We start from the raw sequence: 57,671 nt of genomic DNA on the forward strand, positions 1-57,671 counted from the left end.
ATAAAGCGGATACCGGCCATGTGCCTAAGGCCTGCAGGCGTATGAGCGAAAAGCAGGACGAACATTAAAATGAAAAGCCGCGTTTGCTTTCCTAAAAAATCAGCAGTTTTTTTGCCCACAAAAAAGTCCCGATTTTCACCGGGACGCTCCTATTTGGTTAATGATATTTTATGCTAAAGCATTCTGCTTTACTACCATTTTAACTTTTTCGATTACATAATCCAAATCCTCTTTAGTAGTGTATTTACTAAATGAAAAACGCACCGATGGACGGTTTGGATCGGCATTGATACCATTTAGCACATGCGAGCCAATGTTTGAACCTGAAGAACATGCGCTACCGCCCGAAGCGCAGATACCATTGATATCCAAATTGAACAATAACATATCGGCCATGTCCATTTCAGGGAAAGAAACATTTAGTACCGTATATAAACTTTTATCGGCATCGGTTTCGCCATTGAAGCCAATACCTGGAATTTCGGCAATTAATTGTGTTTTTAGATAATCTTTTAGGCCTTGAATGTACGACTGATGCTGATCCATTTCTGCATAAGCAATTTCTAAGGCCTTAGCTAAACCCACAATACCATATACATTTTCGGTACCGCCACGCATGTTGCGCTCCTGTGAACCGCCGTAAATCATCGGCGGGATTTTGATATTGCTGTTTACGTATAAAAAGCCAACGCCTTTAGGTCCGTGAAGCTTATGCGCAGCACACACAATAAAATGTGCTTTAAGCTCACGTACGTTATGTGGATAATGACCCATGGTCTGAACGGTATCAGCATGGTAAATGGCATTATATTTCTCGCAGATATCGCCAACTTTCACCATATCGGTCAGTGTGCCCAACTCATTGTTGGCATGCATCAAAGAAACGAAAGTACGTTCGTTATTTTGAAGCAATTCTTCTAAATGGTTGTAATCGATATTGCCTTTTTCATCAATATTTACGAAACTTAATTTATCAATTTCACCATTTTTAAGCATGGTATTTAAAGTATGCTCAACAGCATGGTGCTCTATTTTTGAGGTGATGGCATGTTTGATGCCATAAGCTGAAATGCCGCAGCGGATAGCGGTATTATCGGCTTCAGTGCCTCCGGAAGTAAAAAATATCTCAGATGGAGATGCATTTAGCAGACCAGAAACGGTTTTACGGGCCTTTTCTACCAGCGTTCTCACCTCACGGCCAAGTGCATGAATAGCAGATGGATTACCGAAATAGTTTTCCATCACGTTTGTCATTTCTGCGATTACTGCTGCATCTAAAGGCGTTGTGGCCGCGTTATCTAAATAGACCCTTTTCATTTCTATGAATATTTAAAAGTTAGTGTTGCAAAGAAGCCTTGTACGGCAGCTCTGTTTAAATGTTCAGGATTAATAAATAATTAAATCCTGAACAGGTATGCTTGATCCCAAAATCCGTTTTAGAGATTAAAGGTGTAATATTTCTTTAATATCGGAAATCATTTTGTTCGCCAAATTTTCGGCAATGGTTTCATTTTCTGCTTCACTGTAAATCCTGATGATTGGCTCCGTGTTAGAGCGGCGCAAATGTACCCAAGTTTTATCAAATTCTATCTTCAAACCATCAATGGTGCTGTAGGGTTGGTTTTTATATTTCTCTTCTACCTGTTTCAATAAATGATCGATATCCATTTCCGGAGTAAGGGTAATCTTATTTTTAGAAATGTGGTATTGGGGATAGCTTGCCCTAAGTACCGAAATAGATTTACCAAATTTAGCTAAATGCGTTAAAAATAAGGCAATTCCAACTAAGGCATCTCTACCGTAGTGCGATTCAGGATAAATGATACCACCGTTTCCTTCGCCGCCAATAATGGCATTGGTCGCTTTCATTTTGTTTACCACATTTACCTCGCCCACAGCTGAAGCATTGTATGCTGAACCTGATTTTTCGGTTACATCGCGTAATGCACGGGTTGATGAAAGATTTGAAACCGTGTTTCCAGGTGTATTTTTTAATACATAATCGGCAACAGCAACTAAGGTATATTCTTCACCGAACATGCTGCCATCTTCATTTACAAAACATAAACGGTCAACATCAGGATCTACAACGATCCCTAAATCAGCATTTTGTTTCTGAACTTCTTTAGCTATTTCGGTTAAATTTTCTGGTAGCGGTTCTGGATTGTGCGGGAAGTGCCCGTTTGGCGTGCAATATAATTCTACAATTTTACTTACACCTAAGGCCTTTAATAAAGCTGGCACAAAAATACCACCTGTAGAATTTACACAATCAATTACAACTTTAAAATCAGCCTTTTTAATCGCCTCCACATCAACCAATGGTAAGGCCAAAACTTTATCGATGTGTTTTTGCAGGTAAGTATCATTTTTGATTACTTTACCTAGTTTATCTACCTCTGCAAAATCAAAATCAGCACTTTCTGCTAAATCTAAAACTTCTTTGCCGTCAGCATCACTAATAAATTCTCCGCTGGCATTTAATAACTTTAAAGCATTCCATTGCTTAGGGTTATGGCTAGCAGTTAAAATAATTCCACCTCCGGCATTTTCATCAGGAACGGCAATTTCAACGGTTGGCGTGGTTGATAAGCCTAAATCAATCACTTCAATACCAAGGCCTTGCAGGGTTCCAACAACCAGATTGTTGACCATCTCGCCCGAAATCCGGGCATCGCGGCCTAAAACTATTCTTTTGTTGCCTGTTTTATTTACCACCCAGCTACCGAAGGCCGCTGTAAATTTCACAATATCAAACGGTGTTAAGCCGTTTCCAGCACTTCCGCCGATGGTTCCCCGTATTCCTGAAATCGATTTTATTAGAGTCACTTCTTATAATTATTAGAGGCCAAAAATAAGAAAAAAAACAAGATAGCTGTTATTTAAACCGAGTTGCAGGCATTAAATTACATAGTTTTTATATCTACCTATACGATCAATTTTATAGAGCAGTGTTAAGCACCAAAACTAAATGCTCGTTTATTTAAATGTGTGATTGATTTTTATAAATAATCTTTTCAAGCTTTCATGTAAGAAGTTGATTTGCTTGCAATAAAAAATCAATTCATAATATTCTTGCAACTTTATTGCATAAAAGCACATTCTACCTTTACTAGCGATTGTAAAACCTTATATTTGCATCTTTTTAAAGATACAAACGGCTTTTATATGCAGCGCAAGTGGTTTCAATATTGGTTCAATTCGCCATATTATCATATTCTTTACCAACAAAGAAATGATGCTGAAGCCGAATTTTTTATTGATAAGCTTACGGATTATCTCCATCCAAAAGCCGAAGCGAAAATGCTCGATATTGCCTGTGGGAAAGGCCGGCATTCTATTTACCTGAATAAAAAAGGTTTCGATGTTACGGGCATAGATTTATCAGAACAAAGCATAAAGTACGCAAAGCAATTCGAAAACAGCAAATTACACTTTCTTGTTCACGATATGCGCAAGCTGTTTTACATCAATTATTTTGATGTAGCTTTAAACCTATTTACTAGTTTTGGTTATTTTGACACAGAAAAAGATCATGTTAATGCGCTTAAAACTTTTCGCAAGTGTTTAACCGCAGAGGGTATTTTGGTGCTGGATTATTTCAATACCGAGAAGATCATCCGCAATTTAAATTCCTGTGAAACAAAATCACTGGATGACATTACTTTTCACATCACTAAAAATGTTATTGATGGGAAAATTATTAAAAAGATCAATTTCGAAGATAAGCACAAAGTATATCACTTTGAAGAGCGTGTACAGGCATTTAGTTTTGAAGATTTTGAACGCATGCTGGGCAAAGCAGGGATGGTTATCGAAAAAACCTTCGGCAATTACGACTTAGCTGATTTTGACAAAAACAGTTCAGACCGGTTAATTTTAATCTGTAAAAAAGCATGATAGAAAGCATACAGCAGTTTGATGTAGAATTGTTTTTGAAAATCCACCGTGGACTTTCAAACGGCTTTTTTGATTGGCTAATGCCGCTCATGCGCAACCGTTTCTTTTGGTCGCCACTTTATCTTTTTATTGTTATTTTCTGCATTAAGCAATATAAAAAACAAGGTTATTATATCATTGGGATGGTACTGTTCACCTTTGCTATAGGCGATTTAATTGCCTCCAGGGTTGTAAAACCCTGGGTATCGCGTGTGAGGCCTTGCAATGATTTAAGTTTAACGAACGATATCATCCACCGTGTGCCTTGTGGAAGCGGTTTAAGTTTTCCATCCGCGCACGCTACCAATCATTTTGCTATAGCCGTTTTTTTAATCTGCATTTTTTACAGCAGATGGAAACCTATTTTACCAATTGGCCTTTTCTGGGCTTTTATTATCAGTTTTGCGCAGGTATATGTTGGCGTTCATTACCCCGTTGATGTAACCACAGGTGCCTTACTAGGCATAATAATAGGCATTATCTGTTCAAGAATATTTAAAAAATTACAACCTGATTTTTAACCTATGGAAATCTGGAAACTCTGCGTACTCTTTTTCTGTGCCTTTTTAGGCGGAACCGCTATCTTTTTGGTTAAAAGCGATAAATCTAAATTACTTAAACTGATTTTATCTTTCAGCGGAGCCTATTTATTTGCCATAACCGTTTTACATTTAATTCCAGATGCTTATAGCGGACCGGATAAAGGGCAGATTGGCATTTTTATCCTTATTGGATTTTTATTACAAATATTCTTAGAACAGTTTTCAGAAGGTGTAGAACATGGGCATATCCACAAACATCATGATGGGCATGTTTTCCCATTTGGTATTATGATCAGTTTATGTTTGCATGCTTTTTTAGAAGGAATGCCCCTGGCTAAAGAACAGCATAACGAATTGATTTTTGGCATTTCGTTACACCACATTCCTGCCGCTTTTGCGTTGGCGAGTATATTGATGCAGAACCATTTTAAAAAAGGCAGTATTATATTTTACCTGATTGTGTTTGCCATTATGGCTCCGCTTGGCTTTTATGTAAGCGTTGGTTTAAGCAACGGCACTATTGGCGGCCTTGATGCTTATTTCAATAAAATTATGGGTATTGTTATCGGTATTTTCTTACATATTTCTACCACCATATTATTCGAATCGAGTGCTGATCATAAAATCAATACCCGTAAGATGATCGCCGTTTTATTGGGAATTGGAGTAGCATTGATCGGTTTTTTTACGGGGCACTAGTTCAATTAACAATTTTCAGTTGGCAGTTTTCAGTTGACAGTTTTTCAGTTGATGGTTGATGGTTTAGAGGGTTAGCAGTTAACCATTACAAGCAAATCCATTATCCGTATTAAACGTTTAAATCGCTTATTTATTTAACATTTATGGAAAAACATCCATAAATTTAAATATGGATGAAATTGTAAATGAACCTGCCGTAGCTTATCAAAAAAGGCATTTTACTATTGAGGAATACCTGGAGATGGAAAAATCATCACCAGTAAAACATGAGTATTATCAAGGAGAGATCTTTGCCATATCTGGTGCCGGACTTAATCACAATGAAATTTTCAGTAATGTTTTTGTGGAAATAGGCAACAAACTTAAAGGCAAGCCATGCAGACCTTACGGAAGTGATATGCGCATGAACATCCCGGAGAATACCTTGTTCACGTATCCTGATATTTCCATTTACTGCAATGGTTTAAAACAAAGCGATGTTGATGAAAACAGTTTTACGTTACCTACTGTAATTATTGAAATCCTTTCACCTTCAACCAAAAATTATGATAGAGGCAAAAAGTTTACGCTTTATAAAGATATCCCGTCATTAAAAGAATATGTTATGATTGACTCAGAATCGGTTTCAGTAGAAGCCTATTATCTTGATGATAGGCAAAATTGGGTCGTCAATAAACATGAATTGATTTCTGATCGGGTAAATCTTGTGTCAATGGGATTCGGCATAGCCTTAACCGACATTTATAATCATGCGTTGTTTAATGATGCAATTTGATTGTGTTTGCATCTTTAATTGGGAATTTAAATCCTTAACCTTTCTTACCGATTTTATAAATAATGATATGGATGAAATTGTAAATGAACCTGCTGTAGCTTATCAAAAAAGACATTATACTATCGAAGAATACCTGGAGATGGAAAAAGCATCAATGATAAAGCATGAGTATTATCAAGGTGAGATCTTCGCCATGTCTGGTGCAGGAGAGAATCACAACGAAATTTTCAGTAATGTTTTTGGAGAAATAGCCAGCAAGCTTAAAGGCAAGCCATGCAGACCTTACGGAAGTGATAAACGAATGAATATTCCAGAGAATACTTTATTTACCTATCCGGATATTTCCATTTATTGCAATGGTTTAACACCTAGCGATGTTGATGAAGATACCTCTATTTTACCCACTGCGATTATTGAAATCCTTTCTCCTTCAACCAAAAATTACGACAGGAATAAAAAATTTACCTTATATAAAGATATTCCATCTTTAAAAGAATACATTATGATAGATTCGGAATCTATTTCTGTGCAGGCATATTACATTAATGAAGAAAAAAAGTGGACACTAAGTGAGCATAAAGATATTTCTGATACTTTGACCTTTGTTTCGATGGGATTTGATATGGCACTAAGCGATATTTACTATTATGTTCGCTTTTGAGATAAAGTCTTGATCTATAAAGAGCTAACTGCAAACTATTTACAGTTTCATTGGCAACTGGAAACTGTTAACTGAATTACTTTTTCTCTTTCTTCTTTCCATAGCCCCAAGGGCAGTGTTTGCACTTATTTTTACAGCAATAACCACGTTTTAAATGGTAAGTTTCAGTAAAAACCATTAATCCATCTTCGTTAAAATAAAAATCTTCGCCTTCTTTCATAATGCAATAATGAATGATTGAATGTTTATTGGATATCTGAAGATTCTGAAACAAGTTCAGAATGACGACCCTTGATTAATTAAGTATTTTAACCTCAAGTTTATCTTTAAAATATTCTTTAAGCTGTTTACCGTCACCATGTAAAGTCCATACCTGTTTTGGCTTAACCTGCTCAATGGTTTCTAGAATTGCGTCCCAATCGGCATGATCAGAAATATAAAGTGAAATCCCATTTTGTTGTTGCAGGTTCTTCCATCCGGATGCAAAGGCCCGTACTACATTAATGGCTTTATGGTAACTGTGAAATACCATTGGCGGCACAATATAAACCTGGTGCTCCTGGTTATTTTTCATCACCTTTCTATCGTACATTTTGTAATGCCCTACTTTTACTCCATAATCTTCATAGATTTTAACAAAGGGCATAATACTATGGTGAACCATAATGTTTTTTGTAGGGCAATATTCATTGAGTAATTGGATGATCCGCTGGCTTTTGCCTAGTGCATAAGCACCCAGCATAATATTTGAACTGGTGTTGTTAAGCTTTTTAATTTCTGCTATGGCTGAGGGATGTTTGGTTTCCGGATTGGCAAAAGTGCTTTCTGTAATTAATACATCCGCTTCTACAAATTCAAATGGCTCACAAGTACTATCGGGTTCAATCTTATAGTCACCTGTATAGAGATATTTAACCCCCATATATTCCATTAATACCTGTGCTGAGCCCAAAATATGTCCGGCAGAATAAAAAGTAATGGTAACTTCTTTTATTTTGAAAGATTCATGATAACTTTTGGTAAAAAAATCAACCGCTGCAAATTTACGGTACCTGTGTTTCATGAAAGTTGCGGTAGCAGCAGTGGAGTATACATTCTGGCTTCCACCGATGGCATGGTCGCCATGTGCGTGCGAAACCACTGCCTCTTTAACTGGCTGTTGCGGATCGAGGTAAAAATCGCCGTAAATACAATATAAACCAATTGGGGTAACAGTGATAAAATCTGCTAAAATCATATAAAATAAAAGGATTTAAGGATGATCTGATTGAAGGAGATATTATACATTGACACGCTTAATGGCTTCAGCGGCCTTTAGAAATTGCTGATGCAAGGTTAATACCTGCTCAATGATGGACTGTTGCTCATCATTTACGATAAAATGACTGGCTAGTTTAGATTTCTCTTCGTCACTAAGCTGTTTGTTCATGCGGGCCTTAACCTGTTCTGCCGAAACGCCGTCGCGCTGCATTACCCTTTTCAGCTTAATTTCATATGGTGCAGTAACCAGAATATTGGTATCACACATCTTATAAGAACCACTTTCGAAGAGCAGGGCGGCCTCTTTAAGTGTATAAGGAACATTCTGGGGTATAGTTTCTTCCCAGGCATCAAACGCCCTAAAAACGGCCGGATGAACCAATGCATTTAACTTGGTTAGCGCTTCTTCATTATTAAAAACAATACCTGCAATATGCTTATTGTTCAGTTTTCCATCTTCAAAATAACTTTCTTGTCCGAAAGCAGACTTGATTCCTGCTACCAATACAACATCTTTGCTCATGATTTCTTTAGCAACAGTATCAGCGTAAAACACCGGAATACCCAATACTTCAAAAACCTTACAAGCCGTTGTTTTGCCACTACCTATACCACCTGTTATGCCTACTTTATACATTATTTTTCTACAATGAAATCTATTTTAGATGGGCTTATGTTAACCAGCTTACAATAATCCGGAAATTCGGTTATCTTGACCGTAAACTGATGATGCCCCAAATTTTGCCATTCATCAACATCAATGGTTGCGGTTATAAAGCTTTCATCAACCTGATCGTAATTACTTAAAGCAACTAAAAATGTAACCTTAACCTTTTTTGGATAAAGTTTAATGCTGTTATAGCTCCGGTTATTCGTGATTTTTAAAGGCACCTCGATGGTTTTTTCCGTAAATTCGTCTACAGGGAGCTTAACTTCAACGGATGATGGGTAAATGCTTACATTTTTATGGATGCTGTGCTGTAAAGCTATCCTTGTGGTAATACTGCCCTGTATTTTATCCTGTTTGAGCGTATCGGTCGGCCAAAATGTTATTTTAGAAAGCTCTTCTAAAGGTCCGGCAACCTTTACATATTTAGGATTGAGGATAACATCGCTCGACATACCATATTGTTTTGCAAAACCCAACTTATCAATCAATTTTACCGGAACTTTTTTTACTACGCGTTTGGTAAAATCGAAATAAAGGGTGTCGGGTTTAACAGAAATTACCTTTTGTGTACTTTCTAACTGCCTGTTAATATTAAAAAGCTGATCAGAGAAAACGATAAAATCTTTGGTATTGAGCTGGCTCAGGCTAACAGAAACAGACGGTGGGCTGATTCTTAAACGGGCAAAAAGCAGCTGCCAGCCCGTGCCTTCTACCTGCAAATCTATCGTATCAGACTGTAAAGGATAAAAAGCTCTTTTGGTGGGACTATTTTTAAAAACCAATACCGTTTTGGCTACATAAACATACTTGTTATTTAATGCCATAAAAAGCCATGCAGCTATAGCCAGCAAAAGGCAGGCGAATAAGCTAAATACACGTCTTTTTTCAATCTTCGTTAACGTAATGAAGGGCATAGCAAAATATAAGGTATATATATATGTGCAAAGATTCTCATACGCTGCACTAATAATGCCAAATGTAGCAAAACTAACCTGCTGCTCAAAAACTAATGTATTTAATGATAAATTAATAAGGGGGCTTTGGTAAGATCTTATACAGATAACTATATTCGCAGGAGATAATCAAACAACATGAAAAAGTATATTTTAACATTTATTATCACTTCATTATTTTTTGATGCCTATGCACAAAAGGCTACAATGGTTACTTACTTTAAAAAAGGTATGGTAACCTTAAACAAAGACGATTACGATTATCGGAGGGTAATAGAGGAAACAGATACACCGGCACTTTACAGGTTATCGGAATTTTATCCGGACAATACCGAAAAAACCTCGGCAACGGTTTCGAAATTAGAACCTAAAATTATTTACGAAGGACTTTTTAAGGGCTACAATAAGAAGGGAATACTTACTTCGAAGGTTAATTTCAAAAATGGTATGCTGGTTGGAGAATGCTCTTATTACTACGACGATGGAAAACTTGAGAATGTTTTTCAGTATAATGAAGAGGATAACAATCCTGATAAACAGCGAAAATGGATAACCGGAATAGATTCCTTAGGCAATCAGTTTATTAAAGATGGCAATGGACGATATAAAAAAACGGATAAAGGCGGGTTCACAGAGGAAGGAAGTTACCTTAATGGCTATAAAGACGGAATCTGGAAAGGCACGAGCAAAACAGCCAGTTATGAGGAAATTTACGAGAAAGGCATTTTTAAGTCAGGTTTAACTACACTTGCTGACGGAAAGCAGGTGAAGTATGACAACATAGGGCATCAACCTGAATTTAAGGGAGGAATTGCTGAATTCTATAAATATTTGGGTCGGAATTACAAGTTCCCTTCCGAAGCGCAAAGAAATCGCGTAAATGGCAGATTATATATCTCTTTCGTAGTGGAAAAAGATGGTAGCTTAACCGATTATGAATTTAAAAATAACCTGGGTTATGGCACTCAGGAAGAAGCTGTAAGGGTTTTAAATGAATGTCCAAAATGGATTCCCGGAGTACAGCACGGTATTCCGGTAAGGGTAAAATATAATATCAATATTAATTTGGCGCAGCGCTAAACAAAAAAGCCATCTCTAGGATGGCTTTTTTGTTTAATTTTCTTTTAAAATATTAAGCTTTAGGCGCTACTACAGCTTTGGTTGCATCTAAAGAAACCGCCGATTTATCGAAACGGATTTTCACACCACCTTCAACTTCAATTAAAAAAGTGGTTTCATTCATATCTGCAATACGGCCGTGAATACCAGCAGTTGTTACGATTTTATCTCCTTTTTTTAATTCTTCAACCAATTTTTTGTGGTCTTTAGCTTTTTTAACTTGCGGACGGATCATGAAAAAGTAGAAAACTACCATGATCAGAACCATTGGTACAATTGTAGTTAGCATGTTACTACCACCTGCTGCTGCCTGTAATATTACTGTTGATGTCATTTCTTATTATTTGTTTTTTATGAATTTTGATCATTATGGATGATGCCATAACAATCGAAGCAATTTATTTTTTTTCCAGCACCTCTCCAACCAAATGAACAGTGCTTACCGTTGGATTGGCATTTGATGTTACCGTTATCACTTTATCTTGCATGCCCATTTTGCCTTCGCTGTTGAAAACTACGCTGATTACACCTTCTTTACCTGGCAAAACAGGTTCGCCTGGTACTTGCGGAATAGTGCAGCCACAAGTTGCCGTTGCATTGGAAACGATGAGCGGACTCTTACCTTTATTTTTAAATTTGAAATCGTGCTTAACTTTTTCGCCCTGCGTTAATTTACCGAAATCGAAAATATCGCGTTCGAAAACGATAACAGGTGCGTTTGCAGGAGCAACTTTCGCTGTTTTTGATGTATCATTACCAACCGAAACAGCTGAAGCAGTTTCGCTGGTTTGATTATTTGCATTACGACATGCTACAAATGATAGTGCAGCAAAAGCCAGAATAAAGGTTCTTTTCATTTTTAATCTTCGATTAATCCGCGACCGATCTTTTTAATGGTATTATTTTTCTTAAGATCGCCTAAAATTTTGTCCAAAATACCGTTAATAAATGAATTACTTTTCGGTGTACTGTAATCTTTTGATAACTCCAAATACTCGTTAATGGTTACTTTAACCGGAATAGATGGAAAGTTTAACAGCTCGCAAATGGCCATTTTCATTAAAATGGTATCCATTAATGCAATACGTTCCGATTCCCAGTTTTTAGTCCGATCAGCAATCATTTCCTGATATTTTGCATCGTTCTGCAAAGTATGAACAAATAAATCCTGAACGAATTTGCTGTCTTCAACCCAATCAGCGCTAATTTCAGTCAGTTTATTTTTGAAGGGATCTTCGAATGTAAAGTTTTTTAAGGTTTTGGCAACCATACCTTTCATCACTTCGTGATCTACTTGCCAATTGATGAATTTCTCCTCAAAAACCTGAATAATAGCCTGGTTTTTTAAGATAATTTTACGGAAAATGTATTTAATGATATCTTTTGATGATTCTAAGCTTTCGTTCGGATCGGCCAGATAATCGGCATATTCTTTTGATGCTTTTAAAGAATTGTAAACAGTTTTACGGATTTCCGGATCGAAACCCCAGTCTACCTTATATTTTTTAATTGCAGAAACATATTCGGGATTTTGCTGCAATAAAACGCTAAACTTATTGTGTAGCAATTTCATGTTGGGATTAATATCCTCTGCTGTTTTAATAAACTTATTTGCGCGCTCTGCGGCGTCGTTGGCCGTAAATTCGGTAACTTCTACCATTAAAGATAACATCCAGATGTACATTTCGTACACGCTATCGATGCTCTGCATTAAGGTTTTCAAATCACCTTTAATGTCTTTTTTGTCTGCCATGTGCCAAGCAAAAATATTTTGCAAAGCTTTGATTCTTAAGTGCCTTCTGTTTAACATGAATGTAAGAACGAGTGTGGTTATTTAAAACCTGTTTTAATAATTATGATTTAATATGACGATTTAATTTTTTTAATATCTGCAATCCGTTTCTCGGCAATCCGGTTGGCAGCAATGTTTGTTGATATTTTTTCGGTTTTACTCAATTTAATTACACTGCGTGTAGCATCGTAAATATTCTCGGTAAGCTGTACAGTACGTTTTTTACCAAAACCGGTTAACTCCGAATAGCAGGAAATTAATCCACCTGCATTGATCAGATAATCAGGCGCAAATAAAATCCCTTTCTTTAAGAGTAATTCGCTGTCTAAAACCTCATCTTTTAACTGGTTATTTGCGGAACCTGCAATAATTGCAAATTTCATTTTTTCGATGGTCCTGTTATTAACGGTAGCACCCATTGCGCATGGGGCATAAACATCAGCATCAGTGGTAAATATTTTATCGGCCTCGATTGGTTTTGCTTTATATTTCCGCGCAACATAAGTTAACTGTTCCTGGTTAATATCGCTGATCAATACTTCGGCATTTTCTTTTCTCAACAGTGCAACGAGGTGTTCACCAACATTTCCAATACCTTGTACTACAATGGTTCTACCGGCAAGCATATCTGTACCAAAAACCTCTTTAACACTGGCTTTAATACCTAAATAAACGCCTTGCGCAGTAAAAGGTGCCGGATTGCCCGCACCACCGATTGACTCAGGAACGCCGGTAACATAGTTGGTTTCCATACGGATATATTCCATATCGCGTGTATTGGTACCCATTTCCTCTGCGGTAATAAATTCGCCATTTAGGTTTTTGATAAACCTACCATAGCTCCGCATTAAAGTTTCTGTTTTGTCTTTTCTGGAATCGCCGATAATAACACCTTTTCCACCGCCCAGGTTCAACCCTGTTATGGCAGCTTTATAGGTCATTCCGCGGGATAAACGCAATGCATCTTCTAATGCTTCGCCTTCGGTACTATAACTCCACATACGCGTTCCACCCAAAGCAGGCCCCAATGTGGTATCGTGTATAGCAATAATTGCTTTTAAACCTGTATCTGGATCATTACAGAAAACCAATTTTTTATGCCCATAGACACTTAATTGATCTAAAATTGATGAATCTGACGGAGAATTTGCTGGCATATTAACGTTCGGCTAACCTGCTGCAAAATTAAAATAAAAAACCATTATTACATGTATTTAACCAAACTATAACAAAATTAATTTGGACAGGATTAAATAAACAAAGTTATTAATTTAAAAAAAGCATCATTTATGGAAATATTTTGGTTCGTGGAGAGACGAACCAGGGCTTTGGAGAGAACTTGTATGGTTAAACCATAACAACGAATAGTTAGCTATATTTTTAGAAAAGCAGATTTCGGTTCTTTTAGGTTATGAAAGCCCTGCTATCACTCCAAGTCCTCATTCATTTTTTATTCCAGGCTTTCCGTTCTATCAGGTTTATTTAATAAAACTCAGTTGCTTTTGGCTACTTACCAAGCTCTCGATGACTTATTGCGACAAATACTGCGTTAGGGATTGTAAGGGTTCAGTACCGATCCTTCATCGGTACCGGAGCGAAGCGGAGCCCTGCAAAGCCCGCCCCTTGCGCAGCCTGGGTAACGCCCAAACAGTAAAACTCTTAATCTGCCATACAACGTCATAGTCTCCCAAACCTGTAAGGCTTGAAGAAGTGTCATTAATTTTTAAAGCTTAGCCCCGATTAGATAAATATACATGATGAAATAACAAAATTAGCTAAGTTTGTACAACATGAAACATCTGAGCCGATTAAACAAATACTTTCTCAAGTATAAATGGTGGATTATACCCGGAAGTATTTTCGTGGTGATTTCTAATATTTTTGGCGTAGTGCCTGCCCAGGTGATTGGCTATGCAGTAGACCTGATTAGCGAAAACATTCAGCTTTTTAACCTGTTTGATGGTTTCGATCGGCAACCTATCATTTACGATATATTTAGCAACAACCTTTTGTTTTTTGGTTTGCTGGTTATTGCACTTTATTTATTGCGAGGGTTATTCCTGTTCTTTATGCGTCAAACTATCATATTAATGTCGCGGCATATAGAGTTCGACATGAAGAACGATATTTACCAACATTACCAGGAGCTGAGCTTAGGTTTTTACCGCCGGAATAATACTGGCGACTTATTGAACCGGGCAACCGAAGATGTGACCCGGGTAAGGATGTACGTTGGTCCGGCGATTATGTACACGATTAACACTTTTGTTTTATCACTGCTCGTTATCTGGTCGATGTTTGATGTGAATTCCAGGCTGGCCATCTATTGCCTGTTGCCCCTTCCCTTCCTCGTAATCATTATTTATTATGTAAACACGCTGATCTTTAAAAAAAGCGGAAAGATACAGGAGCGTTTATCAGATCTTTCCAGTTTTGTACAGGAACGTTTTTCAGGGATCAGGATTATTAAATCATATGTCCGTGAAGATTATACCCGGAACATGTTTGAAATCCAGAGCAATGACTATAAAAGGGACTCGATGGGTTTAGTTAAAGTATCGGCTTTGTTTTACCCTACCATGCTGCTATTAATTGGATTAAGTACTATTTTAACCATATATATCGGCGGTATACAGGTGATGAATGGCAGTATTACGGCGGGAAATATTGCCGAATTTATTATTTACATTAACCAGTTAACCTTTCCCGTAACCATGCTAGGCTGGGTTACTTCTTTAATTCAGCGGGCAGCTGCATCACAAAAAAGGATAAATGAGTTTTTAGATATCCCATCCGACATTCAATCGAAAGAGACTGCAGAAATTGAGCTAAAGGGTAATATCAAATTCGATAACGTGAGTTTTATCTATCCTGATACGGGCATTGAGGCTCTGAAAGATGTGAGTTTTGAAATCAATAGCGGTGAATTTGTAGCCATTATCGGCAAAACAGGATCAGGAAAATCGACATTGGCAAATCTGATTATGCGGATGTATGATGTAGAAAATGGCGTTATAGACATTGATGGAAAGAATATCAAGACACTAAGCCTTAAAGATTACCGCAGCCAGATTGGCTTTGTACCGCAAGAGGTTTTCCTCTTTTCTGATACGATAAAAAACAATATAGCCTTTGGTTTAGACGAGGTTACGGATGAAGAAGTGCATGATGCCGCTAAAAACGCTTCGGTTTATACCAACATTATCGATTTCGAAGAAAAGTTTGAGACTATGCTGGGTGAGCGCGGAATAACCCTGTCTGGTGGGCAAAAACAACGGGTTTCTATTGCAAGAGCATTGATTAAATCGCCTAAGATTTTAATCTTCGATGATTGCCTTTCTGCTGTTGATACAAGAACAGAAGAAGAAATACTACAAAACCTTGGTAAAATCATGGCCGGTAAAACAAGTATTTTAATTGCCCACCGGATTTCGACCATTAAAAATGCGGATAAAATTCTGGTACTGGATAATGGCAAAATCATTGAACAAGGCACACACAATGAATTACTTAGGTTAAACGGGAGTTATACGGAGCTTTATAATAACCAACTTTTAGAGGAGGAAACGCGCACTATTTAAATTGTATTAAAATTGTATTTTGAACTTTAAATATTTGCTTTATATTTACCGAAACCAAAAACCAACATCAATACCAACCATGGGAGAATTCGACAACAAGGAAAGAGAAGAAGTTTTTTCAAAGAAAGTAAGAGCAGGGAAGAGAACTTATTTCTTCGACGTGAAGGCTACAAGATCGGGTGATTACTATTTAACAGTTACCGAGAGCAAGAAAAGATTAGAAGACGGTGTGTTTGTAAAACATAAAATCTTTTTATACAAAGAAGATTTCGAAAAATTTGCAGAAGGACTAAATGAAACTGTAGATTACATCAAAACTCACCAGGATGTGGTTGAAAAACGTTATGAATATTCTGAAAATGGAGAACATAGCAGTAAAGCAAGCGACGATTTTACTTTTTAAGTAATTATAATTTCAATAGTAAGCCTCCCGATTGTTAAAATCAGGAGGCTTTTTTATGGGTTATTTTTTATTTTATACCTATAGCGCTCACGGCTACTGCAATAATTAATAGAAAATAACTTACCAATAATATAATGGTTAGTATTCCCCAAAATTTAAACAGTGATTTTACATTCGCAATGGCATCATTTAAATTTTCCTGATCGCCAAACAGCACTCCTTGCTTACCCTTAGCCGAAAAACGCAACAATAATAAACTTGGGTAAAAAAACAATAAGGCCATTAGCAGGTAAAATATGGTAATACCTGTTGCGCCAATACCGGCCAGCGGCCCTAATTGATTAAGCATTGCAGGATTTGCTGATATTGCAGCCCCTATTCCAAATGAACTTAAGGTTAAAAATGCAGAGACAACAAAACCAACAACCGATAGAAATCTTGCCCATTTACTCATATCGTAAAAATAGCTGCGCATTTCTTCGGTAACAACCAACTTTACTTCCTGGGGCACTTCTTTTTCAAAATCTTCCATTTAATCTCTATGTATTTTGGGCTAAACTTAGATAAAATATAGATTTGATACAAGACCAAGGGTTTAAATAAAGGTTTTAAAAGCTTATCTTTGCGCGGTTTTAGCAGAGATGTAATACGGAAAATGTAAGATGGATGGTGTGATGGATAAAGCGATTACCGACTAAAGACTGTTGACTAAAGACTTAAAGACTAATAAATAATGGCATTACAATGTGGTATAGTGGGTTTACCAAATGTGGGAAAATCTACTCTTTTTAACTGTTTATCAAATGCAAAAGCGCAGGCTGCAAACTTTCCCTTTTGTACTATTGAACCTAATGTTGGTGTAATTACGGTTCCTGATGATAGATTAACCAAACTGGCTGAGTTGGTTAAACCAAACAAAGTGCAACCGAATACGATCGAGATTGTAGATATTGCAGGTTTGGTAAAAGGCGCATCAAAAGGTGAAGGCTTAGGAAACCAGTTTTTAGGAAATATCCGTGCGACCAATGCAATTATTCACGTTTTACGTTGTTTTGATGATGGAAATGTAATCCATGTAGATGGTTCTGTTGATCCGATCCGTGATCGTGAAATTATTGATACCGAATTGCAGCTTAAAGATCTGGATACTGTTGACAAACGTATTCAAAAAGTTGAAAAAATGGCTAAAACCGGTGGCGATAAAGATGCGAAACGTACTTATGAAATTTTAACCGTGGTTAAATCTCATTTGGAGAGCGGTAAATCGATCCGTACAGCACCATTGGCGCAAGATGATTTCGATTTTATTGAAGATTTAGGCTTACTTACGCAAAAACCGGTAATGTATGTTTGTAACGTTGATGAAGCATCGGTAATTAACGGCAATAAATATGTTGATCTGGTTAAAGCCAATGTTGCGGATGAAAATGCCGAGGTTTTAGTGATTTCTGCCAAAATTGAATCAGAAATTGCTGAACTGGACAGCTATGAAGAGCGTCAGGAATTTTTGGCTGATTTAGGTTTAACTGAATCTGGCGTTAATAAATTGATCCGTGCAGCTTATAAATTATTAAACCTTTATACTTATTTTACTGCTGGTGTACAAGAAGTAAGGGCATGGACCATCACCAAAGGTTTTACAGCGCCACAAGCTGCAGGTGTAATCCACACTGATTTTGAAAAAGGCTTTATCCGTGCTGAGGTAATTAAATATAATGATTTTGTAACCCTAGGTTCTGAAAACGCCTGTAAAGATGCTGGTAAATTGGGTGTTGAAGGAAAAACCTATGTAGTGGAAGATGGAGACATTATGCACTTCAGGTTTAATGTATAACCCCTAAATCCCCTAAAGGGGATTTTGAAAAATATAATTTAGAGCCACTTGAAAGAGTGGCTTTTTTGTTTAGAGATTTTTGTCATGAGGCACAGAATCTATTAATTAGAGTTGACAACTTTAATAGCTCGGTTGCACAGAAAGTTGTCAACTCTTCAAGTATCATAAGTGATCTTTACCACAGATACTAGAAAACACGGAAGATGCTATGCTGTTAGGGGCGATTAGCAGCATTACAGGAATTAACCACAGATGCACACAGATAATGAAGCGCTGTTCTTTTTCTTTTTAGCAGTTATTTTGCCATCTAAACCCGATTGACAGTGAAAGCGCCTGATCCTTCATCAGGCCTTGAACAGAAAGCGGGAACAAACTTTCAAAAAAGCTTCTGTCTTTGCTTTTCAAATACAAAGGAATATTTTGATATGGCGCTAGGAAAATCATTCAAAGCACCTCTTTTTTTTTGCGAGTTTGGTGTCAGAATCGAACTGACTACACTGGTTTTGCAGACCAGCACACATCCATTGTGCATACCAAACGGTTAGAAATAAAAAAGCCGCTTATTACATTTGTAACAAGCGGCTCTAAATTCTTTTTATATTTTATCAGATAAATAAAGTCAACCCGTTACTTTTTGAGTAACAAAAACACGAGTTCAAACAATATTTTGCTGTTGTATTTTTCACGATGTAAAGATAAATATACTTTCTTAGTTTGCAAACAATAATTAAAATATTTGATTGAAGCCTGTATCTTGCATTAAGATTCCCGCCTGCGCGGGAATGACGCCTCTTCTATTAATATTATAAAATATATTCTGTGTAAATCCGCGGAAAATAATTATCAATTAAATCTCTAACCCATACGCAGCTAACTGTGCCTTAGTATCTTCGTAATTGCTATGATGAATACCTTTTAAGCCCAAACCTTCAGCAACCTGAACAAAAAGCATACGGTCGTCGATGTATAAACTCGTTTCCACGTCGCTTTGCGAAATATCGATCGCTACTTTAAAGATATCGGCATCTGGTTTACGAAAGTGCACAAAACTAGATGAGACAAAAAAATCGACAAACTCATTCAGCTTAAAGGTATTGATGCGGTATTGGTTGAGTTCTCTACCTTCGTTGCTGATTACGGCTACCTTTAAATTGTATTTCTTTTTTAAATCGCAGATCAATTGGATCATTTCCGGATAAGGAAGCGATTTTTTGAACATGAATTCCTTAAAGTCATCATAGGTAAAATTGCGTTCTTTGAAGAAAACAATACGCTCCAGGTATTCATCAAGCGTTAATTTACCCACTTCATAGGTATCGAAAGTAAGGTGGTGGCGTTCTTCGAGATCAACAGAATCGAGATTAAAAATTACGGATGCCTCCCCTCTTGCATGTCTATCCCAGCCATTGGTTAACAAAACGCCCCCGATATCGGTGAAAAGTGTGGTAATTTTCTTTTGCATGATTTAAATTTAAAGTAAGACGCCTTTTAAGATCAATACGGCTACACTAAAATAAATTACAATTCCGGTTACATCTACCATGGTGGCTACAAATGGTGCTGATGAGGTTGCGGGATCAAGTTTGAGTTTTTTCAAAATAATTGGCATCATTGAACCGATTAAACTACCCCATAAAACAATGCCGACGAGGGTAAAGAATATGGTAGTTGCAATAAGAAGCCAGTGTGGACCGTAGTTATAAAGGTGTAATTCTTGCCAGGTTACAATGCGCACGAAACCAATTGTACCTAAAATGATTCCCAGTAAAGCTCCTGAAACCAGTTCGCGGCGCATCACACGCCACCATTCTGCAATGGTTACTTCGCCCAGGGCCATGGCCTGAATAATTAATGTTGAAGCCTGGGAACCGCTGTTCCCACCGCTACTCATAATTAATGGAATAAAAAGAGACAACACCACTGCCTTTTCGAGTTCAATTTCGAAGTGTTGCATGGCTGTTGCAGTTAACATTTCGCCCAAAAAGAGCACAATCAGCCAACCAGCACGTTTTTTCACCAGTTTTAGAATCGGGATATCCAGATAAGGCTCATCTAAAGCTTCGGTACCCCCTATTTTGTGCATATCTTCGGTATACTCTTCGTTGGCAATCCATAAAATATCATCAACGGTAACAATACCTAAAAGAATGTTGTTCTCATCTACCACAGGTAAAGCCACGCGGTTGTTCATCCTAAAGATGTTAATCGCATCTTCCTGGGGATCGTTTGCTTTTAAGGCGATGAAACGTTTATCGGTCAATTCACCTATAATAGCTTCAGGATCAGCAAGTAATACTTCACGAATCCTAATGTCGTCCAGCAAAACACCTTCCTTATCAATTACATACACCACATCGATGGTTTCGGAATTTTTTCCGTAACGCCTGATGTGTGCCAAAACCCTTGTGATAGACCATTCGGGTTTTACGGCGATGTAATCGGGTGTCATTAAACGGCCGATACTGTCTTCTTTATAGCCTAAAAGTGCGAGCGATTCTTTACGTTCTTCTGGCGGTAAGAGGGTGATCATTTTTTTAACCACATCACCTTTTAATTCGCTAAAAAGTGCAGTACGATCATCAGGTGGCAGATCTTTAATGATCTGATTGAGTTTATTACCCGAAAGTTTTTTGATGATACGCTCCTGTGTAGGAAAATCCAGAATCCTGAATACATTTACCGCCCTGTTGAGGGATAAGGTTTCAATAAATTTAGCTGCATGTTGTGGGAGTTCATCTATCAGTTCTTCAACATCCGAAATATTCAGTTGATCCAGATATTGCTTTAACGCTCTATCATTTTCTTTTTCAAGTAGTTCCTGAATTTCTTCCACAACCATTTCTTCCATACACAGCTATTTAATTTGTTACATGCTTAAACCTTAATTGACGGTTCGCAAAGGTGCATTTTTATTTCTTAAAAAGCCAACCTGAGTCGCTAAAATCCGCATAGCAGAAAGCCTAATTTAAAAATACAAGTGCACAAAGTCAACATCAGCTTATGTTTGATGAATGATTTAATCATTTTTTAACATAAAATAAATCGGGTAAAAAGATTTGGGCACATAGATTAGCACTATATCATCTATAAACAGTAGAAAACTGAAAAGAAGATCATAAAACCAATTCATTTAGCATCTATTCTATCAGTTTTCCAAACTACATACAAATTATGGCTAACATCTACAGATCATAAATGACTGGAAAATCTTTTTACTTTTTCAATGCCCGAAAGCGTGGCGATGTCAGTTACCTTAAAAAAGCTTTCATACACCCCCAGATGCTAATCAGGAATATTTTGTATCTTGTCATATCTAATCTATCTCTCATGAACAACACAATCCCATGCATTATTATCGATGATGATCAGTCAGCTATTGACATTCTTCAAGAATTTATCTCAGAATTTCCGAGACTCAGATTAGCATTAACCTACACAAAATCAGTTCCGGCACTAAATGATATTACCATGCTGAAGCAAAGCCATATCATCTTCACGGATATCGACATGCCTCATCTTTCTGGAATTGACTTTGCAGAAAATCTGAAAGGTGAATCGCACCATATTATTTTTATCACCTCCTACCCGCAATATGCGATTGAGGCTTTTAAAGTCAGGGCAAAGCATTATCTTCTTAAGCCATTTGATCTTTCAGAATTTGCAAAAGTGATAAATGATGTGTTAAAAGAATGTTACGGAAGCCATAATTTTGAAGGAGATAGTGAAGATGTATTCTATTTTAGAAAATCCAGCGATAAAAGTACAATATTAACTGTACCAAAAAACGAAATCATCTATATCCAGGGTTCAAATAATCATATTCATCTGTACACCCCTACTGAAAATCACTCGGTTTACATGACCATTAAGGAGATGGAGGAAAAACTTAAACACAATACCAGCTTTTTCAGGGTACACAAATCGTACATCATCAATTCGGCTTTCGTAAAGAAAATTGAAGGTAATAAGATAAATCTCGGAAAGTATGAAGTATTGATGGCAGCTCATTATAAGGCTGCCTTTAGCAAGTATATTGAAGATAGGTTTCTATTATCCGGCAGAACTTAGCCTGAACTGTGACGATCATAGCTGAATTAACTGTATTTTTTTATTAAAAATGCCAAAAAAATAAGTTTTCAAATCCTATATTTGCAGCCTTGCTCCCGTAGTTCAATGGATAGAATTATGGTTTCCGGTACCATCGATATGAGTTCGAATCTCGTCGGGAGCACCTCACGAGACAAATCAGTTTTTACGCTGTTTGTCTCGTTTTTTATTTTAGGCAAAGGCTACTAATCAGATATATTGATTTTATTTTTTAGCACGTCCACATCCATTGTCGTTATGTACCTGTTTCTCAGCAATAACTTTAACCATTATTTCGAAATTATATCTGATAGCATCTTCATAAAGGTCAAGCGTACCATCAATAGGTTTAAGATTTGACAATCCCTGTTCAAAAACCTTATTCGCTTTTATTGCATTAATTCTAAATCGGCATGGCGAAATACAGTGATAATAGAAATAACCTGAGTTCGATTAATGTTTTAAAATTAATGTACTTTATTAGGACGAATTGGCTAGCCGTTTCGTCATGCTGATCCGATAGCTATCGCATTTATTTTACAAGTAGAAGTAATATTTTCAATTGTCTTGTAGCTACTACTTGGTCAGTATCTTTCCTGTTAAATCGCCTTGTTATAAAGACCCTGAAACATGTTCAAGGTGACGACCGTTCATGCAAGGCGCCAAATAACCAGAATTAAAGCACATTATTAATCGAACTCAGGTTATCAGTTTAAAATCTCCTTTAACTTCATTTCAAGTAACAATCCACCTAAGTTTTTGGCTATTATTTTTCCTGTAGGGTCAATTAGCAGGTTTTGTGGAATTGATCTCACTTTATAAATATCATTGACTATATTTTTTTTCCCGGTCATATCTCCAAGTTGTGTCCATATGCCAACCCCATCTTCCCTTATGGCTTTGATCCATTTCTCTCTGTTATCATCACAAGACACACTGATGATGGTGAAGTTCTTATCTTTAAACTGAGTGTAGGCCTTTTTCATGAAAATACTTTGTGCCCTACAAGGACCACACCAGCTTGCCCAAAAATCCAAGAGCACATATTTCCCTTTAAACTCCGACAAGCTAACACGCTTTCCTGATGTATCTGGTTGAGTAAAATCAACTGATTGACTGCCTGGTAAAAAATATTCCATTTCCTCAATGTTTTTGGCCAGCTTCCGACCTATACTTGTTTTCTTTAATTCAGGATCAAGCTTATCGAAATAGGCCTTAAAAGGCTTGGGCGACATAATGGCCCTATTGTAATCCTCAACTGCAAACAGCGCAACAGGAGAGCGAGGGTTAGCCGATACATAATTGTCAACCATAGTTCGCTCCACCCCGTCTAAAGAGTCTAGCTTTTTTTGTACATCAACGAAGTTTTTTACGTCCATTTGCTTCTCAAATGCCTGCGATTGCGCATTATAAGGCCGCATTTCATAATGCAACTTTTGTACCGAGATAAAATAACTGGTGTATTCCTGCTGGATCTGACTTCCTTTTACAACTGCGGTATTTAGACTTTCTCCTGTTGTGCTCAATTTATAGTGAATTGGTTCCAACAGAATCCTGTACACATTTTTCGGATCGTATAAAGCTGGTCCAACGGTAGGTTGGGGAAATTTTATCTTAAGTATTGCGACCACAGGCTCTGATACCTCGCCTGAAAGTTTAAATTTTCCGTTTTCGATCTTTGCAGTATCCCTGTTAGCTTTGCCGTTCGCATCAGCATAGGCCATAGTCATCATTCCTGTTTTGCATACTTTAGAAACATCACCACTAATGGTAAAAGATCCAGTATATTTCGATTGTGCTTTTCCCTGACAACAAATCAGCAGAAGAATTGCGATTATATTTACTTTCATGATTATGGATTATTTGTTAGGTTAGCATTCTGGGCCATTATTTTAAGCGGTAACCTGAGGGTTAAGCGTTCTTTAGGCAAGGTGTAAGTAGATACAATATTGCCTTGAATATCGAAAATTTTATGTGTATAAACATCGTTAGCAAAAAGTGGGTCAACAGATAACCGCCTCATATCAAACCAACGATAACCATTAAGTGCAAACTCCCTCTGGCGCTCATTTATAACAAACCTAATCATCTGATTACGATCTGAAATATTCACAACAGCATCAGCTGCGGGCATTCTTTTTTTCCGAAGTGTTTCAAGATCGTCCTTAGCGCCAGTCAAATCGTTGGTTCTGGCTTTACATTCTGCACGAAGGAGGAAATATTCAGGATAGGTTATCCCATAAGAAGGAACTGTATTATAGCCATACCTTCTTACCATGTTTAATGGAAAGGTTACGTTAGTTGAGATGGGATTAGCCTTTGACGTAAATAATTTTTTCCTTTGGTCGTTCGCACCATACAGTTGGTAGGCTTCCTGGGTCAAAAGCAGTAAATTTGAGGATTCCATAAAACTGGAAGTGAAATTTCTTGCCAGCATGCCTTCGTTACTTTGAAAAGGAAGTGGGCCATTCGTGTATGAATTTACCGTTGGCGAATAGCCCCAACTACCGCCAAGAACAAGCGTTTGGTTATAATCATAGAGCTCTGTAGTTACATTGGTTGGTAGTAGGGTCGCAGCCAAATTTAATTGTTCCAACGCCTCTGTGTATCTACCCATAAAAAGATAGACCTTGCCCAATAAAACAATAGCTGCCGATTTGTTCATCCGCTGTCTCAATCCAAAATTTGAGTTCCGTGGAAGAGCAGGAATATTTTCAGTAAGATCTTTTATAATGAAATCATAAACTTCCTGTACGCTGGCTCTACTAAAGGAAGTTACTGCTGCATCCGCTTCTGTAACAATAGGAAAGCCCGGATCAGCTGCTGCTGTTGCCGGATTGTATGGTTTGCCATAGTAATTGATGAGCATAAAATAACTCCAGGCCCTGGTTGCAAGTGCCTCTGCCTGTAACGCTCTTTTTTCAGATTCAGAACCATCTGTAGAACTCATTACTTCATTCGCAATCTTATTGAGCAAATAGACCTGCGCTGTTAAACGGGTAAATTCAACAGCATCTTCATTATCCAGATAGATGTCGTTTTCCCAGCGAAAGGCCTTCTGAATTCTAACAGCCGCCGGATTCAGGTAAGTAGAAACCCCTGCAACTTCGTCACTCAGGGTAATCTGTATATCTGAAGAGCCCGTGGCCAGCAAACTTGTTGTGTAAAAGAGATTGTTATAATCGTTCGTTGTCTTTGCAATGAGTCTACCAATCGGATCAACCTCCAGGAAATTCTTTTTACAAGAGGTAAGTACCGTACAATATGACAGTACTATAAAAAATAATATGGTGATTAAATTTTTCTTTAGCATTTTTCTTTATTTTAAATGATTAGAAGTCTACGTGGATGCCAACGGAAAAAGTATGCTGATTAGCTACTTGTCCTCGTATACCCAACAGTGCATTCTGAAATTCCGGATCAATATCAAATTTGTTTGCTTTCCATAGCATGATGTTACCTGTCTGCACCCGTATTGTTATTCCTTCGGCGTTAATGCGGCGCGATAACATATCAGGAAGCTTGTAAGCAAGTGTAACATCCCGTAATTTAATATATGACGCACTGATCACATTCGTATTTCCGTATAGATAATAATTAACAAAACGTCTGCTCCCACTCGTGTTTGCATTACTTACCCAGCCAGGTATGTCCGTGAAATTTTCGTCGCCTGGCTTCTGCCAGCGTAAAGCAAAATCTGAATGGACATTCGCACCTGTTAGTGATATGCCGTTCGGAGACAGGCTATTGAGGGTATAGGTTCTGTCCAGGTCACGTCTCATCACATGCCCCAGGTTGTAGATCACATTAGCAGAAAGTGAAAGTGACTTATACCTGAAGGTATTGGAAAAACCACCGCTCCATTTGGGCTGATAAGTACCCATGAAGACCATATCTTCCGGCTTGGCTACGTTCAACGCTTTAGTTACCGTACCATTTGCCAACCGGATTTGCGGATCACCCATATTGTCCAGTCCGGCATAATTGTAGGCAAAAAGTGCATAAGCTGCATACCCTTGGTAGAAGCCCCCGTAAGCATTGTTGTTGATGACCGAATTACCTGTCGTTGCAGTAAGGGCTGTGGAGAGGCGATTGATTTTATTTGAATTGTAAGCAATGTTCCATAAAGTATTCCAGCTGAAGTTACCGCTGACCACATTTATGGTAGTAAGGCTTAACTCAATACCTTTATTGGTGAGATCGCCCAGGTTACCCACGATTGTGGTTACACCTGTGAAACCATTGCTTGGTAGATTGCCAAGTAAGTTCTCCGTCTTTTTATGATATAAATCCAAGGCCCCGCTGATCCTGCCGTTCAATATTGTGAAATCCATTCCAACATTGGTTACTTTCGTCGATTCCCAGGTAAGGCTTCTGTTGGCATAACTTGAAATGACATAAGCGATTGATCCGGGAAATGTTGCTGACCCAGTTCCTGCGATAATAATATCTTTAGAGGCTGCTGTTCCGGGTGTTGGTGCATTTCCTGTAATTCCATAAGTTGCCCTTAGGTTGAATCTTTGAAGCCATTTGATATTTTCCATAAAATGCTCTCTTGAAAGCGCCCAGTTTACGCCAATACTCCATACAGGCTTATTCTGAGCCGATTTTTCAGTGCCAAAAAGATTGGATTTGTCCTGACGCCAGCTACCATTAACGGTATAACGCTGTAGGAAAGTGTAGGCTGCATTTGCATAAATCGACCGAAACCGTGTTTCTACCTCTGCATAACTAAAATCATTGGTATTGTAAGTACTCCTCGAAGAGTTGTAACGCATAATCGTATTAACGACCCCTTTGGCTAAAGTATCATAGTTTAACGGTTGAGATGTACCAAGTTGCGGGTTAAAACCTCTTTGCGTAATCGATGTACTTCTTGTCAACGCCTTTTGCATTTCTGCACCAAAAATGGCAGATAACTGGTGGTCTGATGCTTTCCAGTTTTTATTGTATGCCAATTGATGACGGATGGTCCAGTTTTCCTGTACATTATTCCCCGATATGTATCGTCCTCCTTTTTGGGGCATAAAATAACGGATGTTGTTTGTGGCCACACTCCCTGTGGCAAAACTTACCACTTCATTTCTGGATTCGTAAGCTTCCTGTGCCCGATAATTACGGCTGTTGTCACTGCCTTTTACCAATCCATATATACCTTCCAGTTTTAAACCGTTTAATAGGATGAGTGAAACGCCTGCGGTGAGCCTGGCCAGCAGGTTATCGGTAAGGGTATAACCATATCCTGCTTCATCTAATGGACTATAATCTAAACTTATACCACTTCTGGTCTCATAAGCTTTACGTAAAGAATCTGTCCTTGATAACCAGGGCATGTGAATATTGTTCCCATTCGCATCGCTAAACAACTGATACGGTAAAAAAGTATAATTGGCGTTCGGCAAAGGTGTTGTCTTACTTCTAGAATTGGTAAGATCGGTAATCAGGTACATACTCAGATAGCGTGAGGGACGGTAATCCTGACGGGCATTGACTTTGTACGTATTGGTATAAGATCCGGGTTTGCTATTCTGAGCTCCAGTATAAGCAAAAGAACCGTAAATGCTGTATTTTTCGGTTCCTCCCCTTACCGAAAGTGTATGGTTGGTTAACAACTCATTTTGATAGAAGAGATCCCTGATTTGTGCATGGTTACTAATTCCTGCCAGACTATCCAGTTTAGCATCTTTTACCGAGGTTGGAATTAGCTTGCGCGACCAGTCAAACAAAATTTGTTCGTGAGGAGAAACGCCGGTACTAATTGCAAACGGGGCATTGCTTGCCGTTTGCCAGCTTGTAACGGAAGGATCGAATATATCTTTCGCAGCCTGTATAAATTGCTGGCTGTTTAGTAAGGGCATATTGTCCAGATCAGGTTTGCCTAAAAAATTAACGAAACCATCATATTCAATTTTTAATTTCCCTGAACGCCCCCCTTGTTTCGTTGTAATTACGATTACGCCGTTTGCAGCCCTGGAACCCCAGATGGATGCAGCTGTAGCATCTTTCAGCACAGTTATATCAGCTACATCGTTTGGGTTTACCGAAGCAATATTACTGATCGCGATCCCGTCTACAACAATAAGTGGCCCACGCTCGGTACCACTGTAAACGCCACTTGTACCCCCACTAAGCACACCAATGGAGGTTAGTCCACGGACTTGAAAGTTGTCTGTATTTGCATTGTTGATGGTTAGACCAGGAATTAATCCATCCAAACGTTGGAGGATGTTCATTGTTCCCGTCCGGTTTTTCAATATCTCCATGTCGGGCTTTGCAAAAGATCCTGCACTCCGCTCCTTAGGTAAGGTCTGGTAACCTGTAGAAACAACCTGCACTTCTGTAAGCTTATCACTTGTTACATTAAGTCTAATCAATTGATAGGGCAAATTTTCCTTTGCTGTAAAGCTGATCTTTATAAATCCGACAAATGAAATTTCAATCCGGTCCCCAACATTGGCGGCAATGGTAAAAGTACCGTTCTCTGCAGTGACGACAGATTTGTTCTGCGTGACATTCTTTACACTTGCATTGGATAGAGCCGTACCTGTGGAGTCAGTCACCTTGCCCGAAATAGTCAGATCAACAGCAACATTACCATCATTTCCCGTATTTACCTGTTCTCTGATAACAACCATTTTATCTTCTATAGAAAATTCCAATGAGAGTTTGCTCAGGCATGAGGTAAGTACTGTTTGAAGTGGCTGATTGTCTACAGCAATATTGATAGGTTGCTTTTTCGAGATAATATCCCGGTTGTACAGGAAATCATAGCCAGTTTGCCGATGAATTTCCCGGAAAATTTTTTCAAGAGATACATTTTTATGATTTAGGGTCACATTTTGTGCAAAACCAGCTGCGCTTACCTGCATCAGCGTGATTAATATAATAACGGTGGTTAGGCGCATTACAAGCCAGAGTTTAGGGAATAGACGGTTGGATCTATCCGTTTCAATGAGATAAAATTTATACATTTGTTTGGTTTGGTTTAGCATCAGCCCATGTGGTTCGAAGCTCAGGGCTGTTGCAGTTTTAGTTGATTTTACTAATGCTGAACTATCGTCAGGGGATGTTTCCGCATACCCCTGACCTTTTATGCTCAGTTTTGCTGTCGTACAAGTATTTTCATCCTTTTTGTTTAAAAATTAATAATCTGTTAATTGATATTATAATTATTTGCTTACAAACACCTTTTGTCCTTCTATCCTAAAATGCACTTCGCCAGTTTTTGCAATCATCTTTAATACAGTAGAAATATTTCGTGATCTAGACGAGAACCCTCCTAATTGCAGATTTACAGGAGCTGATGGTTCATAGATTACTTCGATATTGTACCAACGCCCAATCTTGCGCATCACCGTACGAAAATCATCCCCACCAAAAATAAATTCCCCGTTCTTCCAGTCGGTAACTTCTTCAACATCTGCAGGCGCAACCTGGATTAGACCAGCATCAAGGACAGATTGCTCCCCTGGCTTTAGTACTTTTTGGCTGTGGTTTGAATTTGAGATCAATACACTTCCTTCCAGCAATGTGGTTTTTGTAGCTGCCTCATCTTCGTATGCATTTATATTGAAATGTGTTCCTAAAACCCGAACTTCCTGTCGCGCCGTTTTTACAATGAAAGGGTGCAAACGATCTTTAGCAACTTCGAAATATCCTTCACCTGTTAAAAAGACCTGTCGTTTACCTTTTTCAACGAAACTTACCGGATATTTTAATGAAGATGCTGCATTCAGGAACACGAGTGTTCCATCAGGTAAACGCAACTGAGTTTGTTCCCCACGAGAAGTCGATAAAGTATTGTATCCTGAATTCTTTGCACCATTATCCATGATCTCATATACAATCTGCCCATCAGGTGTTTTGGAAATCTTTACACCAGATTGCATTGCAATATTTCCTGATAATGCATTATTAACCAAAATCTTTTGCCCATTTGCCAGGGTTAAAGTTGCAACATTTTTCCCCGGAGCGATATCTTGTTCGTAAGCTACTGCGTCTGTTGATTGTTTATCATTATTATAATAAAAATAACTTCCAAACATTACTACAATGGCAATAGATGCTGCTACAACCCATTTCAAAAATAATTTATAAGTCTTAACTTGTTTATTTGGCTTTACAGCTTCTTCACCAATAAAGTGAAGCATATTTTCGATCATTGCAGATTTGTCCTGCACTGAAAATGGATTATTTATTGCATTAAAATTTACCCAATGCAATTCCATTTCATGCTCAATATTTTCTCTATTTTCTACTGTGCTGACCAACAAAAACAATTCTTCCCGCTCCTGCTGATTTGCTGTTTTATCGAAGTATTTCTTGAAGAGTATATTTAACCGTACGTCCTGCATAAAAAATGGATTTATCGACATTTTGCACTAAAGACACAAGACCAGCAAAAAAGGGGTAGTGGTGTTAATAAAAATTAACTAAACATTAATAAATCATTAAATAATTCATTAAAATCATCAGTATAACGATGTCGATTTTAGAATCAAGGTCTTTCTTAATGAAGTTAACGGCATATTGAATGTGCTTTTTAACTGTTTCAGATGAAATATTTAATTTTTTAGCAATTTCTTCGTGCTTTAGCCTTTCGTGGCGACTGAGCAGATAAACTCTTTTAGCTTGTTCCGGAAGTTTATCAATAGAACTATCGATTAGTACCCGGTAATGGTCAACTTGCACAAGCTCTTCCTGAATATCAAAATCCCTGTTAATGTGTTGTTCGATTGGCAAATTAAAATTACGTTCAAGAGCAATTTTCCTTAACTGGTTATACGTTTGGTTTCTACAAATGATGAACAGGTAATTACTGAAACTTTTAATATCGACAAGAGTCTCCCTTCGTAGCCAAATTTTGATGAAGGCATCCTGGACAATTTCCTGAGTTACAGCTTTCGATTCAGTAATTTTATATACAAACTCACCCAATGCACCATAATAACCTTCAAAAAGTTCCGTAAAGGCACGCTCATCCCCTTTAGCTATTTTAGCCAGCAATTCATGCTCATTAAAAAGGGGTTTTAGTGCCAAAACTTTGTCTGAAGCCAATTTAAGAATAAATTGAGATCAATTATAGACATATTTTTCTATATCTGGCAATGCATTTCAATTCAAATTATTTTCCTGTTAGATTCTTATTGAGGCAACGTTTCAAACTTACAGGCATTAAATATTGACCTTATCCATTGAGTTCAATTTTTTGTAAATGATTTTAAAGTCCGTAGAACAGAATCCGCTTCGGGAAATGCTAGCAGAGCCTATTAGTGTCAAAGCTCGGGGTGTGGCCTATAAGTCTGTTGTTTTTCAATTCCACTCTGTCTTCACTTTTTCACGGTGTAATATTCCCCATTCCCTCAATGCAACAATTACAGTACCCAGCGAATTTGTATATTCAGTAAGTTCGTATTCAATGCCTACAGGTTTCGTGTCATAAACATGTCGGTTTACAAAACCATTTAATTCAAGTTCCTTTAATTCGTGTGCAAGCACTTTCGCAGAAATTTTATTTATTGTCTTTTGAATTTCACCAAAATGCCTGTTGCCTTCAAGCATGGCTACCAAAATAGGAATCCTCCATTTTCCGCCCAATACGTATAAAGCATCTTGTATTGGGCCTATGGAAGATTTACATTCCGTAACATTAGGAAATAGCTCGGCAGATTTCTGTAGTCGTTTTGTTATCTCAATCATAAAGTCGATTACTTAAAGGTAAGTAGTTACATTTTGGTAACTACCTGCAATTTTTTAGCAATTTAGGTATTTTTGTGGCACTAAATAAAAAGTAAACAAATGGCAAAAACTATTGCAATTATTGGTGCCGGTCCAGGTGTTGGATTGGCTGTAGCACAACGTTTTGGAAAAGAAGGTTATCATGTAGCGCTTTTGGCTAGAAATCAGGAAAAATTAAATGATTTGGTTAAACAGCTTGAAGCACAAAAAATTTCTGCTGCTTCTTTTTACGCTGATGTATTGGATAAAAATTCTTTAAAAGATGCTTTGGCTGCTGTAAAAAAACATTTTGGTGCTATTGATATAATAGAGTTTAGCCCAACTCCGTCAATGGAAACCATGCGTAGACCAAGAAAAATAGATGTTGAAAATGCAACATTCCATTTAGATTTCCAATTGTTAAGTGCAATTACAGTAGTACAAGCAGTACTGCCCGATATGCTTTCTAAAAAAGAGGGGAGTTTGTTATTTACGACTGCTTCGTCTGCACAAAAACCAAGTGCTACAACAGCTAGTTTCGGAATTGCTGCTGGTGCTTTATTAAATTATGTCCGTGTGCTGAACAACGATTTGTCAGCCGAAAATATTTTTGTAGGCATTGTGTCAATTGGCGGGTTGGTTTATAATACTGATGAACCCGACCAAGAATTATTAAAACATTTCCCTCCGGGAACGCCTGTTATTTCTTCAAAAGAGGTTGCGGAAACACATTGGAAAATGCACGCTGAAAAGAGCGAAAACGAAATGATAATCGGAAAAATCTCTTAGTTTTAAGTCGAATTTTTAATACGGGAAAAACCACAACTTGACTTAATGTCAGTTGTGGTTTTTAGGATATAATCTGGCAGGAAACAAATTACATGATGCAATAGAATTTGCACTGCGTGGACTCAGTTTTTCTCCTCATTAAATCAAGTTAACTAAGGAAACTGCCAAAGCACCTTCAATTGAGCAAATAAAACTTTAAAGCACAAATTGTTACAACATCCATGGCATTATGTTGGGCTTTACTCGCAAGTTTAATTATGCTTTATGCGGGAACAAGCACCTTAAAATTACTCCCTAAACAGATCTACCATACAGGGGCTCAACATTTTTATACCAGGTTTACCTTTAAAAACAGAGAAATTTTCATCATATTCCCAGATCATCCATGGAATGGATAGCCGATCGAGTTCGTTTTTAACAGCGGTTAAATAATTGCATATGCTCTGCCCGGATGCAAATTTCTTGTATACGCCATACTCACCGCATAATACGGGTACGTGATTGGTATTAGACCATTGCTTAATGATCATCAATTTATCGTGCACGGCTCCGGCCTTTCCCTCATTGTGGTAATTATTATAATTTGCCTCACCGGCCGTTCCCTTTGCAGACGGGGCTAAAGGGGGCATCTGATGATCTTGATAAGGAAAAGGGATGCCTGTCGTAGATACCTGTTTCCCTATCCAATCGGCACCCTGATGTGTAAATATAAATGGTTCATAAAAATGAAAGGTATATATGATATTTTTAAATGGTAAAGGAGTTGTCCTACTCAGCTCGTAAATACTGTTATAATTTGAGGCTCCCACAATAATTGTCCTACCAGGCGACATCTTCCTTATACGTGCTATCAGTTTTTGTGCAACCGGAAGCCATTGCTGATCACTGATCACCGGTTCGTTCAGCAACTCAAAATACAGGCTGTTGCCACTGATTTTTCGGTAACGTTTTTCAAGAAGTGTCCATAGCCCCAATAGTTCTTCTGTATCGTATTGCAAATGATCTACCCTGAGGTTACCATAATGGTTTACCAGCACTAACTTCATCCGGTATTTAATGGATTTTTTGATCACTGCATCTATATTAGAAAGCAGTTTCGCTTTCTGTATATCGCTGCCCTCGATATAGAACTGTTGAAAAGCAACAGGCAAACGGATTGTTTTAAGCCCTAAACCAGCAATTAACCGGAAATCGGCATCGGTTAATTTATTTAAGTCCAATGCTTTAGGATTCCAGTACTGTTCAAGCCAGGATACATTAATACCATGTCCTAATTGGTTAGCGCGCAAATAAGACAGACTGCTTTGCTGTGCATAGCCAAACTGCTCAAAAACGATCAGAAGCAACAGTATGTATTTTTTTTGTTTCAATTCGTTTTTTTTATTATGTTTAAAATTCATCTCTGACATTATGAAATCCCCAACCATAACAGGTACCTCAAGTGCTATTTATGTCAGTGAAATGGCATATGAAAAGCAATTAACAAAAAAATCGACATACTACGCCAATATCATTATTTGGACAGTTATATTCCTATATCCCTTACTGGGCATATTGGATTATGTGTACGCCTACCCTATTTATCAAGAACTTTTTCTCACTAAAATAATCATAGTTTTACTAATATATGCTGTTTACGACATTTCGTTGAGACTTGGAAAATCTGCCGATCCTGCATTACATACCACAATTCTGCTCATATCAATTAATGTTTCCATTATATGCAATATTGTACCGTTTGATATTGCGCCTATATTTTTTATGGTTTTTGCGAGTTTATCAATGCTTTTTAACCTCGTAGTTTTTTGGAACCCTGTAAACTCATTCGGTCATTTTTTTGCCACACTTATATTTATGGCAATAGGATATCACCTCCTTAATACGGTTAGTGTAGAAACCTATATTACCCAAGGTGCTGGACTATTTATAATCATCTTTTTTTTCTCCTGTTTTATCCCAATGGCCAGGTATGACATTATTAGAAGAAATACTTTAAACAATCTGCGTTTAAAAAATACAACAACCCAGCTCAATCTGCTACATGATGAACTGGTAGAGAAAAACCAGCAAGTTGAACTATCGAATTCTAGATTAACTGGGCTGGTTATGCAGCAAGATAGCTTTATGGCATTTGTGCGGGAAGATATACTGAGTTTTGTCAGTTCGATCAATTTATCGGCGAATGCGATAAGAAATTCCGAGTATGAGCACCAAAATTTACATCACATAGAAACTATAAACCAAAATATACTTAGGCTGCAACAACTTGCAGAACTTTTCCCTAATGATCATTCGGCCCTATCAAGTGACGTTGTAGTATCTCTAAAAAAAGTCGATCTTTTTGCCAGTGCCCAAGCGGTAGTCAATTGCATGGTTAACGATTTTGGGTATCCCCACATAAACTTTAATATAGACCCGCACAAAAAATGGCCAATGGTCCAATTGGATCAACTTTATACCGAACAGATTCTTTTTAACCTTTTCGCGAACTGTTTTAAATTCTGCAACAAAAACGAACTTATTGATTGCAGGATGAGGGAAAGCAACAACAAACTTCATCTGATCATCAACTGTATACTACCTGGCATAGAAGCAGATCGTGTGGTAAACGAATGGGAATCTGCAGTACCAACGGTACAAAGCCTTAATCAGGGTCTTGGCCCTGGTTTTTATATTGCCAAGCTGCTTGCCGAAAAAATGGGAGGCGAACTCATATATCATAAAAGCCAAACCCATAGCTGTTACGTACTTGCTTTTAACCAATAATACTATTCAAATTTTTATCCAGATGAAAAAACTACTGATCTTTTTCGCACTGTTTATTTGCTCCCTATCAGGTTTCGCACAAAAGTCATTCGAATCTTACGGTTATCAATCCCAATTGATAAGGGGAACTGAAGGACAGTATATTTATTACATCCGCGTACTGCCCAGCCAACAGATGGATAAAAGCACCCTAATAATCGATTTCCAGGCATCAAAGATACTAAATACTGCAAAGTCATTTATTCATATCATGGTTAATGATATGCCTGCACTTAGCAGCAATTTTCAGGCAGACAGTATCAACAGGCTTGTAGTACACATACGCAAAAGCAACAACAGCACTGCTGACTTTCTAAAAATTACCGTCAAATCACAGCTAATGATTGGAGATGATGTTTGCCAGGATGAGAACCAAGCTGGTTTATGGCTAAACATTTTGCCAAGCTCTACTGTGTACTGGGCCAAAAATAAGCAGTATGGTCCGTCTAGTGTCAATCTTTCCAATGCCCTTTTCAGCAAAAAAGCGATTGTTTATCCCAATGATATTTCGGCTGCTGAACTGCAAACAGTTGCTTTAACCTATGCTAAACTGTTAAGGGGCGGTACCGAGCGCATAGCGCTTTATCCAATTTCGCAGATGCCAAAAAGTCTAGATAATTTTATTGCTGTTGGATTAGCGCATAAGCTTAAGTCGAAATTTGGTTCCAAATTAAATATAGATCCTAAAAAAGGCCAGGGTATTCTCTATCTGCATAAAGAAACCGATACCACAAAGGATGGATCGCTCAGGCAGATCCTATTTGTAACCGCAGCTGACGCTGCCGGTATGAGCAAAGCTGCTGACGCACTGCTGACCCCTGGAATTTTGAATAGTAGCTTTCAGGACGTATTAAAAGTTGAAAAGGCAGGATATAAGGAATTGGAGAAAAAAAACAGACTGAATCTCTCTGTCCTGGAAAACAATAACAATCTAATGACGGGGACAGGCAGTCTTACGCATGATTATCGCTTTAAAACATCGGTATTCAACTCTATTCCGGCAGCATTGAACTGCCAGTTTGAGATTAAGTTTTCTGGTATTGGGCAAAATGACAGGGGATATTTTAATGTTTATTTAAACGATATCCTACTCACAAGCAGACAATTGAATGAATCAGGCGCATTGCAGGTAGTTACAACAGTTAACCGCTACCAGATCAAAAAATTTAATGTACTCAGAACAGAATTTATTTTTTACCCGGCGGATGGAATGTGTAAGGGTAATTTTCGACATTTTATCGGACAGGTTGATGCCTCAAAATCTTATATAGAAGTATCTGATGACATGGAGGAAAAGCAAGCCAGTTTTTACAGTTATCCTGATGCTTTTCAACAGGGAACGGCCATATTGGTAGCAAAGAATATGCTTTCTCATGCAGTAAAAGCAATTTGTGAATTGGCCTATCAGTTAAATGACCATCCGAGTAATGAGATCGTATACCGTCCCATTGTCGATTTTAGTAACAATGCGGATAAGTATAAAGGACGCAACATTGTATTAATAAGCGATAGGCAGGATCAGTTGCTTCTTAGTTTTAAAGAGATGCCCTTACAGTATCAAAATGATTTCACCATTTATGGGGAGCAGCCTGGTGAAGCGATATATAAACTTTCCTCACCAGAAGCTGCAGCAATTTCGCAGATCTTTAGTGATCAGAATTATCCTTTGATACTTTCTGTTACCGCCCTGCCCAACGATGCTGCTACAGAAATTTTGTCAAATAGCATTCTGGATTTAAATGAACAGTTAAACCTGCTGTCAGGAAATACAATGATCAACAGCAAAAACAACCACCTCATATTCAACCTCGAAAGGAACAGCAACAATATTGTTTATGAAGGTGATGGCAACGGCCATTGGCTAACGCTGTGGCTCAAATACAAATTGCTTTTGCTTGCGGGTGCGCTGTTCCTGATTTTTTTGGCTTACCTATATGTACGCTCAAAAGTAAAAAAGTCACAAAAAATTGTAAATCAATAATTTATTGCCATGAAGCCCAAAGCTATAAAATTTATTTTCGCAACAATTATTTCATTTTTCATGGTACAGTATGCTATAGCAAGTGGCTTCCCTATGCGAAAAGGCAAAGCGCTATTGGCCCCCTACCTCAGTTATTTCGTGGCCAACCAGTACCGCGATCTTAATGGGCAGAAGTATAATTATGCAAATGACGGAAAATACAGTTCTTTTACGATGCAGCTTTATCTGGAATATGGCATTACAGACCACCTTGATCTGGTTGCAAAACTTCCTTTAACTTCTGCACAGTTTAAAGATAATATGCAAAGAAATAGCAATACGGCACTTTCGGACGTAGAAATAGGGCTTAAATACAATCTTTTGCAATTTAATCAAAAAAAGTACTTTCTCTCGGCCCAGGCATTGGCAGCGGTTCCGCTGTATAGCAAAAATGGTAACCCAAGCACGGGTTATGGCCAATTCGGTTCCGAACTAAAATTACTTTTTAGTGGAACTACCCCGGCAGCTTATTTTAATGTAGAAGCAGGTTACAGGCAGTATTTCGGTAATACGTTTGGTAACGTAGGACAGGTAAGCTACATCGCAACATCAGGATTGCATTTGGGCAAAAACAATCAACTTATGGGAGAGATAAACGGGATCAGTTCGTTAAGATCGAACCAATTTAATCCAGAAAATCCAGCTTCAAACACCGAATTTACATTTGTAAAAGCCAATATCGGCTTTGGACAGCGCATTACTGGTGATAACTGGATATTCGCAGGCCTTTTCCATGATATATTCAACAGAAACTCCGGTATTGGCCAAGGCGTTACAGTTACCGGGATTATACGCTTTTAATATGGACAAAGAACAAAAGCGTTATATTATAGGAATACTATCTGAGCATGGTTATATAACGCGTGATGATGTGGTGCGGATTGCTTCTTTTGGAGAAACCAGCGGATTATCACTGGTTAAAATACTGCTTAATTTTGGGTACATCAGCCGGAAAGATTATCAAAAATGCTTATTGGAAGAAGGCTATGATTTTAAAGACGTTCGATTGGAAGAGACTGATCTTGAGGTAATGATGCAGACGGATCTTAAATCCGTTGATCGCGATCTAATCCTGCCGTTGCGAATAGAAGATGGTTATGTAGTTGTTGCCGTTGCCGATCCTACTGCAACAGCAGATTTTCTGTTGATTGAGGAAAAGTACGGTTGCCCTGTAAAAGTACTGCTTAGCTCCGATCTTGATATCATTTGGCTCGGACATAAACTACTGGGTGAAACCTATGTTAAAAAAGCGGTTTTCGAGTTACTCAACAGGGATCCGGAAAGCTCGGCTCTTGTCACTTTTACCAAATCCCAGCTCATTATCATCTTTTCAGTTATTGCGCTGGTTACAGTTTCTCTCTTTCTCAGTTTTACAAACACCACCATCGTCATTAATATGTTAATGAGCAGCTTCTTTTTGGTGGCCGTTACTTTTAAGTTGTTTCTTGCCCTTACCGGATCAAAGCTCGAACTTTTCCAGGCAGTAAGCAAAAAAGAGATTTTAGGGGCAAAGAAACAAGAACTGCCTGTTTTTACCATTCAGTTACCAGTTTACAGAGAAGATAAGCTGATCAAAAAACTGATCTGGAACCTACAATCGTTAGATTACCCGAGAGAGAAACTTGATATTAAACTCCTGATAGAAGAAGATGATGACAAAACATTAAATGCTGTAAGAGATCTTGATTTTCCGGCCATTTTTGAAGTGATTGTTGTTCCTTTCCACATGCCAAAAACAAAACCAAAAGCCTGTAACTATGGTCTCTATTTTTCGCGTGGCGAGTATCTTACCATTTATGATGCTGAAGATATACCAGACCATGACCAGCTGAGAAAGGTTGTGATCCTATTCAGCAAGCTTCCTGAAAACTACATCTGCATACAATGTGCACTGAATTACTTTAACAGGAATGAAAACTTCCTTACACGAATGTTTACCCTCGAATATTCGTACTGGTTCGATTATATGCTGCCCGGCCTAAGCACACTTGATATTCCCGTTCCATTAGGCGGTACCAGTAACCATTTTAAGTTCGAAAAGCTGATGGAACTGGGCGGCTGGGATCCTTTTAATGTTACCGAAGATGCCGACCTTGGTATTAGGGCTTTTGCAAAAGGCTACAAGGTTGCACTGGTAAACTCTACCACTTATGAGGAAGCCAACAACGAACCTTTCAACTGGATCAGGCAACGCTCCAGATGGATAAAAGGTTATATGCAAACCTATCTGGTACATATGCGTAATCCTTCAAAACTGATAGCAAAAATAGGCTGGAAGGGTTTTTTGGGCTTTAACTTTTTTATAGGCGCAACACCTGTTACCTTTCTCATCTACCCGCTTCTGCTCCTGATTTTTATTTGCTACCTGATATTCGATCTTGACAATATCCGTACCGTATTTCCTGACTGGGTTCTTTATATTTCGATTTTCAACCTGGCAATAGGCAACATACTCATTATCTACGTTAATATGATCGCTGTCTTCAAACGAAGATATTATGAACTCATTTTATTCTCCATTCTTAACCCGTTTTACTGGTTAATGCACTCCATTGCTGCGTATAAGGGACTATGGCAACTGATTACCAAACCATTTTATTGGGAAAAAACGGATCATGGCCTAAGTAAGTTACAAACGAACAGAGAGATCAAAACGGATACAAAATGAGCGCTAAACCGAATAAATCCTTAATCCTGATATCGTTCTTATTGTTCGGTTATTATCTATATATCGCTTACACGCTTTATTATGGAGGAGTGCACAGTAATGAAGCCCTTTTTTTTACAGAAAAATCTGCGCTTCTGCGCGAGGGCGATGTAGACCAGATCAAGCTCGCCGGACTTACTTTCCCGCAGATGCCTTTCATGTTGTCATGGGTTTTCTCTTTTATAGATTTGAGGTTTTCTCCGGTTCTTGCCTCAGCATTAGGTACTTCTGCACTATTTTTCATCATTACATTTTCAATCAGAACGCACGAGCACCGAAACTGGTTGTTTTTAGGCATACTCATTACCTTTATTTTGCATCCGGCGTTTATTTATTTCGCTGTATCAGGAAAAAGTTCGTACATGATGCTCATCTTCTTTTATCTATTTTTGATAAGCATTTTCAGGTATTTCCGCACCAATACATCTTACCATATTTCGGTAGCCAGCATCTATTTTACACTGCTTATTTTCTGTTCGGTTAAGTTTTTCTGGCTAATGCTGTTTATCCTTCCCATCATTTTTTTTGTAGCGCTTCAATCTATGACAGTTGCAAAAAACGATCACATGGACAAGATTGCAATTGCATTTAATACGGAATCGATAAGGCGTAAACTGGTCAATAAAACATTGGCCATATACCTCGTTATCTTTGCGCTACCGATAACCGCGATGTTGATTTTCAGGCTACTGAACCAGGTTTACACCGGAGATGCCGATTATTACTTAAATAGTCCTTATGCAAATTACAGCACAATTACAGATCAAACAGATAATCTAAAGAATTTAGCACAGAACAAACTGGGCCGTATATTTCCTGAGGTTCATTTCTTAACAACGGTAAGAATATGGTTATTTGCGCCCCTACTACTGTTTTGCTTAGGTATTTTCAAGAGTATCAACCGAAACATCTTTGTGGTTTTTTCCCTTTTTTTCTTCATGGAATTCTTAAAGATAAAATACCCTAATGTTTACATTCCCATTCATTTTTACGCGGCCTTTATATGCCTTTCCTGGGCCGTTATAGCAAACGCAAAAAATATCAAAGAACTGAGATTCAGCAAATATTTTTATCTTTCAATTATCATCATACAGCTATTTACCGCATACATTACCATAAATTCGAGCCATGTGCCTGAAGAGAAAAAATACCTGAATGCATTTGTATCCTTAATTATGCGTAAACCGCTTTACAGGGGCGATGCTGAAAAAATATCCAATTACATCAGAAACATTAAATCTGATGATGCTATACTTGCAGATGACGCCAATGCCTACCGGATCATCGCATTAACAGGATCTGCTCAAGTATTTCTAACTCCAGGGGAAAATAGTTTTTTGGCCGCACTTGCCCAGCCAGAAAAACATGTATCTTACATATTAGCCACAAAAAAAGAAAGCCAATATGATCCATTCGGACTATTGAATGCCGATATGATACAAATGTTTAGTTTAAAGGGAATTTCGCTGCATCCGGTCTGCTCTAATAAAAACTGGATATTGTGGCGTATCGAAAACAAAAAATCATATGATAATTAAAGTCTGCTCCCGATATTTTCTATGTTAATGCCGTGAATGTGCAACAGTTTCAATCAGTATCAAGAAATTATGCACAATAATTCATTATTACGCTTTAAAAAATCTCTTATAGGATAAATTTCCGATGAATCTGCTTTTTCGAATAATCTTAATTTTTTTAATAAATTTCCTATCGTGTAGATTGGATATATACTTGAGTCAGGTAATTACTTGGATTTAAAATCGTAATCACGCCAGCAAAATTCCTTAGTTAAGAAATTTAATATCAGGCACTTGAAGATAACAAGCGCATCATATCATACGATAAAGTTACCAATATTTCTGCATAGCAGACAAATTCTGCAAGAACTTTGATAAAACTACTTAACCCATTATTTTATAAACTTTTCCTTTACTGGTTAAAAAAGTAGTGAGGTATCCATTTCCGGTTTTAGTAACTTTTTGTTTAACGCCATCCACATGAATCTTGTTACTGGTTCTGATTATACAATTGCCACCATTTCCAGATCTGATCAATGCTGACTTTAATTTACCTGCATCCCATTCCATATCCACAGTAAAAGCGCCTCTGGCTTTTAGTCCGGATATTTTTCCATTAGCCCATGCTGTTGGAAGTGCAGGCAATAAATGTAACTCATCAAGTTGACTTTGCAAGAGCATTTCGGTTATACCTGATGTTGCCCCAAAATTTCCATCAATTTGAAATGGTGGATGTGCATCAAAAAGGTTAGGATATAAACCGCCGCCCTTTGAGACACTTAAATCGCGCATTAAATCGCGAACCAATTTATAGGCATGATCGCCATCAAGTAAACGGGCCCAGAAGTTGATTTTCCAGGCAAGACTCCAGCCAGTCCCCTCATCTCCACGTAATTCAAGTGTCTTTTTACTTGCTGCAGCAATATCAGGATTGATTAAGGGAGATATTTCCCGTCCCGGATGTAAACCAAAAAGATGACTTACATGGCGGTGATGCGGTTCTACATCTTTCCAATCCTTGTACCACTCCTGCAAGTTACCCGCCTTACCGATATGAAGCGGATATAGTTTCGCTAATTTGGCTTGAAGTAGTTTTCTGAATGCTGCATCAATTTTTAATGCTTCAGAAGCTTCTATACAATTGCGGAAATGGTCGCGAATGATAGACATATCCATCGTTGTTGCGACAGAGGTATTTGCGGGTTTCCCTTTATCGTCATAATATTCATTTTCAGGCGAGAATGAAGGAGCGGTAACCAGGTATCCGTTTTTATCTTCTACCAGATAATCAACTAAAAATTCTGCTGCGCCCTTCATCACCGGATAAGCCTTTTTCAAAAAGTCCTTATCCTGGGTAAACCGATAATGCTCATATAAATGCCGGCTTAGCCATGGAGCGGCCATATACCAGTTTGCCCATTTCGGATCACCCTTACCTAAATCACCTACCGGATTACTTAAAGCCCAGATATCGCTGTTATGATGTGCTACCCAGCCTTTCATATGATAAAAATCTTTGGCAGTTTCTTTTCCTGTTATTGCTAGATCATTGATAAATTTAAATAAAGGGTATTCCATCTCTTCCAAATTGCTGATGGCAGCAGGCCAATAATTCATTTGGGTATTGATGTTAATGGTGTAATTTGAGCTCCATGGTGGTCGCATAGAGGCGTTCCAGATTCCCTGAAGATTAGCAGGAGGTCCGCCAGGACGCGAAGAACTGATGAGCAGGTATCTTCCGTATTGATATAAAAGTGTTTCGAATGCCGGATCGGTTACGCCTTTACTAAATCCAATCAGTCGTTCATTTGTGGGAAGTTTAGCATTTGTAACATTACTTGTTGAGCCCAGCGTAAATTTAACACGAGTAAAATAATGCGAGTAATCGGCTACATGCTCCGTAAAAAGTGTTTTCCATGGTCGCCTGGTTACAGCTAAAAGATTATCGTTACTAATTTTAACCTCATCCTTTCCCTCACTTACCGGGCATTTATCGAAACCATTAAAACTAGTAGCGGCACAAATAAACAATAACACTTCATCGGCATTTTTAACCTTCAAACCCGAAGTATCAGACCGTACGCTTCCACCTTTTAAAACAGCCCGAACCTGCATGGCTACCCGCATACCGCTGCAATCTCCATCATCATATCTTATAGGCTTCGAATTATAATCTATGTAATTGGGATCAACCTGTGATGGGGCTTTTCCTTTAAAAATAATACCATTGTTCCCATCAGCAGTTACAGCTCCTTTAAGCTGACTACTTACACTGGCAAAAAAATTGATCATACCGGGTTTATCTGCACTTAAGCGAACAACAATGGCCTTGCCTGGAGCAGTAGCGATAATTTCGCGTTTGTAAGCCACTCCGTTTGCCTTAAAACGAACAGTTGCCATACTTTCATCAATGGATAAGTCTCTTAAATATTGCTCAAATTGAACTGCACCAATATCCTGTTTCAACTTAAGATCGGCCATGGGTAAAAAAGATTGAGAATAAACCCCTTGCATTTTACTTGCCTCTTTATTTGCATCCTGATAATTCTCATTTTTCAAAAGTAACTCGCGGGTACGCATCAGATATTCTGGCGCTTTGGGATTCACATTCGGTTTTACCGGCCCACCGCTCCATAAAGTGGCTTCATTAAGCTGGAGTAATTCATTCGACGGATCGCCGAAAATCATTGCACCCAACATGCCATTCCCAACAGGCAAAGCTTCAGTCCATTTTTTTGCCGGAGTATTGTACCACAATAAATCGTTTTTTTGTCCAAAACATCGAAAAAATAAACCGGAACAAACAAACAGGCAAAATAAAAAACGAATCATAGATTAATATTATGTATTAAATTTTAAGAAATGAACTTCAGTAACCGTATCGTTTTCAATATTAATTAAAATTCTGACAAATACTAAGGATTTAACGTAGGTATTAATGGTATGCCGGAGATATTGAGCCATTTGTATATCAGAAAGGTAGTTAAGGTTAGCTGCGCTCCCCTATCTTGCAGCAAAGTTATTTTACTGAAAATTAGGTAATTAGAATCATTGTTAATAAATGTTTAGTTTATTTATAAACCAAAATATTAAGATTTACGTATTTATAAACTATATTGATACTAAAGTAATCATCTCATGCAATTCCAAAATAAAAACATACTCATTATTGGCGGAAGCTCTGGTATAGGCCTTGATCTGGTTCACCTGCTCAGTGGTGAAGGTGCAAACGTTTTTGCTGCATCCAGAAGCCGCTCAGACAGCTGGCCTGAATCTGTCCGCTATATTGAGCTGGATGTTATGCAGGAAACCGGAACCTTATCTGAAATGCTACCTGCTGAACTGCATGGATTTGTTTATTGCGTTGGCAACATTAATCTTAAACCTTTTTCCAGAATTACAGAAAACGACCTGATAGCAGATTTTAAACTTAATGTTGTTGGGGCGGCTTTATCTATACAACAATCGCTTAAACCACTAAAAAATGCTGAAGCTGCATCCATTGTGCTAATTAGTTCTGTGGCCGCGAGAACAGGAATGCCTTATCATGCCAGCATTGCCGCATCCAAAGCAGCAGTAGAGGGATTAGCCATTTCTTTAGCGGCGGAGTTGAGCGGAAGCCAGATTAGGGTAAATGTTTTGGCACCATCTTTAACCGATACACCATTGGCGTCTAAACTGCTCAATACCCCTGAAAAGATGGAAGCTTCTGCAAAAAGGCATCCCATAGGAAGATATGGATCACCTAAAGACATCAGCACCGCCATCAAATTTTTATTATCACCAGAAAGCAGTTGGATAACGGGTCAGGTTATTCCCATTGATGGCGGCATGAGCAATTTAAAAACAACATTTTAACTGTAAAACTGGCGCTGATGAAACCGCATCCATAACTGTTCTAATCTAAAAAACATGCTGTACAATCTCATAAACGAACTATTATCATTGGTTAAAACTTACGAAAACACCGCTACAAAACCGAAAGATGATTTACACGCTTTTCAAAAATGGCTTAGTGAACACTCGGCAGGCAATGCTTTGTTACCACATGTAGAACCTGAATGGAGCGGCAAAATAAACGGAAGATCTGCAGATAGTGTGATCAATACAACACTTGTTCACCTTTACAGGTATGCAAAGATGCATGCAAAAGATGCGATAGCAGGAAGTTCATTTTCTACTCCAGATGAATTCATTTATCTCATCAATCTGGTTTCGCATGGTGCAATGAGCAAAACAGACCTTATTAAAGAAAATGTGCACGATAAGCCAGCAGGAACATTGATTATTAAAAGGTTACTGGATAAAGGTTTTATCGAACAAAAACCTTCGGGTGTAGATAAAAGAAGCGTAATCATAGCCATTACCGAGAAGGGAAATAATGAGCTTAATAAATGTATGGATAGCATTCGCCTGGCATCTGCCAAAGTTACCGGTCCACTAAATAACGATGAAAAAATAAGGCTGATTGCTATTCTTAAGAAGCTTGAAGATTTCCATTACGAACAAAATTTCGAAAAGATTTAATTATTAATAAATGAAGATAATCTATGACAGCGTATCTGCGCAGTGCAGTAAGGTAGTTACCAAAAGTTACAGCACAAGCTTTTCACTGGGCATCCGTTTCCTAAACAAACGCCATCGGGATGCCATTTACGCGATATATGGTTTTGTTAGGCTTGCAGATGAAATTGTAGATAGTTTCCATGACTATGATAAGGCCACCCTACTGTATAAATTTAAACGGGATTGTGAAGAGGCTATCCACGACAAGATCAGTTTAAACCCAATCCTTAATGCCTTTCAACAGGTGGTAAACCAATACAAAATAAAAAAAGAACTCATTGAGCTCTTTCTGGAAAGTATGGAGATGGATCTTCATCAGCAAAAATATACTCCTGAAAAATATGACCGTTACATTCTGGGATCGGCACAGGTTGTGGGCCTAATGTGCCTGCAGGTTTTTGTAGATGGAGATTCGGACAATTACGAGCGTTTAAAGGAACCTGCGATGAAATTGGGTTCCGCTTTCCAGAAAGTAAATTTTTTGAGGGATGTAAAAGCAGATTTTTATTCGTTAAGCAGAAATTATTTCCCGGATATAAACCTGTCTGAATTTTCAATAGCTGAAAAACTGGTGATAGAAAATCAGATTTCAGCTGAATTCGATGCTGCGCTATATGGCATAAAAGCATTGCCAAAATCATCGAGAGGTGGTGTATACCTGGCATACGTTTACTACAGGGCACTTTTCGAGAAGATAAAGAAGAAAACAGCAACACAGATTATGAATGAGCGGGTCAGGATTTCCAACAGCCATAAATTTATGCTGATGTTTGGTTCAGCACTTAAAAGCAGATACAACAAAATATAACGAATAAGTAAGAGCCGATATAAAACCGCTAATGAATTAAAAAATGACTAACATCAATACACTTTCGGCAGTTGAAATTGACAGGATCATAGAAATGGCATGGGAAGACCGGACTACCTTTGATGCGATCTTTGTACAATTTGGACTGAAACACCAGGAAGTAATCGTGTTAATGAGGAAAGAAATGAAAAAGCGCAGCTTTAAAATGTGGCGAAAAAGGATGAATAATAAATCTACCAAACATGCTGCATTAAAGGCTAATGCAATTTCACGCTTTAAATGCGACCGACAAAGGGCAATTTCAAATAATAAAATAACCAAAAGGTAATTTGGCTGAAATGGAATTTACTACAGATTACAATATAATTTTAAGTAAAATTAAAAATCTGGATGTTGTGCAATATGCAAAAACCAGAAATTTCATAAATGGTGCTGTTAGTTATCTATCTCCATATATTTCCCGTGGGGTAATCAGCCTAAAGCAGATCCAACAACAAATTATTAATCAGGGCATCAAACTGGACGCGGCTGAAAAATTTTTACAGGAGCTGGCCTGGCGTGAATATTATCAGCGGATCTGGCAGGAGAAAAAGGATCTGATCTGGCAAGATATGGGTAAACCTCAGGAAAATGTAGCGGAATATGAAATGATAACGTCAGTATTGGAAGCCAAAACAGGAATAGCTGCTATCGACAAAGGCATAAATATGCTATATCAAACAGGTTATATGCACAACCACATCAGAATGTATGTAGCTTCGATCGTATGCAACATCGGTAAAACCCATTGGAAAAAACCCGCGACCTGGTTATACTACCATTTACTGGATGGAGATCTTGCAAGCAATAATGCCAGCTGGCAGTGGGTATCTGGTGCATTTGCTTCTAAAAAATATTACTGCAACCAGGAGAATATCAATAAATATACCTTGGATAACCAGCAAGAAACTTTTTTAGATAAAGGCTATGAAGCGTTACCCTTAATTTCTATACCAGGTATATTAAAACATCGAACCTCCCTGCAATTAAAAACTGTTTTGCCAGAAACCGCAGTACCATCAATAGACGTATCGAAACCAACCTTAATTTACAACAGCTACAACCTTGATCCGCTCTGGCGGAAGAATGATCATGCCAACCGAATATTATTACTGGAGCCAAGCCACTTTTTGAAATACCCGGTTAGTAAAAATGTGATCGATTTTATCATTTCTCTTTCAAACAATATTCCTGGGATTCAGCTTTTTACTGGTGAACTATCTGAACTCGCCTTGTTATATAAAGACAGTAATTTATTTTCAGATAACATTTTCATATCCAAAGATCACCCGGCATATGTTTACTATATAGGCATTAAAGATGGTTATGAATGGATGTTTCCTGAAATTACCGGCGCTTTTCCATCGTTTTTCAAGTACTGGAAAATGTGCAGGCCTTACTTGGAAAAAGCGATGGGTTAATGAAGCATCACCCGAATTAAAAACTATTTCATTCTTAGCCATGGCAAGAAAATATAAAATATTACGGCTCGTTCTGGGCGACCAGCTTAACATACAACATTCCTGGTTTAAGAAAGCAGCGCCTGATACGCTTCATGTGTTGATGGAAGTTAAAACGGAAACCAATTATGTTTGGCACCACATCCAGAAAGCATGTGCATTTTTCGCAGCCATGGAAAATTTTGCCGAATTGCTAAACGGTAAAGGATTTGAAACACTGTACCTTCGACTTGACGATCCGAAGAACAAACAAAATTTTTCAGATAACCTGAGCTACTTAATAGAGAAGTTTGGAATAACGGAATTTCATTACCAATTGCCTGATGAATATCGCCTTGATCAGGAACTGAACAAGTTCTGCGATAACTTACATATCGCTAGCCAGGCTTTTGATACCGAACATTTTTACACCAGCAGAACTGAACTCGGAGACTTCTTTTCAGGAAAAAAAGAATTGTTGATGGAAAGCTTCTACCGGGCTATGCGCTCAAAACACCACATCTTATTAGATGATGGCAATGATCCACTAGGAGGCCAATGGAATTTTGATGTAGAAAACCGCAAGAAACTTCCTAAAAACCACAAACCAAATCCGCCTTTATTATTTGAGAATAATGTAAGCAAACAGTATGAAAGAATAAAAGATGGAGAAATTAAAACCATTGGCAATATTGACCCTAAACACCTCCTCTGGCCAATAAACAGGGAACAATCTTTAAAACTGCTACGTTATTTCTGTGAAAATTGCCTCCATTTATTTGGCACCTTCCAGGATACGATGCAAACAGAAGAATGGTCTCTTTATCATTCCCGCTTATCGTTTAGCATGAATACCAAACTTATTTCACCGGTAGAAGTGGTCAGTTCAGCGATTGAATATTGGAAGGAAAATAAGAAATCGATCACCATGAATCAGATAGAGGGCTTTGTTAGGCAGATTTTGGGCTGGCGCGAATACATGAGGGGGATTTACTGGATGAAAATGCCAGCGTTTGAGAAAATGAACTTCTTTGATCATAACAGAAAACTTCCAAAATGGTACTGGACAGGAAAAACGGATATGAACTGTTTAAAGCATTCCATCAATCAGTCTCTAGAATATGCGTACGCTCACCATATCCAGCGTTTAATGATCACAGGGAATTTTGCACTGCTTGCAGGCATTAATCCGGATGAGGTTGATTTCTGGTATCTGGGAATCTATATCGATGCCATACAATGGGTAGAAATTACCAATACCAGGGGAATGAGCCAATATGCAGATGGCGGCATTACAGGCTCAAAACCATATACTGCAACGGCCAACTACATCCATAAAATGAGCAATTATTGCGATAACTGTAAGTATGACCGCACTGAAAAAATTGGAGAAAATTCCTGCCCATTTAACAGCCTGTATTGGGACTTTCACGATAGAAACAGAAGCAAGCTTGGCAAAAACCACAGGCTCTCTATGGTGTACCGGATCTGGGATAAAATGGATGCTCATTTGAGATCAGAAGTATTGAAAAGAGCAGACATTATCTTAAAAAACCTTGATCATCTTTAAGGTGGCGACTAACTAATTAGAAAAAATCCTTAAAAAAGAGATATCGAAATGAAAATCAATCAATTTTAAACTGGGTATAATGTTTAATAAACCAGGTTAATGCCGGGTTTTTATTTGATTCTTTATAAGCCAACACCACCTCTGTGTTAATCGGGATGGCTCCAAGCTCAATAAAAGACACTTTCAACTGTGCATATTGTTTTTTTAAAGATAGTGGCAAAATAGATACACCCAAGCCCGCTTCTACCAATTGTAATATAGAGTGTACATTGTTAGCTTCGTGGGTAATATCCGGACTAAAGCCCATTCTCTGGCAAATTTCTATAAGTTTCTGGTTATACTGTGGTGCAAATTCTTTATTAAAAAATATAAATGGACTCTTGCTTAAAAAAGCAGCCAGTTCTTGCTGATTATCAATTTTATGATCTGTTCCGCCCAAAACCACCACAAAAGGATCGAAAAACAAGGATTCTACTTTCAATTTGTCAGATAACACGGGAGCTCTTAAAATCCCTACATCTAAACCACCATGCTCCAGCGCTGTAATTTGGGCAAGCGTAGGCACTTCGAACAAACTCGTTTTCAGATAGGGAAATTCCTGATGCATCAATTTTAAAATCTCAGCCAGTTGCGATTGATAAACCGAACTGATATAACCAATCTTAAATTCACCGCTAACACCTTCATAAATTTTACGAACCAATTCTTTACTCTCTTCCAGCTTGGCAAACATAGTATCTATCTCATTTTTAAAATATTTACCGGCGTTTGTTAAGGCAACCCGTTTATTATTCCGAACAAACAACTGTACACCGAGTTCTTCTTCCAATTCTTTAATCTGCCTGCTCAAAGGTGGTTGCGAAATAAAAAGCTTGGTGGCTGCTTTGGTAAAATGAAGTTCTTCTGCAACAGTTTTAAAATATAACAGGTGTCTAAGTTCCATATCTATGATACTTAATAGGTATTAATTTATGTCAAAAATGATATTTTACAAATATGATCAACAACAATAACTTTACAAAAAAATTTAAAAGTCATGAATAAAGATTATTCGCATAAAGCAACAAATGAGGAAATTAAGACAAGGTTTGACAGCGATGTAGAACGTTTCTCGAACCTGGAAAGCGGTCAACAAACTACTATTGATGCACCACTTACCATGGAACTTTGCACGGAGGCAGCCAAATACATTAACCCAAACGCAAAAGAACTATTGGATATTGGCTGTGGGGCAGGCAATTACACGTTAAAAATGCTCAGTAAAACCCCAAACCTGAACTGTACACTTAACGATTTGAGCTTACCTATGCTGGAACGTGCAAAAGACAGGATATCAATACAGACTACCGGAAAAATAACATTGATACAGGATGATATGCTTAACCTGAATTTGCCCGATAATCATTTCGATATTGTTCTGGCCGCAGCAACATTCCATCATTTACGTACTGATGCCGATTGGGAAATTGTTTTCACCAAAATTTACCAGGCTTTAAAACCCGGCGGCAGTATCTGGATTTCTGACCTCATTGCACACGACTCAGTTCTGATCGATAAACTTTTTCAGGATCAATACGGAGCTTACCTGGAAACACTTGGCGGTGAAACATATAAACAAAAAGTACTGGATTATATCGAATATGAAGATACCCCGCGTTCTGTAAATTACCAACTGGCTTTGCTACAAAAAGTTGGGTTTAGTGTTACCGAGATCCTACATAAGAACTGTTATTTTGCAGCATTTGGTGCGATAAAATAAATAGTATGACGGGGTTGTTGTATCCTGGGTATAAAATTGTAATCCTGAGCCTGTAGAAGGATCTTTTTCAACGCTTGAAGGCGTTTCGATACTTCGTCAGGCTCAGCTCAACCTGACAGATTAGAGATGGAATTTTAATTTATGATAAACCTCATTAGCAATGCTGTAATCAACGCCAACGCATATTCGTACTTTTCAACCAATTTATAGGAGCTTTAGACCTTTTTTGAAAGCGGTCCTTGATCGAAATTTGTAGTCTAAATTTCATCAAAGCAGAATCATAAATAATTTGATTTTGCTGATTACTAACCCAAATTCATCAAGGTGGCTAATTATACAATCACATCAAAGCCAAAAGGCTTTAAAACTGCCATTATACGGCTAATTGCCTATAGTGCATTCATTTATCTGATTGCCGAATTTCTTAAATGGAATGTAAAACACGAAGCAGTAAGCAATAAGTTTAGTGAAGATTCTGCGGTAGAATACGTTCAGAGTATTTTGCTACTTTTAAGTTCAGGCATTTTTCTCTATGCTTCTTTTAAATATAAATCGCTATTTCCACTTTCTTTCGCCCTGTTTGCTTTTATGATGGCCTCTTTTATCAGGGAACAGGATGCTTTTTTAGACCAACACGTATATGATGGAGCCTGGCAAACCGGTGCATTTGGCCTCCTCTTGCTGGCAACTTTACTTATTTACAGAAAGAAAGTACTCTTTTTTTCCAATTTAAACAATTTTGTACACCAGTTCTCTTTTGGAATTTTATTATCAGGTATTGTAACTACTTATGTTTTTGCACGCTTATATGGAAGAAAAGTTTTTTGGATGGCCGTTATGGAGACGCAATATGCCCGTGATGTCAAAAATGTATCGGAAGAGTCTCTAGAACTTTTTGGCTATGCACTGATTTTTATTGCAAGCGTAGAGTTTTATCTATTCGCTAATGCCAAAAACAATGCAGTAGCATTAAAAAAGCACAGAGGTCAGGCATCATTTCCTATTTCTGCCTAATTTAATGTGAGTTTGGTTTAGGCGGCTGGCGTTAGCTGGTTTTGAGCAGAAATTTCCCCAATAATCTAATAATAATAATGCCTATTGCTCTTTTTCATGTATTTCTCGATCATGAACTCAAATTATTTATAAATTAACTTGAGTTCATTTTTTCATTTAAGCTTAGCAGATATGGTTTAAAACTTAATCCTCTCTTAACAATAGTAGCTTTAAGTTTGTTGTTAAATATCAGAAGGTTATGAAAAAACGCTCCACTCATTTGAAAAGAATCACTTATTACTGTTCTTATCTTATTATTCTGATCTTTTCCCTGCAATCCTGTAAAAAAGACAGCAAGCAACCCGATTATCCGTCAGGCAGCAATGAAAACATCAATACCTGGATACTCGACAGCCTGAAGCGTTATTATTATTGGAGTGAGCAATTGCCTTCCGCTCCAAATATCGGTTTATCGCCAAAAGATTTTTTTAATACCGTCCGCAATGCTTCCGACCGTTTTTCTTATATCAATATCCCAAATGATGCCTCAACCATTACACCTAACAACCGGAACTTTGGTTTTGATTATGTAACCGTTAGCGACCAGAATAGTACAAAAGTTATTGGGATTATCAAATTGGTTTTAAAAGATTCTCCTGCATCAAGGGCGGGTTTAAAACGCGGAGATTACATCAGTAAGATAAATGGGAAAATATTAACATCAACCAATGCACAAACTTTGCAGGACGAAATTTTAAGCGGCGACCGCTTTTCGCTTGGTCTGGCTGAGCAGAACAACAACGTATGGACGGATACACGTACCGTAGAACTGACCAAAGGCATAATCCTCGATCAAAAAGAAATCAGTAAAGTAATGGTAAGTGATGGAAAAAAAATTGGCTACCTGTATTTTCTTGATTTTAATGGTGGTTTGGCCAGTTCATTAATTCCGGTTTTCAGTAATTTCAAATCTGAAGGCATTACCGACCTGATTCTTGATTTACGTTATAATTCTGGCGGACAGGTAGCAGAAGCAGCGGCGATATGTGCCATGATTGCACAAAATATAACTTACGATAAAGCATTCATTACCTATAAGGGCAATAAAAACGGCGGAACCAGAACAGAATCTATCGGCACTGCAGCTACTTTCGATCGAACGGTAAATTTCAATGTCTTGCTTCAGCAAAACCTGGGTTTAAGCAAAGTTTATATTTTATCAACTGCCGCCACCGCATCCGCTTCGGAAGTGATGATCAATAATTTAAAACCTTATATCCAGGTGATACAGATTGGTGAAAAAACCAGGGGAAAAGATGAAGCGTCGTTCAAAATATTTGATGCGCGGATCCCAAAAAAGGTCAATTGGGAAATGCACCCAATTGTTTATAAACTATTTAATGCTCAAGGAGCCGGGAATTACAGTACAGGTATCCTACCCGATGTAAGTGTAAATGAAATTAATACTTTACCCCTGCTCCCGCTTGGCGATCAGGCCGACCCGCTGGTAAAAGCAGCGATGGCAAGGATAAGCGGTAAAGTAAACAAAACTGGCTTCAACCTTAATTCTCAGCTTTTAGGAACTTTCCAACCTGGAAATATTTTAATGGATTCGAGGACCGAATCTGCGCAGCAGGGCATGGTTATTACCCACCGATAGAAAAGGTTCTCATTAGCTTAACATTAACTTTAAACGCAAGCCCTAACTTGCCACCGTTAACCGCTACTCATGGAAAAGTTGGAAGATTTTAAAAACATAAACCTCCTGAATGCATTAAAGGCTGGCAATTCGGCCGCTTTTAATGAAATTTACCACAAGTACCGCCAAAAGATATTTGGTTATGCTTTCCATTTTACCCGCTGCCGCGAAGAAGCTGAAGAACTTACACAAGACAGCTTTGTTAGGCTCTGGGAAAACAGGTCTAAAATAGATCCGGAAAAAAATTTCGATGCTTTTATTTACACCCTTATCCGTAATAATTTTTTGGGCACACTCCGTAAAAAAGCAAGAGAAAAAGCTTATAGCTGCGAAAATTTAGTACAGGAGCAATCTTTTAATGCAATCGAAGATGAACTTGATGCAAAAGAATCGAAACAATTGGCCCATGAAGCGATAGAAAGTCTTTCTCCGCAAGTAAAAAAAATATACCTACTGAGCCGTAATGACTACCATACCCATGAAGAAATATCGCAGTTGTTGGGCATTTCTAAAAACACGGTGAACAATCACCTTAAAAAATCACTGGGCATTATGCGGAAATACTTTAAGACTTATTCGCCAGAAACGATAATATCGTTGGTAGTAATGATGTTTTGCTGAGCGATCACCTTGGAGTGTTTGCTACCGCGATCATCATCTTGATCCTCTATTTATATTTTCCATCGCAAAAGATCCTTCGACTAGGCTACCATTGAAGCCATTTTACAAGTTATTATTAATCAGCATTTTAAATACTTTCGCATTTCCACCCAATTAGGCCCTACCACGGTATCCCCGTTCTACTTAAATCCGGCCTAACAAATTTTTCGGGCTCCACTGACAAAGCCATCCCACTGGCTTCGAAAGAAAAATTTTCAGCCGGTGTTTTTTGTTTCTTTTTGACATCAAAAAGAAAGAGCCCTTCGGTGGCGGCGAGCCGAGGCAAGGCTTTGCCATGGGGCAAAAAAAATAAATGTATACGTCATTCATATTGATTTTTATCCAATAAATTATCCCTCAGGATGACAAAACGAGATAAATCTTCCGTGTTTCTGTGCCTCCGTGGCCAGAATTAGCGTAATTTTTATTCGATCTTAAGGATCTAATAAAATGGTCATCATCTCCACTAAAGCGCAGCGAAATGGAGAGATCTATTATTCATTTCATTATAAAGATCCTTCATTGCATTCAGGATGACAAATTGATCAATAATAAAATGGCCGTCATTTCCACTGAAGCGCAGCGAAATGGAGAGATCCAATTATTCATTATCCATCTTACACTTCCATTGTAATGGATCTTTCGACTATGTTCAGGATTGACAAAATTGGCAATTAATCCATCTCCATTAATTTTTTAAAATAAATTTCATTTCCCTATAGCTGTATGCCAAGCCTCGCGCATATATACAGTAGTGCGCAGCATAAAAGCTTACAAATATTAAAGTGAAAGAAAACATTAAAATACTATTTGAACATTATTTAGCAGGTGAAACCACTCAGGAACAAGAAAAAATCCTGATGGAGTATCTGGCCGATCCGGCAAACGCAGATAGTGAATTTCATGACGTAATGGAAAGGGCCTGGGCAGAACAAAAAAGCGAAACCGATCATTCTTTAACTGCTATTCAAGGCCTGGCAGAGATATGGGATAAAGTTGAAGAACGCCAACCACAAGTGAGATCAAGCTTCCTACTATTAAAATATGCTGCAGCAATAGTAGTAATTATTTCTGCAGCGCTAGGCTGGTATACATTTAAGAAAGCGCAACAACCTGTTCAAACAGCCATTGCCTTTCTAACTAAAACCACTCAAAAAGGCGAAAAAGTAAAGTTGATTTTGCCTGATAGTTCTATTGTATACCTTGGTGCCGGAAGTAAACTCTCCTGGCCATCACATTTTGTTAAGGGCAAACTAAGAAGTATCAGATTGGAAGGTGAAGCTTTCTTTGAAGTAAAACATGATATCACCAGCCCTTTTATAGTACACAGCGGACAAATGCAGACCAGGGTTTTGGGCACTTCTTTTAACATATATGCCTACCCTAAAGATGGTACTTTCAGTGTAGCAGTAAGAACTGGAAAAGTAGGTGTTTCAGAAGACCGTGAAGGTAAATTAAAACATTTATCACTCCTCACTCCAGGAATGAAGTTATCATATCATCTAAAGGCACACAATTATACCATAAGTAAGGAGCGCATCACCGAAGTAAATGCCTGGATTAAAAACAGCTTTGCCTTTAGAGACATGAGCCTGCCCAATATGCTTAAATCATTAGAAAGGTATTATAATGTTCATTTCGAACTCAAGAATAATAAATTAAACCTGTGCAGGTTTAATGCCACATTTACAAACAAAAGCATTGAAGATATAATGGAAGAAATCCGCATAATGAGCGGCAAGAAAATAAAATATAAAATAGATACTGCGAACAAAACAATTACCGTATGGGGGGAGGGCTGTCAATGATGAGTTAGCGATATGCTATAGCGCTACAAAAGGCGCAATAAACCGGATTTATACCTACGAAAAACAAATTAAACCACTTTACATGAACAAGGAGCCGGATTGCTCGAACAATCCAGCTCCTAAAACAAAAGTTTTTAACCCGTGAGAATTAAAAAACATCTTGAACCTATGAAAATAGGATTTTACGACTATATAAAAGAATATTTTATCAATTTGGATTACCGCCCTATGGTAGCTATAATGGTACTGTGTACCTTTTTATTTAACCAGGGTATGGCCAGCAGCTTTGCGCAAACGCCTAAAGAAAGCGGTTTGAGTATTAAGATAGCTGCAAAAAGTATACCTGATGCACTTTCGTTATTAGAAGAAAAAGCAGGATTTTCCATCAATTACAACAGATCGATTTTCAGCCCGATCGAAAAAATAAACCTTGAGGCAAAGAATATGCCACCTGAGTTAAT

Annotated in this window: 51 protein-coding genes and 1 tRNA gene (1 of these 52 running past the window's edge); 29 read left to right on the forward strand and 23 right to left on the reverse strand. The window is 37.9% G+C overall.

What is annotated here, in order from left to right; all coding sequences use genetic code 11:
• Positions 1-168: 168 nt before the first annotated feature.
• Positions 169-1,317 carry a cysteine desulfurase family protein gene (locus OQX63_RS21245; RefSeq protein WP_265852812.1) on the reverse strand — a complete coding sequence of 383 codons (1,149 nt, stop codon included), beginning with the start codon at positions 1,315-1,317 and terminating at the stop codon, positions 169-171.
• 126 nt (positions 1,318-1,443) lie between these two features.
• Positions 1,444-2,829 carry a phosphoglucosamine mutase gene (glmM, locus tag OQX63_RS21250; protein WP_265852813.1) on the reverse strand — a complete coding sequence of 462 codons (1,386 nt, stop codon included), beginning with the start codon at positions 2,827-2,829 and terminating at the stop codon, positions 1,444-1,446.
• 339 nt (positions 2,830-3,168) lie between these two features.
• On the opposite strand from glmM, the gene OQX63_RS21255 reads away from it, so the two are divergent.
• The 5 genes from OQX63_RS21255 (at position 3,169) to OQX63_RS21275 (ending at position 6,616) form a co-directional block, all read left to right on the forward strand.
• Positions 3,169-3,900 (forward strand): class I SAM-dependent methyltransferase, encoded by a 732-nt coding sequence (locus OQX63_RS21255; RefSeq protein WP_265852814.1) that lies wholly within the window; start codon positions 3,169-3,171, stop codon positions 3,898-3,900.
• Entirely contained in the window at positions 3,897-4,460 is a 564-nt protein-coding gene (locus tag OQX63_RS21260) for a phosphatase PAP2 family protein (RefSeq protein WP_265852815.1), read from the forward strand. The genes OQX63_RS21255 and OQX63_RS21260 overlap by 4 nt, the downstream gene beginning before the upstream one ends.
• 3 nt (positions 4,461-4,463) lie before the next feature.
• Complete coding sequence (locus OQX63_RS21265; protein ID WP_265852816.1) at positions 4,464-5,180, forward strand: ZIP family metal transporter; 717 nt, start codon at positions 4,464-4,466, stop codon at positions 5,178-5,180.
• A gap of 169 nt (positions 5,181-5,349) precedes the next feature.
• Positions 5,350-5,955, forward strand: coding sequence for a Uma2 family endonuclease (locus OQX63_RS21270; RefSeq protein WP_265852817.1), 606 nt, complete (start codon positions 5,350-5,352; stop codon positions 5,953-5,955).
• A 67-nt stretch (positions 5,956-6,022) separates the two neighbouring features.
• Positions 6,023-6,616, forward strand: a complete 594-nt coding sequence (locus OQX63_RS21275; protein WP_265852818.1) for a Uma2 family endonuclease — start codon at positions 6,023-6,025, stop codon at positions 6,614-6,616.
• Between the two features lie 76 nt (positions 6,617-6,692).
• Here the strand turns inward: OQX63_RS21275 and OQX63_RS21280 are convergent, their stop codons facing one another.
• The 4 genes from OQX63_RS21280 to OQX63_RS21295 all read right to left on the reverse strand — a co-directional run bounded on the left by OQX63_RS21280 (position 6,693) and on the right by OQX63_RS21295 (position 9,460).
• Positions 6,693-6,836: a DUF5522 domain-containing protein gene (locus OQX63_RS21280; RefSeq protein ID WP_158554515.1), complete on the reverse strand. Its 144-nt coding sequence runs from the start codon at positions 6,834-6,836 to the stop codon at positions 6,693-6,695.
• A gap of 75 nt (positions 6,837-6,911) precedes the next feature.
• A complete protein-coding gene (locus tag OQX63_RS21285) occupies positions 6,912-7,853 on the reverse strand; it encodes an exonuclease (protein ID WP_265852819.1) in 942 nt (313 codons plus the stop codon).
• A 42-nt stretch (positions 7,854-7,895) separates the two neighbouring features.
• A complete protein-coding gene (gene coaE, locus OQX63_RS21290) occupies positions 7,896-8,513 on the reverse strand; it encodes a dephospho-CoA kinase (protein WP_265852820.1) in 618 nt (205 codons plus the stop codon).
• Entirely contained in the window at positions 8,513-9,460 is a 948-nt protein-coding gene (locus tag OQX63_RS21295; protein ID WP_265852821.1) for a YbbR-like domain-containing protein, read from the reverse strand. The genes coaE and OQX63_RS21295 overlap by 1 nt, the downstream gene beginning before the upstream one ends.
• A 177-nt stretch (positions 9,461-9,637) precedes the next feature.
• Here OQX63_RS21295 and OQX63_RS21300 point away from each other — a divergent pair, with 177 nt between their 5' ends.
• Entirely contained in the window at positions 9,638-10,579 is a 942-nt protein-coding gene (locus OQX63_RS21300; protein WP_265852822.1) for an energy transducer TonB, read from the forward strand.
• A gap of 52 nt (positions 10,580-10,631) precedes the next feature.
• Here the strand turns inward: OQX63_RS21300 and yajC are convergent, their stop codons facing one another.
• From yajC to OQX63_RS21325, 5 genes are all read right to left on the reverse strand, one after another.
• Positions 10,632-10,952, reverse strand: a complete 321-nt coding sequence (gene yajC / locus OQX63_RS21305; protein ID WP_184466845.1) for a preprotein translocase subunit YajC — start codon at positions 10,950-10,952, stop codon at positions 10,632-10,634.
• A gap of 64 nt (positions 10,953-11,016) precedes the next feature.
• A complete protein-coding gene (locus OQX63_RS21310) occupies positions 11,017-11,475 on the reverse strand; it encodes a DUF1573 domain-containing protein (protein ID WP_265852823.1) in 459 nt (152 codons plus the stop codon).
• A 2-nt stretch (positions 11,476-11,477) separates the two neighbouring features.
• Positions 11,478-12,428, reverse strand: a complete 951-nt coding sequence (gene nusB, locus OQX63_RS21315) for a transcription antitermination factor NusB (RefSeq protein WP_090499931.1) — start codon at positions 12,426-12,428, stop codon at positions 11,478-11,480.
• A gap of 50 nt (positions 12,429-12,478) precedes the next feature.
• Positions 12,479-13,567 (reverse strand): Glu/Leu/Phe/Val family dehydrogenase, encoded by a 1,089-nt coding sequence (locus OQX63_RS21320; RefSeq protein WP_265852824.1) that lies wholly within the window; start codon positions 13,565-13,567, stop codon positions 12,479-12,481.
• A gap of 392 nt (positions 13,568-13,959) precedes the next feature.
• Positions 13,960-14,127 (reverse strand): hypothetical protein, encoded by a 168-nt coding sequence (locus OQX63_RS21325; protein WP_265852825.1) that lies wholly within the window; start codon positions 14,125-14,127, stop codon positions 13,960-13,962.
• A 73-nt stretch (positions 14,128-14,200) separates the two neighbouring features.
• On the opposite strand from OQX63_RS21325, the gene OQX63_RS21330 reads away from it, so the two are divergent.
• Complete coding sequence (locus OQX63_RS21330; RefSeq protein WP_265852826.1) at positions 14,201-15,991, forward strand: ABC transporter ATP-binding protein; 1,791 nt, start codon at positions 14,201-14,203, stop codon at positions 15,989-15,991.
• Between the two features lie 79 nt (positions 15,992-16,070).
• Entirely contained in the window at positions 16,071-16,394 is a 324-nt protein-coding gene (locus tag OQX63_RS21335; RefSeq protein WP_265852827.1) for a DUF3276 family protein, read from the forward strand.
• 67 nt (positions 16,395-16,461) lie between these two features.
• On the opposite strand, the gene OQX63_RS21340 is transcribed toward OQX63_RS21335, so the two are convergent.
• The gene (locus OQX63_RS21340; RefSeq protein WP_265852828.1) at positions 16,462-16,926 is read right to left on the reverse strand and encodes a hypothetical protein; all 465 of its coding nucleotides are present in this window, start codon (positions 16,924-16,926) and stop codon (positions 16,462-16,464) included.
• Between the two features lie 201 nt (positions 16,927-17,127).
• Here OQX63_RS21340 and ychF point away from each other — a divergent pair, with 201 nt between their 5' ends.
• Positions 17,128-18,228 (forward strand): redox-regulated ATPase YchF, encoded by a 1,101-nt coding sequence (ychF, locus tag OQX63_RS21345; protein WP_265852829.1) that lies wholly within the window; start codon positions 17,128-17,130, stop codon positions 18,226-18,228.
• An 847-nt stretch (positions 18,229-19,075) separates the two neighbouring features.
• On the opposite strand, the gene OQX63_RS21350 is transcribed toward ychF, so the two are convergent.
• The gene (locus OQX63_RS21350) at positions 19,076-19,690 is read right to left on the reverse strand and encodes an HAD hydrolase-like protein (RefSeq protein WP_265852830.1); all 615 of its coding nucleotides are present in this window, start codon (positions 19,688-19,690) and stop codon (positions 19,076-19,078) included.
• Positions 19,691-19,699: 9 nt separating this feature from the next.
• The gene (mgtE, locus tag OQX63_RS21355) at positions 19,700-21,076 is read right to left on the reverse strand and encodes a magnesium transporter (protein WP_265852831.1); all 1,377 of its coding nucleotides are present in this window, start codon (positions 21,074-21,076) and stop codon (positions 19,700-19,702) included.
• A gap of 479 nt (positions 21,077-21,555) precedes the next feature.
• Between mgtE and OQX63_RS21360 the strand changes: the two genes are divergently transcribed.
• Positions 21,556-22,296, forward strand: coding sequence for a LytR/AlgR family response regulator transcription factor (locus OQX63_RS21360; RefSeq protein ID WP_265852832.1), 741 nt, complete (start codon positions 21,556-21,558; stop codon positions 22,294-22,296).
• 91 nt (positions 22,297-22,387) lie between these two features.
• A tRNA-Arg gene (locus OQX63_RS21365) sits at positions 22,388-22,459 on the forward strand.
• Positions 22,460-23,021: 562 nt separating this feature from the next.
• Here the strand turns inward: OQX63_RS21365 and OQX63_RS21370 are convergent.
• The 6 genes from OQX63_RS21370 to OQX63_RS21395 form a co-directional block, all read right to left on the reverse strand.
• Complete coding sequence (locus OQX63_RS21370; protein ID WP_265852833.1) at positions 23,022-24,164, reverse strand: TlpA disulfide reductase family protein; 1,143 nt, start codon at positions 24,162-24,164, stop codon at positions 23,022-23,024.
• Between the two features lie 2 nt (positions 24,165-24,166).
• Positions 24,167-25,627, reverse strand: coding sequence for a RagB/SusD family nutrient uptake outer membrane protein (locus OQX63_RS21375; RefSeq protein WP_265852834.1), 1,461 nt, complete (start codon positions 25,625-25,627; stop codon positions 24,167-24,169).
• A gap of 19 nt (positions 25,628-25,646) precedes the next feature.
• Entirely contained in the window at positions 25,647-29,219 is a 3,573-nt protein-coding gene (locus OQX63_RS21380) for a SusC/RagA family TonB-linked outer membrane protein (protein ID WP_265852835.1), read from the reverse strand.
• A gap of 264 nt (positions 29,220-29,483) precedes the next feature.
• A complete protein-coding gene (locus OQX63_RS21385; protein ID WP_265852836.1) occupies positions 29,484-30,668 on the reverse strand; it encodes a FecR family protein in 1,185 nt (394 codons plus the stop codon).
• A gap of 85 nt (positions 30,669-30,753) precedes the next feature.
• The gene (locus OQX63_RS21390; RefSeq protein WP_265852837.1) at positions 30,754-31,371 is read right to left on the reverse strand and encodes an RNA polymerase sigma factor; all 618 of its coding nucleotides are present in this window, start codon (positions 31,369-31,371) and stop codon (positions 30,754-30,756) included.
• Between the two features lie 255 nt (positions 31,372-31,626).
• Complete coding sequence (locus tag OQX63_RS21395; RefSeq protein WP_265852838.1) at positions 31,627-32,013, reverse strand: winged helix-turn-helix transcriptional regulator; 387 nt, start codon at positions 32,011-32,013, stop codon at positions 31,627-31,629.
• Between the two features lie 99 nt (positions 32,014-32,112).
• Between OQX63_RS21395 and OQX63_RS21400 the strand changes: the two genes are divergently transcribed.
• Entirely contained in the window at positions 32,113-32,820 is a 708-nt protein-coding gene (locus OQX63_RS21400; RefSeq protein WP_265852839.1) for an SDR family oxidoreductase, read from the forward strand.
• Positions 32,821-33,107: 287 nt separating this feature from the next.
• On the opposite strand, the gene OQX63_RS21405 is transcribed toward OQX63_RS21400, so the two are convergent.
• On the reverse strand, positions 33,108-34,190 hold the full coding sequence (locus OQX63_RS21405; protein ID WP_265852840.1) for a glycoside hydrolase family 5 protein: 1,083 nt from the start codon (positions 34,188-34,190) through the stop codon (positions 33,108-33,110).
• Positions 34,191-34,230: 40 nt separating this feature from the next.
• Here OQX63_RS21405 and OQX63_RS21410 point away from each other — a divergent pair, with 40 nt between their 5' ends.
• From OQX63_RS21410 to OQX63_RS21430, 5 genes are read left to right on the forward strand one after another with little or no spacing between them, the layout of a single operon-like run.
• A complete protein-coding gene (locus OQX63_RS21410; RefSeq protein WP_265852841.1) occupies positions 34,231-35,586 on the forward strand; it encodes a sensor histidine kinase in 1,356 nt (451 codons plus the stop codon).
• 22 nt (positions 35,587-35,608) lie between these two features.
• Positions 35,609-37,606 (forward strand): cellulose biosynthesis cyclic di-GMP-binding regulatory protein BcsB, encoded by a 1,998-nt coding sequence (locus tag OQX63_RS21415; protein WP_265852842.1) that lies wholly within the window; start codon positions 35,609-35,611, stop codon positions 37,604-37,606.
• Positions 37,607-37,615: 9 nt separating this feature from the next.
• Positions 37,616-38,446 carry a hypothetical protein gene (locus OQX63_RS21420; RefSeq protein ID WP_265852843.1) on the forward strand — a complete coding sequence of 277 codons (831 nt, stop codon included), beginning with the start codon at positions 37,616-37,618 and terminating at the stop codon, positions 38,444-38,446.
• Position 38,447: 1 nt separating this feature from the next.
• Positions 38,448-40,313: a glycosyltransferase family 2 protein gene (locus OQX63_RS21425; RefSeq protein WP_265852844.1), complete on the forward strand. Its 1,866-nt coding sequence runs from the start codon at positions 38,448-38,450 to the stop codon at positions 40,311-40,313.
• On the forward strand, positions 40,310-41,890 hold the full coding sequence (locus tag OQX63_RS21430; protein WP_265852845.1) for a hypothetical protein: 1,581 nt from the start codon (positions 40,310-40,312) through the stop codon (positions 41,888-41,890). Before OQX63_RS21425 ends, OQX63_RS21430 begins: the two co-directional genes overlap by 4 nt.
• Before the next feature lie 363 nt (positions 41,891-42,253).
• Here OQX63_RS21430 and OQX63_RS21435 read toward each other — a convergent pair whose 3' ends face one another.
• On the reverse strand, positions 42,254-44,626 hold the full coding sequence (locus OQX63_RS21435) for a glycoside hydrolase family 95 protein (RefSeq protein ID WP_265852846.1): 2,373 nt from the start codon (positions 44,624-44,626) through the stop codon (positions 42,254-42,256).
• Positions 44,627-45,007: 381 nt separating this feature from the next.
• On the opposite strand from OQX63_RS21435, the gene OQX63_RS21440 reads away from it, so the two are divergent.
• From OQX63_RS21440 to OQX63_RS21465, 6 genes are read left to right on the forward strand one after another with little or no spacing between them, the layout of a single operon-like run.
• On the forward strand, positions 45,008-45,727 hold the full coding sequence (locus OQX63_RS21440) for an SDR family NAD(P)-dependent oxidoreductase (RefSeq protein ID WP_265852847.1): 720 nt from the start codon (positions 45,008-45,010) through the stop codon (positions 45,725-45,727).
• 54 nt (positions 45,728-45,781) lie between these two features.
• Positions 45,782-46,396 carry a MarR family winged helix-turn-helix transcriptional regulator gene (locus OQX63_RS21445; RefSeq protein WP_265852848.1) on the forward strand — a complete coding sequence of 205 codons (615 nt, stop codon included), beginning with the start codon at positions 45,782-45,784 and terminating at the stop codon, positions 46,394-46,396.
• Between the two features lie 10 nt (positions 46,397-46,406).
• Positions 46,407-47,243: a phytoene/squalene synthase family protein gene (locus OQX63_RS21450; protein ID WP_265852849.1), complete on the forward strand. Its 837-nt coding sequence runs from the start codon at positions 46,407-46,409 to the stop codon at positions 47,241-47,243.
• Positions 47,244-47,286: 43 nt separating this feature from the next.
• Positions 47,287-47,571 carry a TIGR03643 family protein gene (locus OQX63_RS21455; RefSeq protein ID WP_265852850.1) on the forward strand — a complete coding sequence of 95 codons (285 nt, stop codon included), beginning with the start codon at positions 47,287-47,289 and terminating at the stop codon, positions 47,569-47,571.
• A gap of 10 nt (positions 47,572-47,581) precedes the next feature.
• Complete coding sequence (locus OQX63_RS21460) at positions 47,582-48,703, forward strand: FAD-binding domain-containing protein (RefSeq protein ID WP_265852851.1); 1,122 nt, start codon at positions 47,582-47,584, stop codon at positions 48,701-48,703.
• A gap of 40 nt (positions 48,704-48,743) precedes the next feature.
• Positions 48,744-50,291, forward strand: a complete 1,548-nt coding sequence (locus OQX63_RS21465; RefSeq protein WP_265852852.1) for a cryptochrome/photolyase family protein — start codon at positions 48,744-48,746, stop codon at positions 50,289-50,291.
• A gap of 55 nt (positions 50,292-50,346) precedes the next feature.
• Here OQX63_RS21465 and OQX63_RS21470 read toward each other — a convergent pair whose 3' ends face one another.
• On the reverse strand, positions 50,347-51,234 hold the full coding sequence (locus OQX63_RS21470; protein WP_265852853.1) for a LysR family transcriptional regulator: 888 nt from the start codon (positions 51,232-51,234) through the stop codon (positions 50,347-50,349).
• A 93-nt stretch (positions 51,235-51,327) separates the two neighbouring features.
• On the opposite strand from OQX63_RS21470, the gene OQX63_RS21475 reads away from it, so the two are divergent.
• The 6 genes from OQX63_RS21475 to OQX63_RS21500 all read left to right on the forward strand — a co-directional run.
• Complete coding sequence (locus tag OQX63_RS21475; protein ID WP_265852854.1) at positions 51,328-52,050, forward strand: class I SAM-dependent methyltransferase; 723 nt, start codon at positions 51,328-51,330, stop codon at positions 52,048-52,050.
• Between the two features lie 324 nt (positions 52,051-52,374).
• Positions 52,375-53,064 (forward strand): hypothetical protein, encoded by a 690-nt coding sequence (locus tag OQX63_RS21480; RefSeq protein WP_265852855.1) that lies wholly within the window; start codon positions 52,375-52,377, stop codon positions 53,062-53,064.
• 238 nt (positions 53,065-53,302) lie between these two features.
• Positions 53,303-54,703: a S41 family peptidase gene (locus OQX63_RS21485; RefSeq protein ID WP_265852856.1), complete on the forward strand. Its 1,401-nt coding sequence runs from the start codon at positions 53,303-53,305 to the stop codon at positions 54,701-54,703.
• A 69-nt stretch (positions 54,704-54,772) separates the two neighbouring features.
• A complete protein-coding gene (locus OQX63_RS21490) occupies positions 54,773-55,363 on the forward strand; it encodes an RNA polymerase sigma factor (RefSeq protein ID WP_265852857.1) in 591 nt (196 codons plus the stop codon).
• Between the two features lie 824 nt (positions 55,364-56,187).
• Positions 56,188-57,210 (forward strand): FecR family protein, encoded by a 1,023-nt coding sequence (locus OQX63_RS21495; RefSeq protein ID WP_265852858.1) that lies wholly within the window; start codon positions 56,188-56,190, stop codon positions 57,208-57,210.
• Between the two features lie 168 nt (positions 57,211-57,378).
• Positions 57,379-57,671, forward strand: the 5' portion of a protein-coding gene (locus OQX63_RS21500; RefSeq protein ID WP_265852859.1) for a TonB-dependent receptor. Its footprint extends 2,959 nt past the window's final position; the window shows 293 of its 3,252 coding nt (coding positions 1-293); the start codon lies at positions 57,379-57,381; its stop codon lies beyond the right edge, outside the window.

It is taken from the genome of Pedobacter sp. PF22-3 (assembly GCF_026239555.1).
Classification (GTDB): Bacteria; Bacteroidota; Bacteroidia; order Sphingobacteriales; family Sphingobacteriaceae; genus Pedobacter.

What these genes read in the sequence shown, in the direction of transcription:
- OQX63_RS21245 (WP_265852812.1), bottom strand. Translation starts at nt 1,317, where the DNA reads ATGAAAAGGGTCTATTTAGATAACGCGGCCACAACGCCTTTAGATGCA.
- OQX63_RS21255 (WP_265852814.1), top strand. Translation starts at nt 3,169, where the DNA reads ATGCAGCGCAAGTGGTTTCAATATTGGTTCAATTCGCCATATTATCAT.
- OQX63_RS21260 (WP_265852815.1), top strand. Translation starts at nt 3,897, where the DNA reads ATGATAGAAAGCATACAGCAGTTTGATGTAGAATTGTTTTTGAAAATC.
- OQX63_RS21265 (WP_265852816.1), top strand. Translation starts at nt 4,464, where the DNA reads ATGGAAATCTGGAAACTCTGCGTACTCTTTTTCTGTGCCTTTTTAGGC.
- OQX63_RS21270 (WP_265852817.1), top strand. Translation starts at nt 5,350, where the DNA reads ATGGATGAAATTGTAAATGAACCTGCCGTAGCTTATCAAAAAAGGCAT.
- OQX63_RS21275 (WP_265852818.1), top strand. Translation starts at nt 6,023, where the DNA reads ATGGATGAAATTGTAAATGAACCTGCTGTAGCTTATCAAAAAAGACAT.
- OQX63_RS21280 (WP_158554515.1), bottom strand. Translation starts at nt 6,836, where the DNA reads ATGAAAGAAGGCGAAGATTTTTATTTTAACGAAGATGGATTAATGGTT.
- OQX63_RS21285 (WP_265852819.1), bottom strand. Translation starts at nt 7,853, where the DNA reads ATGATTTTAGCAGATTTTATCACTGTTACCCCAATTGGTTTATATTGT.
- coaE (WP_265852820.1), bottom strand. Translation starts at nt 8,513, where the DNA reads ATGTATAAAGTAGGCATAACAGGTGGTATAGGTAGTGGCAAAACAACG.
- OQX63_RS21295 (WP_265852821.1), bottom strand. Translation starts at nt 9,460, where the DNA reads ATGCCCTTCATTACGTTAACGAAGATTGAAAAAAGACGTGTATTTAGC.
- OQX63_RS21300 (WP_265852822.1), top strand. Translation starts at nt 9,638, where the DNA reads ATGAAAAAGTATATTTTAACATTTATTATCACTTCATTATTTTTTGAT.
- yajC (WP_184466845.1), bottom strand. Translation starts at nt 10,952, where the DNA reads ATGACATCAACAGTAATATTACAGGCAGCAGCAGGTGGTAGTAACATG.
- OQX63_RS21310 (WP_265852823.1), bottom strand. Translation starts at nt 11,475, where the DNA reads ATGAAAAGAACCTTTATTCTGGCTTTTGCTGCACTATCATTTGTAGCA.
- nusB (WP_090499931.1), bottom strand. Translation starts at nt 12,428, where the DNA reads ATGTTAAACAGAAGGCACTTAAGAATCAAAGCTTTGCAAAATATTTTT.
- OQX63_RS21320 (WP_265852824.1), bottom strand. Translation starts at nt 13,567, where the DNA reads ATGCCAGCAAATTCTCCGTCAGATTCATCAATTTTAGATCAATTAAGT.
- OQX63_RS21325 (WP_265852825.1), bottom strand. Translation starts at nt 14,127, where the DNA reads ATGACACTTCTTCAAGCCTTACAGGTTTGGGAGACTATGACGTTGTAT.
- OQX63_RS21330 (WP_265852826.1), top strand. Translation starts at nt 14,201, where the DNA reads ATGAAACATCTGAGCCGATTAAACAAATACTTTCTCAAGTATAAATGG.
- OQX63_RS21335 (WP_265852827.1), top strand. Translation starts at nt 16,071, where the DNA reads ATGGGAGAATTCGACAACAAGGAAAGAGAAGAAGTTTTTTCAAAGAAA.
- OQX63_RS21340 (WP_265852828.1), bottom strand. Translation starts at nt 16,926, where the DNA reads ATGGAAGATTTTGAAAAAGAAGTGCCCCAGGAAGTAAAGTTGGTTGTT.
- ychF (WP_265852829.1), top strand. Translation starts at nt 17,128, where the DNA reads ATGGCATTACAATGTGGTATAGTGGGTTTACCAAATGTGGGAAAATCT.
- OQX63_RS21350 (WP_265852830.1), bottom strand. Translation starts at nt 19,690, where the DNA reads ATGCAAAAGAAAATTACCACACTTTTCACCGATATCGGGGGCGTTTTG.
- mgtE (WP_265852831.1), bottom strand. Translation starts at nt 21,076, where the DNA reads ATGGAAGAAATGGTTGTGGAAGAAATTCAGGAACTACTTGAAAAAGAA.
- OQX63_RS21360 (WP_265852832.1), top strand. Translation starts at nt 21,556, where the DNA reads ATGAACAACACAATCCCATGCATTATTATCGATGATGATCAGTCAGCT.
- OQX63_RS21370 (WP_265852833.1), bottom strand. Translation starts at nt 24,164, where the DNA reads ATGAAAGTAAATATAATCGCAATTCTTCTGCTGATTTGTTGTCAGGGA.
- OQX63_RS21375 (WP_265852834.1), bottom strand. Translation starts at nt 25,627, where the DNA reads ATGCTAAAGAAAAATTTAATCACCATATTATTTTTTATAGTACTGTCA.
- OQX63_RS21380 (WP_265852835.1), bottom strand. Translation starts at nt 29,219, where the DNA reads ATGCGCCTAACCACCGTTATTATATTAATCACGCTGATGCAGGTAAGC.
- OQX63_RS21385 (WP_265852836.1), bottom strand. Translation starts at nt 30,668, where the DNA reads ATGCAGGACGTACGGTTAAATATACTCTTCAAGAAATACTTCGATAAA.
- OQX63_RS21395 (WP_265852838.1), bottom strand. Translation starts at nt 32,013, where the DNA reads ATGATTGAGATAACAAAACGACTACAGAAATCTGCCGAGCTATTTCCT.
- OQX63_RS21400 (WP_265852839.1), top strand. Translation starts at nt 32,113, where the DNA reads ATGGCAAAAACTATTGCAATTATTGGTGCCGGTCCAGGTGTTGGATTG.
- OQX63_RS21410 (WP_265852841.1), top strand. Translation starts at nt 34,231, where the DNA reads ATGAAATCCCCAACCATAACAGGTACCTCAAGTGCTATTTATGTCAGT.
- OQX63_RS21415 (WP_265852842.1), top strand. Translation starts at nt 35,609, where the DNA reads ATGAAAAAACTACTGATCTTTTTCGCACTGTTTATTTGCTCCCTATCA.
- OQX63_RS21420 (WP_265852843.1), top strand. Translation starts at nt 37,616, where the DNA reads ATGAAGCCCAAAGCTATAAAATTTATTTTCGCAACAATTATTTCATTT.
- OQX63_RS21425 (WP_265852844.1), top strand. Translation starts at nt 38,448, where the DNA reads ATGGACAAAGAACAAAAGCGTTATATTATAGGAATACTATCTGAGCAT.
- OQX63_RS21430 (WP_265852845.1), top strand. Translation starts at nt 40,310, where the DNA reads ATGAGCGCTAAACCGAATAAATCCTTAATCCTGATATCGTTCTTATTG.
- OQX63_RS21440 (WP_265852847.1), top strand. Translation starts at nt 45,008, where the DNA reads ATGCAATTCCAAAATAAAAACATACTCATTATTGGCGGAAGCTCTGGT.
- OQX63_RS21445 (WP_265852848.1), top strand. Translation starts at nt 45,782, where the DNA reads ATGCTGTACAATCTCATAAACGAACTATTATCATTGGTTAAAACTTAC.
- OQX63_RS21450 (WP_265852849.1), top strand. Translation starts at nt 46,407, where the DNA reads ATGAAGATAATCTATGACAGCGTATCTGCGCAGTGCAGTAAGGTAGTT.
- OQX63_RS21455 (WP_265852850.1), top strand. Translation starts at nt 47,287, where the DNA reads ATGACTAACATCAATACACTTTCGGCAGTTGAAATTGACAGGATCATA.
- OQX63_RS21460 (WP_265852851.1), top strand. Translation starts at nt 47,582, where the DNA reads ATGGAATTTACTACAGATTACAATATAATTTTAAGTAAAATTAAAAAT.
- OQX63_RS21465 (WP_265852852.1), top strand. Translation starts at nt 48,744, where the DNA reads ATGGCAAGAAAATATAAAATATTACGGCTCGTTCTGGGCGACCAGCTT.
- OQX63_RS21470 (WP_265852853.1), bottom strand. Translation starts at nt 51,234, where the DNA reads ATGGAACTTAGACACCTGTTATATTTTAAAACTGTTGCAGAAGAACTT.
- OQX63_RS21475 (WP_265852854.1), top strand. Translation starts at nt 51,328, where the DNA reads ATGAATAAAGATTATTCGCATAAAGCAACAAATGAGGAAATTAAGACA.
- OQX63_RS21485 (WP_265852856.1), top strand. Translation starts at nt 53,303, where the DNA reads ATGAAAAAACGCTCCACTCATTTGAAAAGAATCACTTATTACTGTTCT.
- OQX63_RS21490 (WP_265852857.1), top strand. Translation starts at nt 54,773, where the DNA reads ATGGAAAAGTTGGAAGATTTTAAAAACATAAACCTCCTGAATGCATTA.